34 protein-coding genes and 4 pseudogenes are annotated in these 46,917 nt (G+C 66.7%); 19 read left to right on the top strand and 19 right to left on the bottom strand.

Going from position 1 to position 46,917, the window contains the following annotated elements:
* Window positions 1-5 precede the first annotated feature (5 nt).
* The gene (locus tag HZR81_RS18755) at window positions 6-1,118 is read right to left on the bottom strand and encodes an NAD(P)/FAD-dependent oxidoreductase (protein WP_500128945.1); all 1,113 of its coding nucleotides are present in this window, start codon (window positions 1,116-1,118) and stop codon (window positions 6-8) included.
* Window positions 1,119-1,215: 97 nt separating this feature from the next.
* Here HZR81_RS18755 and HZR81_RS18750 point away from each other — a divergent pair, with 97 nt between their 5' ends.
* Window positions 1,216-1,671 (top strand): metallophosphoesterase family protein, encoded by a 456-nt coding sequence (locus tag HZR81_RS18750; protein ID WP_003282804.1) that lies wholly within the window; start codon window positions 1,216-1,218, stop codon window positions 1,669-1,671.
* Here the strand turns inward: HZR81_RS18750 and HZR81_RS18745 are convergent.
* On the bottom strand, window positions 1,664-2,311 hold the full coding sequence (locus HZR81_RS18745) for a YitT family protein (protein WP_102838936.1): 648 nt from the start codon (window positions 2,309-2,311) through the stop codon (window positions 1,664-1,666). The two genes, HZR81_RS18750 and HZR81_RS18745, sit on opposite strands and share 8 nt — an antisense overlap.
* An 87-nt stretch (window positions 2,312-2,398) precedes the next feature.
* Window positions 2,399-2,914 (bottom strand): dihydrofolate reductase, encoded by a 516-nt coding sequence (locus HZR81_RS18740; RefSeq protein ID WP_095460281.1) that lies wholly within the window; start codon window positions 2,912-2,914, stop codon window positions 2,399-2,401.
* 148 nt (window positions 2,915-3,062) lie between these two features.
* Between HZR81_RS18740 and HZR81_RS18735 the strand changes: the two genes are divergently transcribed.
* From HZR81_RS18735 to HZR81_RS18725, 3 genes are all read left to right on the top strand, one after another.
* Entirely contained in the window at window positions 3,063-4,178 is a 1,116-nt protein-coding gene (locus HZR81_RS18735) for a glycerophosphodiester phosphodiesterase (protein WP_208216975.1), read from the top strand.
* A gap of 92 nt (window positions 4,179-4,270) precedes the next feature.
* The gene (locus HZR81_RS18730) at window positions 4,271-5,665 is read left to right on the top strand and encodes a DUF2868 domain-containing protein (protein ID WP_500128944.1); all 1,395 of its coding nucleotides are present in this window, start codon (window positions 4,271-4,273) and stop codon (window positions 5,663-5,665) included.
* On the top strand, window positions 5,658-7,031 hold the full coding sequence (locus HZR81_RS18725) for a DUF3482 domain-containing protein (RefSeq protein WP_500128943.1): 1,374 nt from the start codon (window positions 5,658-5,660) through the stop codon (window positions 7,029-7,031). Before HZR81_RS18730 ends, HZR81_RS18725 begins: the two co-directional genes overlap by 8 nt.
* Window positions 7,032-7,165: 134 nt before the next feature.
* On the opposite strand, the gene HZR81_RS18720 is transcribed toward HZR81_RS18725, so the two are convergent.
* The gene (locus HZR81_RS18720; protein WP_500128942.1) at window positions 7,166-8,089 is read right to left on the bottom strand and encodes a DMT family transporter; all 924 of its coding nucleotides are present in this window, start codon (window positions 8,087-8,089) and stop codon (window positions 7,166-7,168) included.
* 88 nt (window positions 8,090-8,177) lie between these two features.
* On the opposite strand from HZR81_RS18720, the gene HZR81_RS18715 reads away from it, so the two are divergent.
* On the top strand, window positions 8,178-9,092 hold the full coding sequence (locus HZR81_RS18715; RefSeq protein ID WP_500128941.1) for a LysR family transcriptional regulator: 915 nt from the start codon (window positions 8,178-8,180) through the stop codon (window positions 9,090-9,092).
* Between the two features lie 55 nt (window positions 9,093-9,147).
* On the opposite strand, the gene phoU is transcribed toward HZR81_RS18715, so the two are convergent.
* The 5 genes from phoU to HZR81_RS18690 all read right to left on the bottom strand — a co-directional run bounded on the left by phoU (window position 9,148) and on the right by HZR81_RS18690 (window position 16,048).
* On the bottom strand, window positions 9,148-9,876 hold the full coding sequence (gene phoU / locus HZR81_RS18710; protein ID WP_125867269.1) for a phosphate signaling complex protein PhoU: 729 nt from the start codon (window positions 9,874-9,876) through the stop codon (window positions 9,148-9,150).
* A gap of 145 nt (window positions 9,877-10,021) precedes the next feature.
* A complete protein-coding gene (gene pstB / locus HZR81_RS18705; protein WP_048330189.1) occupies window positions 10,022-10,849 on the bottom strand; it encodes a phosphate ABC transporter ATP-binding protein PstB in 828 nt (275 codons plus the stop codon).
* A 97-nt stretch (window positions 10,850-10,946) separates the two neighbouring features.
* The gene (pstA, locus tag HZR81_RS18700; protein WP_185749497.1) at window positions 10,947-12,563 is read right to left on the bottom strand and encodes a phosphate ABC transporter permease PstA; all 1,617 of its coding nucleotides are present in this window, start codon (window positions 12,561-12,563) and stop codon (window positions 10,947-10,949) included.
* Window positions 12,564-12,644: 81 nt separating this feature from the next.
* Window positions 12,645-14,921: an ABC transporter permease subunit gene (locus HZR81_RS18695; RefSeq protein ID WP_500128940.1), complete on the bottom strand. Its 2,277-nt coding sequence runs from the start codon at window positions 14,919-14,921 to the stop codon at window positions 12,645-12,647.
* Between the two features lie 161 nt (window positions 14,922-15,082).
* On the bottom strand, window positions 15,083-16,048 hold the full coding sequence (locus HZR81_RS18690) for a PstS family phosphate ABC transporter substrate-binding protein (RefSeq protein ID WP_125867275.1): 966 nt from the start codon (window positions 16,046-16,048) through the stop codon (window positions 15,083-15,085).
* 223 nt (window positions 16,049-16,271) lie between these two features.
* Here HZR81_RS18690 and HZR81_RS18685 point away from each other — a divergent pair, with 223 nt between their 5' ends.
* A complete protein-coding gene (locus tag HZR81_RS18685; RefSeq protein ID WP_003286782.1) occupies window positions 16,272-16,673 on the top strand; it encodes an acyl-CoA thioesterase in 402 nt (133 codons plus the stop codon).
* 24 nt (window positions 16,674-16,697) lie between these two features.
* Here HZR81_RS18685 and HZR81_RS18680 read toward each other — a convergent pair whose 3' ends face one another.
* Window positions 16,698-17,912: a GGDEF domain-containing protein gene (locus HZR81_RS18680; RefSeq protein WP_102838945.1), complete on the bottom strand. Its 1,215-nt coding sequence runs from the start codon at window positions 17,910-17,912 to the stop codon at window positions 16,698-16,700.
* Between the two features lie 148 nt (window positions 17,913-18,060).
* Here HZR81_RS18680 and HZR81_RS18675 point away from each other — a divergent pair, with 148 nt between their 5' ends.
* Window positions 18,061-18,987, top strand: coding sequence for an AEC family transporter (locus HZR81_RS18675; protein ID WP_500128947.1), 927 nt, complete (start codon window positions 18,061-18,063; stop codon window positions 18,985-18,987).
* Here HZR81_RS18675 and HZR81_RS18670 read toward each other — a convergent pair whose 3' ends face one another.
* The 4 genes from HZR81_RS18670 to recC form a co-directional block, all read right to left on the bottom strand.
* Window positions 18,988-19,431, bottom strand: a complete 444-nt coding sequence (locus HZR81_RS18670; RefSeq protein WP_500128939.1) for a hypothetical protein — start codon at window positions 19,429-19,431, stop codon at window positions 18,988-18,990.
* Window positions 19,432-19,561: 130 nt separating this feature from the next.
* Window positions 19,562-21,415, bottom strand: a complete 1,854-nt coding sequence (recD, locus tag HZR81_RS18665; RefSeq protein ID WP_500128938.1) for an exodeoxyribonuclease V subunit alpha — start codon at window positions 21,413-21,415, stop codon at window positions 19,562-19,564.
* Window positions 21,416-21,545: 130 nt separating this feature from the next.
* Window positions 21,546-25,094: an exodeoxyribonuclease V subunit beta gene (gene recB, locus HZR81_RS18660; protein WP_500128937.1), complete on the bottom strand. Its 3,549-nt coding sequence runs from the start codon at window positions 25,092-25,094 to the stop codon at window positions 21,546-21,548.
* A 663-nt stretch (window positions 25,095-25,757) separates the two neighbouring features.
* Window positions 25,758-29,192, bottom strand: a complete 3,435-nt coding sequence (recC, locus tag HZR81_RS18655) for an exodeoxyribonuclease V subunit gamma (RefSeq protein WP_500128936.1) — start codon at window positions 29,190-29,192, stop codon at window positions 25,758-25,760.
* A 236-nt stretch (window positions 29,193-29,428) separates the two neighbouring features.
* Between recC and HZR81_RS18650 the strand changes: the two genes are divergently transcribed.
* The 3 genes from HZR81_RS18650 (at window position 29,429) to HZR81_RS18640 (ending at window position 32,860) form a co-directional block, all read left to right on the top strand.
* Window positions 29,429-30,325: a cache domain-containing protein gene (locus HZR81_RS18650; RefSeq protein ID WP_500128935.1), complete on the top strand. Its 897-nt coding sequence runs from the start codon at window positions 29,429-29,431 to the stop codon at window positions 30,323-30,325.
* 139 nt (window positions 30,326-30,464) lie between these two features.
* Complete coding sequence (locus HZR81_RS18645) at window positions 30,465-32,156, top strand: Na/Pi cotransporter family protein (RefSeq protein ID WP_500128934.1); 1,692 nt, start codon at window positions 30,465-30,467, stop codon at window positions 32,154-32,156.
* Window positions 32,157-32,188: 32 nt separating this feature from the next.
* Window positions 32,189-32,860: a hypothetical protein gene (locus tag HZR81_RS18640; RefSeq protein ID WP_316958634.1), complete on the top strand. Its 672-nt coding sequence runs from the start codon at window positions 32,189-32,191 to the stop codon at window positions 32,858-32,860.
* On the opposite strand, the gene HZR81_RS18635 is transcribed toward HZR81_RS18640, so the two are convergent.
* Together HZR81_RS18635 and HZR81_RS18630 are read right to left on the bottom strand one after the other, a co-directional pair.
* Window positions 32,857-35,415, bottom strand: coding sequence for a TRAP transporter permease (locus HZR81_RS18635; RefSeq protein WP_500128933.1), 2,559 nt, complete (start codon window positions 35,413-35,415; stop codon window positions 32,857-32,859). The two genes, HZR81_RS18640 and HZR81_RS18635, sit on opposite strands and share 4 nt — an antisense overlap.
* A gap of 116 nt (window positions 35,416-35,531) precedes the next feature.
* Window positions 35,532-36,497: a TAXI family TRAP transporter solute-binding subunit gene (locus tag HZR81_RS18630; RefSeq protein ID WP_063541135.1), complete on the bottom strand. Its 966-nt coding sequence runs from the start codon at window positions 36,495-36,497 to the stop codon at window positions 35,532-35,534.
* A gap of 554 nt (window positions 36,498-37,051) precedes the next feature.
* Here HZR81_RS18630 and HZR81_RS18625 point away from each other — a divergent pair.
* The 6 genes and pseudogenes from HZR81_RS18625 to HZR81_RS18600 all read left to right on the top strand — a co-directional run.
* Window positions 37,052-37,333, top strand: a pseudogene (locus tag HZR81_RS18625) (PAS domain-containing protein); the annotation flags it as partial.
* A 306-nt stretch (window positions 37,334-37,639) separates the two neighbouring features.
* Window positions 37,640-38,638: pseudogene (locus HZR81_RS18620) on the top strand (methyl-accepting chemotaxis protein); the annotation flags it as partial.
* Window positions 38,639-38,940: 302 nt separating this feature from the next.
* Window positions 38,941-39,105, top strand: coding sequence for a hypothetical protein (locus HZR81_RS18615; RefSeq protein WP_172974191.1), 165 nt, complete (start codon window positions 38,941-38,943; stop codon window positions 39,103-39,105).
* A 123-nt stretch (window positions 39,106-39,228) separates the two neighbouring features.
* Window positions 39,229-39,921: pseudogene (locus HZR81_RS18610) on the top strand (PAS domain-containing protein); the annotation flags it as partial.
* A gap of 366 nt (window positions 39,922-40,287) precedes the next feature.
* Window positions 40,288-40,815 (top strand): annotated as a pseudogene (locus HZR81_RS18605) (methyl-accepting chemotaxis protein); the annotation flags it as partial.
* A 134-nt stretch (window positions 40,816-40,949) separates the two neighbouring features.
* Window positions 40,950-41,321 (top strand): 7TMR-DISMED2 domain-containing protein, encoded by a 372-nt coding sequence (locus HZR81_RS18600; RefSeq protein ID WP_500128932.1) that lies wholly within the window; start codon window positions 40,950-40,952, stop codon window positions 41,319-41,321.
* Window positions 41,322-41,464: 143 nt separating this feature from the next.
* On the opposite strand, the gene HZR81_RS18595 is transcribed toward HZR81_RS18600, so the two are convergent.
* The 3 genes from HZR81_RS18595 to HZR81_RS18585 form a co-directional block, all read right to left on the bottom strand.
* Complete coding sequence (locus HZR81_RS18595; protein ID WP_500128931.1) at window positions 41,465-42,718, bottom strand: MgtC/SapB family protein; 1,254 nt, start codon at window positions 42,716-42,718, stop codon at window positions 41,465-41,467.
* Between the two features lie 175 nt (window positions 42,719-42,893).
* A complete protein-coding gene (locus HZR81_RS18590; RefSeq protein WP_024542659.1) occupies window positions 42,894-43,100 on the bottom strand; it encodes an eL24 family ribosomal protein in 207 nt (68 codons plus the stop codon).
* Between the two features lie 45 nt (window positions 43,101-43,145).
* The gene (locus HZR81_RS18585) at window positions 43,146-43,733 is read right to left on the bottom strand and encodes a methyl-accepting chemotaxis protein (protein ID WP_500128946.1); all 588 of its coding nucleotides are present in this window, start codon (window positions 43,731-43,733) and stop codon (window positions 43,146-43,148) included.
* A 1,152-nt stretch (window positions 43,734-44,885) separates the two neighbouring features.
* Between HZR81_RS18585 and HZR81_RS18580 the strand changes: the two genes are divergently transcribed.
* The 3 genes from HZR81_RS18580 to HZR81_RS18570 form a co-directional block, all read left to right on the top strand.
* Window positions 44,886-45,095 (top strand): hypothetical protein, encoded by a 210-nt coding sequence (locus HZR81_RS18580; RefSeq protein ID WP_161612591.1) that lies wholly within the window; start codon window positions 44,886-44,888, stop codon window positions 45,093-45,095.
* A 304-nt stretch (window positions 45,096-45,399) separates the two neighbouring features.
* Window positions 45,400-45,993: a recombinase family protein gene (locus HZR81_RS18575; protein WP_066690344.1), complete on the top strand. Its 594-nt coding sequence runs from the start codon at window positions 45,400-45,402 to the stop codon at window positions 45,991-45,993.
* Window positions 45,990-46,917: DUF4158 domain-containing protein (locus HZR81_RS18570; protein WP_500128930.1), on the top strand; the 928-nt coding region annotated here is incomplete at its 3' end. The genes HZR81_RS18575 and HZR81_RS18570, both read left to right, overlap by 4 nt.

The raw sequence follows: 46,917 nt of genomic DNA, 5'->3' as shown, positions 1-46,917 counted from the left end.
TTTTTTTATGCGCGCGGCTCGTGCAGCCGGGCCGTCACGTAATCCGCGATCGCCAGACAGGCAGTCAGCCCCGGCGATTCGATGCCGAACAGGTTCACCAGCCCGGCGATGCCGTGCTGCGCCGGGCCGTCGATGCGAAAGTCCGCGGCCACCTCGGCGGGGCCGCTGATCTTCGGACGGATGCCGGTGTAGGCCGGTTGCAACGAAGCGTCCGGCAACGCCGGCCAATAACGGCGGATCGCGGCGTAGAAGCCCTCGGCCCGTTCCGGCTCGAAGCGATAGTCGAGCGCCTCGACCCACTGCACGTCCGGGCCGAAACGCGCCTGCCCGGCCAGATCCAGGGTCAGGTGCACACCGAGGCCGCCGGGCTCAGGCAGCGGATAGACCAGATGGCGAAACGGCGTGCGCCCGCTCAGGCTGAAGTAGCTGCCCTTGGCGAAGAACTGCCGCGGCCGCGCCGTCGGGTCCAACCCGGAGGTGTGCGCGGCGAGGATGGGCGCACCATGCCCGGCGCAATTCACCAGGGTGCGGGCCAGCAGCTGCAGCGGGTCGGCGCCGCCCACCTCGACCTGCAACCCTGCGCTGCCGACCGTGATCGCCGTTACCGGCGCGTTCAGTGCCAGCACCGCGCCGTGGCGCTCGGCATCGCCCAGCAGTGCCAGCATCAGCGCGTGGCTGTCGATGATGCCGGTACTCGGCGAGAGCAGCCCCGCCACCGCCTGTACTTCCGGCTCCAGCGCCAGCACCTCGCGACCATCGAGGTGCTGCAGGTCATCGACACCGTTGGCCAGCGCGTGCCGCCGCAATTGCTCCAGCGCAGCGATCTGGGCCTCGTCGGTGGCGACGACCAGCTTGCCGCAACGTCGATAGGCCACGCCGTGGCTGTTGCAGAAATCGTAGAGCTGGCGACGCCCGGCCACGCACAACCGGCCCTTGAGCGAGCCCTGCGGGTAGTAGATGCCGGCGTGGATGACTTCGCTGTTGCGCGCGCTGGTGGCGGTGCCAAAGGCCGCCGCGGCTTCCAGTATCAGCACCTCGCGACCGGCCAGCGCCAGCGCACGTGCCACCGCCAGCCCGACCACCCCGGCGCCCACCACCACGCAATCCACCCGATCCATGCCAGACTCCTCGACCCGAACAGCCCAAGCCTGCCGCAACCACAGCGGTCGGCCAAGGGTCGGATGACCTGACCAAGAAGTTAAAGGGAACACCCGCATGCGCATCGGCCTGATCTCCGACACCCACGGCCTGCTCCGCCCCGAGGCAGTGGCGGCACTGCAGGGCTGCGCCCAGATCATTCACGCCGGCGATATCGGCAAACCGCAGGTGCTCGACGGGCTGCGCGCCATCGCGCCGCTGGAGGCGATCCGCGGCAATATCGATACGGCCGACTGGGCGCAGGTGCTGCCCGAACGGCTCGACCTGCGCATCGGGGGTCTCACCCTGCACGTGCTGCACGACCTCAAGCAGCTGGATATCGACCCGCTTGCCGCCGGCGTCGACGTGGTGATCGCCGGCCACTCGCACAAACCGAAGGTCGAGCGGCGCGATGGCGTGCTCTACGTGAACCCGGGCAGCGCCGGTCCGCGACGCTTCAGCCTGCCAATCAGCCTGGCGCTGCTGGAGCTGAACGACGGCCAGGCGCAGGTGGAGCTGATCAGCCTCAGCTGACGCCCATGTAGCGATCGGCGCGGTGATTGATCGCCAGCACCAGATTCAGCGCCACGGCGCCGAGTACCGACAGCAGGACCTTGTCCACCGGTACGACGAACACCGCGGCCATGACGATCAGCGCGTCGATGCCCATCTGGAAGGTACCGGCGCGCAGGCCGAAACGCTCCTGCAGGAACAACGCAAGGATGTTCACCCCGCCAAGACTGGCGCGATGGCGGAACAGGATCAGCAGGCCGATGCCGATGGCGAAACCACCGAACACTGCGGCGTAAACCACGTTCAGCTCGGCGAAGCGTACCCACTGTGGGGTCAGCTCGGCGAACAGCGAGACCAGCCCCACTGCGCAGACGGTGCGCAGGGTGAACTTCCAGCCCATGCGCCAGATCGCCAGTGCATAGAACGGCAGGTTGAGCAGGAAGAACACCGGGCCGAACGACCAGCCGGCCAGGTACTTGAGCAGAAAGGCCAGCCCAACGGTGCCGCCGGTCAGCAGCCCGGCGTGGCTGTAGAAGGCGACGCCAAGGGCGACCAGCGCGGTGCCGGTGAGCAGCGCCAGAGCGTCCTCCCACAGCGGGTGACGAACGAAGATCGCCGATACGCGCTCGGCTTGCGGCACGTCGGATTCGCGGGTTTGCATCGGCTGGGTCTCGAAAACGGTTGTTGCGAAGGATAGAAGCTGGGCAGACGGAAGGACTTGGCGTCGATCAAGCAAAGACGGCGCCGATCAGCGCCGTTGCCAGGTCTCGAACCGATACGCAGGCGCCTCGCCCTCGGCCGGATGCGGCTGGCTGTCGATGCACTGCCATTCGTGCTCGTCGAATACCGGGAAGAAGGCATCGCCCTCGGGCTGCGCGTCGATCCGTGTCAGGTAAAGCCGCTGCGCCTGCCCCAGCGCCTGGGCGTACAGCTGCGCACCGCCGATCAGCATCAGCTCGGCGACACCCTGCTCGCGCGCCCACTGCTCGGCACGCACCAGCGCGGCATCCAGATCGGTGAAGGTTTCCGCGCCGTCGAGCTGCAGATCGGCCTGGCGACTGACCACCAGGTTGAGCCGCCCCGGCAGCGGGCGGCCGAGCGAGTCCCAGGTCTTGCGACCCATGATGATCGGCTTGCCAAGGGTCATGGCCTTGAAATGCTTGAGATCGGCGGGCAGATGCCAGGGCATGCGGTTGTCGAGGCCGATCACGCGGTTCTGCGCGAGGGCGGCGATCATGGCGAGGGGAAGGCGGGTCTGATTCATGGCGGCGAGAATACCAGAGCGGCCCCGATTCCCGCAGCGCCAGCCGTTCGTCGGTTTAACCGTTTTGCAACGCAAGGGGCAACGCAGCGTCAACGTCCGGTCATGCAAGTGGCGCAGGCTGTGACATCCAAACCGAGGAGATGCCGAAATGGCCCGCAAGACCACCGCTTCCCTTCGCCGCTGGCTCACCGCCTGCACCCTGTTGCTACCGCTCGCCGGCTTCGCTACGCCGGATGAACACGCCGCGAAACACCAGGCTGCGCGGGGCGAGCCGACCCCGCTGGTGATCGCCCATCGCGGCGCCAGCGGCTATGTACCGGAGCACACCCTGGCCGCCTATGCCCTGGCCGTTTTCCAGGGCGCCGACTACATCGAGCCGGACCTGGTGATGACCCGTGACGGCCATATCGTCGCCCGCCACGACAACGAGCTGGGCCTGACCACCGATGTCGCCCAGCGCCCCGAGTTTGCCGATCGCAAGCGCACCCAGCAGGTCGACGGCGTCACCCTCACCGGCTGGTTCAGCGAAGACTTCACCCTCGCCGAGCTGAAGACCCTGCGCGCCATCGAGCGCATCCCGGATATCCGCCCGGGCAATGCCCGCATGGACGGCAGCCTGGAAATTCCGACCCTGCAGGAGATCATAGACCTGGTGAAAACGCTGCAGCTCAGCCAGGGCCGGCGCATCGGCCTGTACCCGGAAACCAAGCATCCGACGCATTTCCAGCAGCTCGGCCTGGCCATGGAGAAGCCGCTGGTGCGCATCCTCACCCGCAACGGCTACGTCGGGCGCCACGCGCCGGTGTATATCCAGTCGTTCGAGGTGGACAACCTCAAGACCCTCAGCCGCCTGACCCGGCTGCGTCTGGTGCAGCTGTTCAGCTCCGGCCAGCCGTATGACCAGCAGGTGCGCGGGACCAAGCTGACCTACGCGCAGATGGCCACCCCCGCCGGGCTCAAGGCCATCTCCCGCTACGCCGCCGGCGTCGGCCCGGAGAAGAGCTACATCATTCCGCGTGACGGCAACGGCAATCTGGGCACGCCGACCGGCTTCGTCGCCGCCGCCCATGCGGTCGGGCTCAAGGTCCACCCGTACACCTTCCGCGCAGAAAACGCCTTCCTCCCGGCCAACCTGCGCAGCAGCGACAAGCGCCACGAGCGCGGCGACAGCGAAGCGGAGATCCGCGCCTTCCTCGATGCCGGCATTGATGGCCTGTTCATCGACCAGCCGGATATCGCCGTGCGCCTGCGCAACGCCGACTGACGACCACAGCGGGGAGCCGCAACGGCTCCCCGTTTCCCCGTTCCGCGCGGCAGCGGTTATCCTCAGGGCTCGACCCACCAGCGAGAAGCCGCGTGACCGTCCGCCCCTCTCCCGATCTCACTCCGCTCGACCGAATCTGGCTGACCGAAGCCGTGCGCCTGCGTGAAGAGCATGCCGGGCCGCTGGACGACGACGAGGCCAACCGCCAGGCCCGTACCCACGGCGGCGATCTGCCGGCGCTGATCGAGCGCCGCGCGCTCTGGCTGGCGCACCGTGACGGGCTCATCGAGGCGCTCCGGCACTGGCGTCAGGGCGCCCGCCTGGGCGCGCTCGCGCTGATCCTGCTGGCGCTCTTCACCGGTGCCGGGCTGGCCTTCGCCGCGCTCGGCGACGGGCAGCGGCCGGTCAACGTGTTCTGGGCGCTGGGCAGCCTGCTCGGGCTGAACCTGCTGACCCTGTTCGGCTGGCTGCTCGGCCTGCTGCTGACCGGTGCCAGCAGCGGCGCGCTGGGGCGGCTGTGGCTCTGGCTGAGCGAAAAGCTCGCCCGTGATGCCCGCGCCGCGCAGCTGGCCCCAGCGCTGCTGAGCGTGCTGGATCAGCGCCGACTCGGCCGCTGGTTGCTGGGAACCGGCGTGCACGCCCTATGGCTGCTGGCGATGGCCAGCGCCCTGCTCACCCTCCTCGCCCTGCTGGCGACCCGCCGCTACGGCTTCGTCTGGGAAACCACCATCCTCGGCGAGAACGCCTTCGTCGGCCTGACCCAGGCCTTCGGCGCGCTACCGGCCCTGCTCGGCTTCAGCGTGCCGGATGTCGAGCAGATCCGCGCCAGCGGCGCACTCGCCGGCGATCTGGACGGCGCCCGGCAACGCTGGGCCGGCTGGCTGGTCGGCGTGCTGCTGGTCTACGGCCTGCTGCCGCGACTGCTGCTGGCGAGCCTCTGCCTGTGGCGCTGGCGGCGTGGGCGGGCTGCGCTGACCCTCGATCTGAACCTGCCGACCTACCGCCTGCTGCGCGAACGCCTGCAGCCACCCAGCGAGCGCCTCGGCATCCGTGATGCGGCGCCCGCCCAACTGCACGCGCCCAGCGCCGGCGCTCAGCTCGATGGCAGCGCTGGCGCCGTGCTGGTGGCCATCGAGCTGGACGGCAGCCGCCCGTGGCCGCCGGCTCTGTCCAAGGGTATCGCCGATGCCGGCATCCTCGACGACCGCGAGGGGCGCCGACGGCTGCTCGATCAACTCACCCGCTTTCCGCCGGCACGCCTAGCCGTCGCCTGTGATCCGCGACGCTCACCCGACCGAGGCACGCTGGCGCTGATCGGCGAACTGTCGCGCTGTGCCGCAGCGACACGGGTCTGGCTGCTGCAGGCACCACCCGGCGAGGCGCTGGACAGCGCGCGTCTGGATGACTGGCACCTGGCGCTGGACAGCCTGGGCCTGCCCCATTCCAACACGACGCCGCTGGGCTGGCTGGAGAGCGGACATGACTGAAGCCCTGAAGCTCGCCGTTGTCGGCCATACCAATGTCGGCAAGACCTCGCTGCTGCGCACCCTGACCCGTGACGCAGGCTTTGGTGAGGTCTCGCACCGGCCGAGCACCACCCGCCACGTCGAGGGTGCGCGGCTGTCGGTGGACGGCGAGCCGCTGCTGGAGCTCTACGACACCCCGGGCCTCGAAGATGCCATCGCCCTGCTCGACTACCTCGAACGGCTGGACCGTCCCGGTGAGCGCCTCGACGGCCCGGCACGCACCGCGCGCTTTCTCGACGGCAGCGAGGCACGCCAGCGCTTCGAGCAGGAAGCCAAGGTGCTGCGTCAGCTGCTGGCCAGCGACGCCGGGCTCTACGTGATCGACGCCCGTGAGCCGGTGCTGGCCAAGTACAAGGACGAGCTGGCGGTGCTCGCCGGCTGCGGCAAGCCGCTGTTGCCGGTGCTCAACTTCGTCGCCCAGCCGGGGCACCGCGACGAGGAATGGCGTCAGGCCCTGGCCCGCCTCGGCCTGCATGCACTGGTGCGCTTCGACAGCGTGGCGCCACCCGTGGACGGTGAGCGCCGGCTGTACGAAAGCCTGGCGCTGCTGCTGGAACAGGCGCGCCCCAAGCTGCAGCGACTGATCGAGGACCACGAGGCCCAGGCTGCCGCACGCCTGGCCAGCGGCCAGCGACTGATCGCCGAACTGCTGGTGGATGTCGCCGCCTGCCGACGCAGCGTGGCCGCACAGCCGGAACTGGAGCGCGGCGCCATTCGTGAATTGCACGATGCCGTGCGCCGCCGCGAGCAGCGCTGCGTCGAGGCGCTGCTGCGCCTGTATGCCTTTCGCCAGGACGATGCAGCGGCCAGTGATCTGCCGCTGCTCGACGGGCGCTGGGGCGACGACCTGTTCAACCCCGAAACCCTCAAGCAGCTGGGCGTGAAGATCGGCGGCGGCATGGCCGCAGGTGCCGCGGCCGGTGCCGGGGTCGACCTGATGGTCGGCGGCATCACCCTCGGCGCCGCGGCGCTGCTCGGCGCCATCGCCGGCGGCGGCGCGCAGACCGCGCGGCACTATGGCAATCGCCTGCTCGGCAAGCTCAAGGGGCAGCGCGAGCTGAGCGTCGACGACGCCGTACTGCGCCTGCTCGCCCTGCGCCAGCGTCAACTGCTGGCCGTGCTTGCGATTCGGGGGCACGCCGCCACAGAGGCGATCCGCCTGGCCACCCCGCAGGATCAGGGCTGGCGCGAGGGCAAGCTGCCCGAAGCCCTGCAACGCTGTCGCGCGCATCCCGAGTGGTCCTCGCTCAACCCCGGCGCCCGCCTGCAGGACGGCGAGCGCCAGACGGCGCTGGACGAGCTGGAAACTCAACTGCAGCAAAACTGAGCCGATCAGGTGGAGCGTAGGGTGGGCTTCAGCCCACCAGCGGGTGGCGTGCGCGGGGTTGTCGGTGGGCTGAAGCCCACCCTACCCCTGTGGCGTCTGCCGCATGATCGGTGGCGAGATCGGCAAGACAGGGACTAACCGAGCATTTCACCGTGCATCCGCGCGCATCGCGCATTGGCGGCCGGCACCGGCGCACGTGCGACCCGCAAGGTGCACAGTGTCGCCAGCATGATCAGCAACCCACCCGCCCAGCCCATCGGCCCCAGCTGCTCACCCAGCCAGACACCAGCGATGATCGCGCCGAACAGCGGTTCGGAGCCCATCAGCAGCGACACCCGCGTTGCGCTGCTGCGCCCCAGCGCGCGGTTCTGCGCAAACATGGCGAACAGCGTGGCGAACAGCACCAGATACAGCGTGCCGAACCAGAAGCCCGGCTCCACCGGCAGCGCCGGCAGTCCGCCCGGCAGCGACACGCCGAGCAGGATGCAGCCCGCCGCAACGACTCCACTCTGCACCGCAGTCAGCGCCAGTGCCGAAATTTCCCGGCCGGCCGTCAATCGCCGGGTCAGGCAGACCAGCACCGCGCGCAGCAACGCGGCGGCCAGCATCAGCGCATCGCCGAGATTGAGCGACAGCTGCGGCCCGCCGGTCAGCAGCCAGACGCCCGCCAGCGACAGCGCGCAGGCGAGGAACAGCGTGTTGTGCGGCCGCTGGCGCAGCAGCAGCCACTCCATGAACGGCGTGATCACCACGCACAGGCTGATCAGAAACGCCGCATTGCTGGCGCTGGTCAGCATCACGCCCCAGGTCTCGCAGAGAAAGATCGCCAGCATCACCAGCCCCAGCGGCAGGCCGGAGCGCAGCGCCCGGCGACCGGCGCCGCGCAGTTGCGGCAGCAGCAGGACAAAGGTCAGGCCGAAGCGGATCGCCAGAAAACCCAGCACCGGGTAAAACAGCAGCGCCTGCTTGGCCACCGCATAGCTGCTGCCCCAGATCAGCGCCACCGTCAGCAGCATGCCATCGGCCAGCCACAGCCCCTGTCTCAACGTGCCTTTCATGTTCGAATCCCCGCACCAATCAGGCGCTGATTGTCGGGCCTGCCGCCACGGTCGATAATCCAGCGAAACAGCACAGGACCTGTTCCGCATGGGAACGAATGACAGCGCAGCCCTGCTGCCCTACATGGCCGTATTCGTGCGGGTGGTCGAGGCCGGCAGCTTCTCCGGCGCCGCGCGCCTGCTGGGCAGCACACCGTCGGCGGTGAGCCGCCAGGTGGCACGGCTGGAGCAGGCCTTGGCGCTGCGCCTGCTGGAACGCACCACACGCCAGCTGCGGCTGAACGAGGCCGGGGCGGAGTTCTACCAGCATTGCCGGGACATGCTCGATGCGGCCGACTCCGCCGTCGCCATCGGCGAGCGGCTGATGCGCAGCCCGCGCGGGCTGGTGCGCCTGAGCGTGCCGAAGGCCTATGGCAAGTTCGTCGTCGGGCCGTTGATGCCGACCTTTCTCCAGCGCTACCCCGAGGTCGATGTACAGCTGCGGATCAGTGACCAGGGCCCGGACCTGATCGAGGACGGTTTCGACCTGCTGGTGCAGGTCACCGACAACCCACCCGAAGGCCTGGCCGGCAAGCCGCTCGGGCCGGTGCGCCAACTGCTCTGCGCCAGCCCCGACTACCTGCAGCGCCACGGCGAGCCACAGCATCCGCAGGACCTGCTGCGCCACAGCTGCCTGTATCTGGGGGAAACGGCGGGAGACAATCGCTGGCACCTGCGCCGCGGCGAGCAACAGGAAACGGTGACGGTGCGCGGTCGCTACATCAGTAACCACAGCGAGGCCCGGTTACTGGTGGCGCTGGCAGGCCTGGGCATCACCTGCCTGCCGCATTTCACCGCTGCCCAGGCGCTGGCCGACGGGCAGCTGCGCGAAGTGCTGCCGCAGTGGCGCTACACCGGCTCCTACCAGGGCGCGGCCTGGCTGCTATGGCGACAGAATCACCACCTGCCGCCGAAGACACGTGCGCTGATCGACTATCTGAGCGAGGCATTGATAGCCAGCTGAGCGCAACGCGCATCCGCAGACAGTGGGCTGGCGCCCACCGCTACCGGCGCGCCTGTCAGCGCTCCTTGGTGCCTTCCACTTCCTCGGCCATGCGTGCCAGGCCGAGGTGGCGCACGTCGGTGCCGCGCACCAGGTAGATCACCAGTTCGGCGATGTTGCGTGCGTGGTCGCCGATGCGCTCCAGCGAGCGCAACGCCCAGATCACGCTGAGCACGCGGGAGATCGAGCGCGGGTCTTCCATCATGTAGGTGACCAGCTCGCGCAGGGCGGTCTTGTACTCGCGGTCGACGGTCTTGTCGTACTGCGCCACCGACAGCGCGAGGTCCGCATCGAAGCGGGCGAAGGCGTCCAGCGACTCCTGCACCATCTTGCGCACCTGGTCGCCGATGTGACGCACCTCGACGTAACCCTTGGGTGACTCGCCTTCCTCGCACAGCTGGATGGCGCGGCGGGCGATCTTGGTCGCCTCGTCACCGATGCGCTCGAGATCGATTACCGACTTGGAGATGCTGATGATCAGGCGCAGATCGGAGGCCGCCGGCTGGCGGCGGGCGAGGATGCGCACGCATTCCTCGTCGATATTGCGCTCCATCTGGTTGATCTGGTCATCCACCTCACGGACCTGCTGGGCGAGCCCCGAATCGGCCTCGATCAGCGCGGTGACCGCGTCGTTGACCTGCTTCTCCACCAGCCCGCCCATGGCCAGCAGGTGGCTGCGCACCTCCTCCAGCTCGGCGTTGAACTGCTGGGAAATGTGTTGGGTGTGGCTGTCTTTGCTGATCATCATCGAGCCCTTGCGAAACTGTGGTTCTCTCGCCGGACGAGCCGGCCCTTGGCAAAACGTGCTGCGCTAGGAGGCGGCGCGCAGACAGTACAAACGAGTACGGCAAGCGCCGCCGACAACGCGCAGCGCGGTTTGCCATGGCCGGCTAGCCGTAGCGGCCGGTGATGTAGTCTTCGGTCTGCTTCTTGGCCGGGTTGGTGAACAGCGTATCGGTATCGCCGTACTCGATCAGTTTGCCCATGTACATGAACGCCGTGTAGTCGGACACCCGCGCGGCCTGCTGCATGTTGTGGGTAACGATGACGATGGTGTACTTGGCCTTGAGCTCGTAGATCAGCTCCTCGACCTTCAGCGAGGAGATCGGGTCGAGGGCCGAGCTCGGCTCATCGAGCAGCAGCACTTCCGGCTGCACGGCGATAGTGCGGGCGATCACCAGACGCTGCTGCTGACCACCGGAGAGGCCGAGTGCCGACTCGTGCAGGCGATCCTTGACCTCGTCCCACAGCGCCGCGCCCTTGAGCGCCCACTCGACGGTCTCGTCGAGCACGCGCTTCTGCTTGATACCCTGGATGCGCAGGCCGTAGACCACGTTCTCGTAGATGCTCTTGGGGAACGGGTTGGGCTTCTGGAACACCATGCCGACGCGGCGGCGCAGGTCGGCCACATCCACACCCTTCTGGTAGATGTTCTGCCCGTCGAGGTTGATGGCACCTTCGATGCGGCAGCCGTCGACCAGGTCATTCATGCGGTTGAAGCAGCGCAGCAGGGTCGACTTGCCGCAGCCGGACGGGCCGATGAAGGCGGTCACGCGCTGGCGCGGAATGTTCATGCTGACGTTGTGCAACGCCTGCTTCTGGCCATAGAACAGGCTGAGGTCGGGCACCTCGATGGCGACCTGCTCGTTGGCCAGGCTCAGGCTGCGCTTGTCGCGGCCCAGGGCCGAGATGTCGATCGAATGGGTGGTGGTTTGCATGTGCTCGCTCCGTTTGCAGCCTCGGGCTGCAAGCTACAGGCCGCCATCTGCGCCGGGTGCTTCCCTCGGAAGCCCACGATGCGGCTGGCGGCGCCAATCAATGATCCAGCGCCTTGTATTTTTCGCGCAGGTGGTTGCGGATGTAGATCGCGCTGAAGTTGAGCGTGGCGATCACCAGTACCAGCAGCAGCGCGGTGGCGTAGACCAGCGGCCGCGCCGCCTCGACGTTGGGGCTCTGGAAGCCGACGTCGTAAATGTGGAAGCCCAGGTGCATGATCTTCTGGTCCAGATGCAGATAGGGGTAGTTGCCGTTGAGCGGCAGGTTCGGCGCCAGCTTGACCACGCCGACCAGCATCAGCGGCGCCACTTCGCCGGCGGCACGCGCCACGGCGAGGATCAGGCCGGTCATCATCGCCGGGCTGGCCATCGGCAGCACCACCTTCCACAACGTCTCGGACTTGGTCGCGCCGAGAGCCAGAGAGCCTTCGCGGATCATCCGCGGGATGCGCGCCAGGCCTTCCTCGGTGGCGACGATCACCACCGGCAGGGTGAGGATGGCCAGGGTCAGCGAGGCCCACATCAGGCCAGGCGTGCCGAACACCGGCGCCGGTGCGGCTTCGGGATAGAACAGCCGATCCAGCGAGCCGCCCAGCACGTAGACGAAGAAGCCCAGACCGAACACGCCATAGACGATCGACGGCACCCCGGCGAGGTTGTTCACCGCGATGCGGATGATCCGGGTGAGCAGGCCCTGCTTGGCGTACTCGCGCAGGTAGACCGCGGCGATCACACCGAACGGGGTGACGATCACCGCCATGATCAGGGTCATCAGCACGGTACCGAAGATCGCCGGGAACACGCCGCCTTCGGTGTTCGCCTCACGCGGCTCGTCGCTGACGAACTCCCACAGTTTGGCGAAGTAGAACATCAGCTTCTGCGGCGTCGACATGGCATTGGGCTGGAACGCCCGCACCACCTTGCCGAGGGTGATCTCCTGCTCGCGGCCGTCGGCGGTGCGCACGGTGATGCTGTCGCGGTTGAACTGCTGCTGCAGCGCCACCAGCTTGTCTTCCAGTACCCGGTACTCGGCATCCCACTGGGCGCGCTCGGCGTCCAGATCGGCCTGGGCGGCCGCATCCAGACGGTCGTCCAGCTCCAGCTTGCGGGTCTTCAGACGCAGGCGTTCGAGGCCATGGTTGATGCGGCCGATCTCCACCTTCTCGATGCGCGAGATCTGCGCATGCAGCTGGTCGACCCGATCGATCCGATGCTGCAGCTCGCCCCAGGCGGCATCGCCTTCGGCGACCAGCTGGCCGGCTTCCTTGACGTTGAGCAGATAGCCATAGAAGTTGCCCCACTCGCGACGCTCCAGCACCATCAGCTCGGCCGGCTTGCGCTGGTTGCTCAGCCATTCGCCGATCACCCAGGAGAAGTCCGCGCCGTACACCTCGCGGTTGCCGACCTTGAGCAGCTCGCGGGTCATGAACTCGCCGCCCTCGACGTTCACCGGCAGCCCGCTGGCAGCCAGGCGTGCCCGTGGCACTTCCTCGGCCTGCACCACCTCGCCGGCCAGCACGCGCATCTCGGCGCCGGGCATGCTGTAGTCGGCGACGATCACGTCGGCCGGCCAGAAGTGCGCCAGACCGCGCACGGCGATGATCGCCAGCAGCCCCAGGGTCATGATCACGGCGATGGACACCGCGCCGGCGTTCATCCAGATCCAGGGCGTGCCGCTCTTGACCCAGCTGTTCAACGAATCCTTTTTCACGGATCGATACCTTTTGGCGAAATCGGGTTACAGGCTGGCGTACTTGCCGCGCAGGCGCTGGCGAATCAGCTCGGCCAGAGTGTTCATCACGAAGGTGAACATCAGCAGGACGAGCGCGGCGAGGAACAGCACGCGGTAATGGGTACCACCCACCTCGGATTCAGGCATTTCCACCGCGACGTTGGCGGCCAGGGTGCGCATGCCTTCGAAGATGTTGGCTTCCATGATCGGCGTGTTGCCGGTGGCCATCAGCACGATCATCGTCTCGCCCACCGCGCGGCCCATGCCGATCATCAGCGCCGAGAAGATGCCAGGGCTGGCGGTCAGCAGCACCACGCGGGTCAGCGTCTGCCAGGGCGTCGCACCCAGGGCCAGCGAGCCAAGGGTGAGGCTGCGCGGCACGCTGAACACCGCGTCCTCGGCGATCGAGTAGATGGTCGGGATCACCGCGAAACCCATCGCCAGGCCGATCACCAGGGCGTTGCGCTGGTCGAACGGGATACCCATGTCGTTGGACAGCCACAGGCGCATGTCACCGCCGAAGAACCAGTTCTCCAGGTGCCCGCTGATCTCCAGCGAGCCGAAGCCCACCAGCAGGATCACCGGGATCAGCAGCACCGCTTCCCAGCCTTCCGGGATCGCCAGGCGCACGCTTTGCGGCAGGCGGCTCCAGGTCCAGGCGGCGAAGAGAATACCCACCGGCATCAGGAGCAGAAGACTGAAGATACCCGGCAGGTGGTTCTCCAGGAATGGCGCGAGGAACAGGCCGGCGAAGAAGCCGAGAATCACCGTCGGCAGTGCTTCCATCAGCTCGATCACCGGCTTGACCTTGCGGCGCAGCGACGGCGCCATGAAGTAGGCGGTATAGAACGCCGCGCAGATGGCCAGCGGGGCCGCCAGCAGCATGGCGTAGAAGGCTGCCTTGAGCGTCCCGAAGGCCAGCGGCGCGAGGCTCAGTTTGGGTTCGAAATCGCTGTTGGCTGAGGTGGACTGCCAGACGTAATCGGGCTCCGGATAGCTCTCGTACCAGACCTTGCCCCACAGCGCGCTCCAGGAAATCTCCGGGTGCGGGTTGTCGATGACGAAGCGCTGCAGCCCCTGCGCCGACTCCAGCAGCAGACGTGTGGCGCGCGGCGACATGGCCGCCAGCGCGGCGCCATCGGCGACCGGCTCCTTGAGCAGCGTGCGGTGTGCGGTGCTGTGGAAGATGCCGACACTGCCGCTGTCGTCCAGGGCGAGGAAGCCCTTGCGGCGCTCCTCCGGGAGGATCTGGCGGATCGGGCTGCTGCCCAGCTTGAAGTTGCGCACGTTCTTCAGTTCGGCCTGGCCATCGGCGGCACGCACCATGAACCACTGGCCGATGCTGCCCCTGGAGTCGCCCACCATCAGCGAGATGCCGCCCAGCAGCGGGCTGACGCTGGTGATCTCGCTGCCGTCGCCGACCAGCTTGTAACGACCGTTGAGCTGCTTGCGGCGCAGGTCGAAGACATCCGCGCTGGCCTTGCCGCTGATCGCGTAAAGCCACATGTGCCGTGGGTCGATCAGCAGCTGACGGATCGGCTCGGCCAGCTGCGGCAGGTTCAGGCGCTCCTGCTCAAGCGTGACCTCGCCGGTCAGCAGGTTCTCGCTGCTGGCGATGCGCTGGGCATGCAGCGCGCTGCCGGTGGCGCCGGCGACCAGCAGGGTCTTGCCGTTCAGGCTGATGGCGGCGCGCTCGATGGGGCGGCCTTCCGGATCGAGCTCAAGCGGCGCCTCGCCGAAGGGATAGGCGAGCTCGGGGGTGATGGTCTTCTGGTTGTTCGGGTAGGTGACCTTGTAGTTGTGCTCCAGCACCAGGGCCTGGCCATTGTCCAGACCGAGCACCAGCCGGCGGGTGCCGGGGGTGTCCTGGCCCACCGAGACGATGCGGCTGCCTTCCGGCAGCGGCAGGGGCTTGCTCGTCAGCAGCGCACCGTCGCGCAGGCTGAAGAAACGCGCCTGGCCGTCCTCGCCCAGACGCAGGGCGACCTGGTTCTGCTCCTCGATGGCCAGCAGCAGCGGCTTGCCGGCATCGGCCAGCCAGGCCGGCTGCTGAGCCTTGCTGGCCTCCAGCTCGGCGCCCTGGAACATCGGCAGCACGACCTGCGCCAGATAGAAGAAGATCAGGGTGATGGCGCCCAGCACGGCCAGGCCGCCGATGGACACGTACCAGCGCGCCAGGTGGTCTTTCAGCGCGCGTATGCGCCGCTTGCGCTGCAGTGCCGGCGTGTTGAAGTCCAGCCGTTGCACATCGGAATTCGCGGTCATGTTGTCCATGTCGTTCATGCCAGGCTCCTGGGCCGAGCGGCCCTTCGGGGCGCCTAATCTAATAAAGCCGTGTGACAGAAAAGTTACAGCCAGGTGACGCGACGATGCCCGCCAGCGCGTTCAGCGTGGCGGGCATCTGCGCAAGGCCGGCGCAGTGGGCGCCGGCCGTTACGCGGGTCTTACAGACCCAGCTCCTGCATGGTCTTGTCGACCACCTTCTTCGGCAGCGGGATGTAGCCGTCCTTGACCACGACTTCCTGACCCTGCTTGGAGAGCACCAGCTTGAGGAACTCGGCGTCGATCGGGCTCAGCGGCTTGTTCGGCGCCTTGTTGACGTAGACGTAGAAGAAGCGAGCCAGCGGGAACTTGCCGGCCAGAGCGTTCTCTTCGTTGGCCTCGAAGGCCTCGCCACCCTTGGACAGCGGTACCGCACGGACGCTGGAGGTCTTGTAGCCGATGCCCGAGTAACCGATGGCGTTCAGGGTGCTGGAGATCGACTGCACCACCGAGGCCGAACCCGGCTGCTCGTTGACGTTCGACTTGAAGTCACCCTTGCACAGGGCCTCTTCCTTGAAGTAGCCGTAGGTGCCGGATACCGAGTTACGACCGAACAGCTGGATCGGCTTGGCCGCCCACTCGCCGGTCATGCCCAGGTCGCCCCAGGTGGTGATGTCCTTCTCGCCACCGCACAGACGGGTGCTGGAGAAGATGGCATCGACCTGCTCGATGTCCAGCGACTTGATGGGGTTGTCCTTGTGCACGAACACCGCCAGGGCGTCGATCGCTACCGGCACAGCCGTCGGCTTGTAGCCGTACTTCTCTTCGAAGGCCTGAATCTCGTTGTCCTTCATTGGGCGGCTCATCGGGCCCATGTTCGAGGTGCCTTCGGTCAGCGCGGGCGGCGCGGTGGAGGAGCCGGCAGCCTGGATCTGGATATTGACGTTCGGATAGCTGCGCTTGAACTCTTCGGCCCACAGGGTCATCAGGTTGGCCAGGGAGTCGGAACCAACGCTGGACAGGTTGCCGGAAACACCGGAGGTCTTCTGGTAGCTCGGCAGCGCCGGGTCTACAGCAGCGACTGCGCTCGCGGCGCCAACGCCAGCGGCAACGAAGGTCAGGGCCGCCATCAAACGATTCAGTTTCATACCTTGCTCCTAGCAGGTGTGTGCTCGAGTGTGTTGGAACGGGGGCCAGTATCTGCAGGCCGTGTGAACACTCTATGAATCAAGTGTGACAATCTCATGACCACGTGCAGCATTGACCTGGTGCGGTCGCTGTGGCGGTTCACAGCCGTTATACTCGGCGCCATCGCCCGCGCTAGCGCGGGCATTTCGCGCCAGAACAACAAACGCGCCGCGAGTCCGACCGATGAACGAATACGAACAGGAAGATCCGATCCCGCAGGGCGACCTGGCGCTGCAGCTCACCGCGCTGCCCAGGGAAACCAATGGTTTCGGCGATATATATGGTGGCTGGCTGGTGTCGCAGATGGACCTGGCCGGTACCGCGATGGCCAGCCGCGTGGCCGGCGGGCGTGTCGCCACGGTGTCCATCGATCGCATGGCGTTCATGGTGCCGGTAGCGGTCGGCGCGCAGCTGTCCTTCTATACCCAGACGCTGGAAGTCGGGCGCAGCTCGATTCGCATGCTGGTGGAAGTGTGGAGCGACGATCCGCTGTCCAGCGAGTGGCGCAAGGTCACCGAAGCGGTGTTCGTCTTCGTCGCCATCGACGGCAGCGGCCGTACCCGCCCCGTTACCCCGCGCCGCTGAGACCAGCACACTGGTTTTCCACAGTTAGGCCGTCGGCACGTCGGCGCCCGGCCGCCCACTGGCCAGGACGAAGCAATTCTTGCCGCTCGTCTTGGCCCGGTACAGTGCACGGTCGGCACACTGATAGAGCTGTTCGGCCCGCTGCCCCTCCTGCAGGGTCGCCACACCGATACTGACCCCAACCCGCAATGCCGCATCACGCGGGTGTCGGAGTTCAAGCGCGGCCAGCGCCGCGATCACCTGCCGCGCAATGCGTTGTGCCGCTGCGCTGTCGCAGTTGTACAACAGCAGCGCGAACTCCTCTCCGCCCACCCGTGCTGCCAGATCCAGCGGACGTCGTGCGAAACCTGCCAGCAGTTCACCGAACGTGCGAATCAGTGCGTCGCCGGCCGGGTGGCCAAACGCGTCGTTGTAGGCCTTGAAGTCATCCAGATCGAGCAGCAGCAGACTCAGGGGGCGGCGATCCCGGCGCGCCTGGGCGATTCGCTGGTCGAGCGCCCGATCATGGCTGCGTCGATTGGCCAGACCGCTCAGGGCATCGTGCTCGGCCACCCAGCTCAGTAGCTGGCGCATCAGGAACTGCTCGCGCTGGGAGTACTCGTGCAGGTAGCGACTGACGGCACCGATGATCAGCAGCAGCGTGTAATAGCTGACCGCGATCCAGTGCTGCGGCAACTGTGCCGGCGTCAGGATCAGGTACGCCATGAGCACGTCCAGCAGCACGATCAGTAACGCACCCAGGAGTGCCACCCAGAAGGTCACGCCGAGAAAGAAGAACGAGCTGACGATCAGCAGCCCGGCGCCGTACTGGAAGTTGAGCGGGGCATCCAGCGCCTCGAAGCGGATGTCGATGAATGCTGCGATCACACCGATCAGCACCAGCAACGCGGGAAATATCCGATTGGCCTGGGCGCGAAAGGTACGGCTGTAGAACGACAGCACCAGCACGACGATGCCCGGCACGATCTGTAGCAGCCGCAGCAGGGTCAGCGTACCCAGCCAGTCGGTATCATCCAGCTGGAAATAGCGGTGCTCGAAGTACAGGTAGCCGGATACCGCGACGATCAGCAGCAGCGCCGCAAGCCGCTGCGATGCCCGGGCCTGGCCGTCGAGATAGGCGCGGAATTCGTGCTCGAGTTGCGGCCTGAAGCGAAGCAATCGAAAGCCGCCGTGCAGCTGGCGGCCGTAAGGCGTCTCGCGAAAGCCCTCGGTCGCAGCTTGATCGGTGGTATGTCGCATGGAAGAACCCGCAAATTCGATGACGGCGATGATATCACTACGCCAGCAGCCGATCGGAACCGTCCGACGGGCGTCGTGGCGGACAGCCTGGTCTTTGGACAGAGCGCTTGCACTGGACGTTTCAAGCATCGAAGATCGCGCTACATGCATTGCTGGATGTATCCGCGTGACCACCCTTCTGCTTGCCCTCTGGCCGCTATTCGCCTTGATCGTCGCCGGTTATTTCCTGCGCCTGCGCGCCTTTCCGAGTGCCGAGTTCTGGCCCGGCGCCGAGCGCATCAACTATTTCCTGCTCTTTCCTGCCCTGCTGTTCAGCAGCCTGGCCACCGCACCGCTGGACAACCCCGCGTTGCCACGGCTGGCCGGCGCCGTGCTGCTCGGCCTCGGTCTGGCCTGGGTCGGGCTGCTGATCGCCAAGCGTCTGCGCGGCTGGTCAGCCGGGCGTTTCGGTGCCATCACCCAGGGCGTGCTGCGCTTCAACACCTATCTCGGTCTTGCCGCGGTGGGCAGCCTGTTCGGCAAGGACGGCCTGGCCCTGGCGGCCCTGATGCTGGCGTTGATGGTGCCGACGGTGAACGTGATGTCGGTCTGGGCGCTGACCGCCGAGCGCGGCGTCAGCGTGCGCGGTCTGTTGCTGCCGATCGCCAAGAATCCACTGATCCTGGCCTGCCTGACCGGCGCGCTGGTGAACCTGTCAGGGCTGGGATTGCCGGGCGGCACCGACCGGCTGCTGGGCCTGCTAGCGGCTGCCAGCCTGCCGCTGGGCCTACTCTGTGTCGGTGCGGCGCTAAAGCCGCAGGAACTGGGCGGGGAGATTCCAGCGCTGGGCTGGAACAGCGCAGTACGCCTGCTGGCCGTGCCGCTGCTGGCCTTCGGCGTGGCACGGGTGCTCGGCTTGCCGGATATGGAAACGACCATCCTGGTGCTGTTCTTCGCACTGCCCACCGCGCCGACCGCTTACGTGCTGACCCGCCAGCTGGGCGGTGATAGTCATCTGATGGCGGGCATCATCACCCTGCAGACACTGCTGGCCGCGGCCAGCCTGCCGCTGGTACTGACCCTGCTGAACGGCTGATCAGCGCGCCACCTGTCCGCGCAGGAGGCGCAGCAGCATCAGCGCCAGGCCGATGCCCACGGCGCACAGCACCAGCAGCGGCCCGAGGTAACCGAGGGCGTCCTGCAACCAGCCGAGCAGCAGGTGCAGCCACTCGGTATGCAGCGAGGCTTCGGCCGCGACGTAGCCGCCCTGCTGCCATATCTCGTAGGCGGCATGCAGCGGAATCAGCGTCAGCGGCAGCAGGATCAGGCACAGCCAATAGCCGGCACGCCGGTAGGCACCCAGCAGCCCCCACGGCAAATAGGCGGCACGGATGAGCTGGAAGAAGCAGACGATGTAGTAGACGACCAGCAGCAGCGCGAAACCGCTGGCCAGCGACGGCTCGAGCCAGAGCGCACGCAGCGCCGCGGTACTGATTGTCAGGCTGAGCGCGCCCCAGAGCAGAAGAAAGAAGGTTTTCATCGCGAGTCCTGGTATCGGCTTTCGGCGAACGCGCATCGGAACAGAATTGCGCCAGCCAAACCCACAACCGCTTCACGAAACGGAGGCGATGAGCCGCGATCGTGCCGGCTTCGAGCAGCCGCGCACGCTTTTAGAACAGGCTGAGCTGATCGCCCTCGGCTGGCGCCGCACTGATCGGGGCTTCCGGCACCGCATCGGCATCGGCCACGGCACCCGCCAGAACCAGCCGCTCGGCCAGTCCGGCGGCGCGCTCGGCGCGGGTGCTGACCGCTTCGGCCAGACGTGCCGGCAGCGCCCAGATCTCCACCCGGCGCTTGGCGCGGGTGATGCCGGTGTAGAACAGCGCGCGGGTCAGCAGCGGGCTCGGCTGATCCGGCAAGGCCAGCAGCACCTCGGTGAATTCCGAGCCCTGGCTCTTGTGCACGGTCATGGCGAAGGCGCTGTCGTGGCTCGGCAGCCGTGCCGGCGCGAAGCCGCGGTAACCGTCGTCACCCTCGAAGAACACCCGCAGGCCCTGCTCGGTTTTCAGGCACAGGCCGATATCGCCGTTGAACAGCCCCAGCGCGTAGTCGTTCTGCCGGACCATCACCGCACGGCCGGGATACCAGCGTTCGCGGGCCGGCACGCCGAGGCGACGCCTGAAGCGTGTTTCCAGCGCCTCGTTGATACCGGTCACGCCGAACGGGCCCTCGCGTTGCGCAGTCAGCGCCCGGAAACCGTTGAAGGCCTCGAACGCCGGGCCTGGATCGCCCTGCCGCGCAGCCTGCAGGTAACCGCCGTAACCCTGCTCCAGCCGCTCGATCAAGGCGGTCGGGCTGGGCGTCGCGTTCCAGGCGAGATCCGCACGACCTTCCTGCAGCAGCGCGACGGTGCCTTTCGCATCGCCGGCGTTGATCCGCCGCGCCAGCTCGCCGATGCCGCTGTCGCCGGCGAAGCGGTGGCTGTGGGTGAGCAGCACCACCGCATCGCCGAGGCGCGAGCGCGGCGTCTCGACCGGCACGGGCTGGCCGGTGATGCGCTCCAGCTCGCTTGCCGCCCCGGCATCGAAGCCACGGCCTTCGCAGAGTTCGGCGAACACCGCACCGGCCTCCACGGCGGCCAGCTGATCCTTGTCGCCGAGCAGGATCAGCCGCGCCTTCGGCGGCAGCGCGACGACCAGCTTGGCCATCAGCGCCAGGTCGACCATCGACGCCTCGTCCACCACCAGCACGTCCAACGCCAGCGGATTGGCCGCATCGTGGCGCACGCGGGGGCTGTCGCCGCGGCTGCCGAGCAGACGGTGCAGGGTCCGCGCCTCGTCCGGCAGGGCCTCTTTCACCGCATCGCTGACCGGCAGCTCGGCCTTGGCGTTGCGGATCGCCTCGGCCATGCGCGCGGCGGCCTTGCCGGTGGGTGCGGCGAGTCCGATGGCCAGGCGCTCGCCGCCAGGCTGCTCGAGCAGCGCCGCCAGCAGGCGCACCACGGTGGTGGTCTTGCCGGTGCCGGGACCGCCGGAGATCACCGCCAGGCGCCGGCGTACCGCCTGCGCGGCGGCCAGGCGCTGCCAGTCGGGGCGCTGCTGATTGAAGGCGAACAGCCGCGCCAGGCTCTCGGCGAGCCGTACTTCGTCCACCTCGGGCGCATCGCCGGCGCGGGCCAGCAGCTGTTCGGCCAGCTGCTGTTCGTAGGCCTGGTAGCGGGCCAGGTAGAGCCGGTCGCCGACCAGGGTCAGCGGCGCATAGTCATCTGGCGTACCGACCAATGAAGAGGCTTCGAGCTGGGCACGCCAGACGGGTAGTGACGGCATGCTGAGATCGACATCGGGCCAGCGCCGCCTGCCAGCCAGGCGTTCCAGCGGCAGACAGACATCGCCGGCCGACAGCGCCTCGCAGCACAGCGCGGCGGCGAGCAGCACCGGCTCGGACGCCTCTGGCTCAAGGCGTTGCAGGCTGGCAATGAAGGCGCGTTCCAACGGGCCGAAGGGTAGCTCTGCAGGCAGGGTCATCGGGTAAGCCTCGATACAGGAGGTGTAGGGTGGCGGTCGCAACGGTGGGCTGAAGCCCACCCTACAGGCATCGACGAAGGCCGTAGGGTGGGCTTCAGCCCGCCAGCGAAGACACCGGAACGGGCCTGCATCACCGTCCCTCCTCGAACAGTCGATCCAGCGCATCGAGCAGCGCATCGTCCGGCCGCGCGAAGTAGACGCCGGCCTCGGGCATGCCACGCAGGAACAGGTAGAAGGCACCGCCCAGCTGCTCGTCGCGAAAATCTGCCAGACGCTGGCGCAGGAAGCGGCGCAGCGCCACCAGATAGATCAGGTATTGCAGGTAGTAGTGCTCGCCCGCCAGCGCCTGCAGCAGCCGCTCGCCGCCGTAGTAGCTGGCGTCCGGGCCGAGCCAGTTGGACTTGTAGTCGGCGATGTACCAGCGGCCGCCGTGCTCGAAGGTCAGGTCGATAAAGCCTTTGAGAAAGCCCTTGAGGCTGTCGAATTCCAGCCGCGCTGCGGCCTCGCGCAGCGGTGCGGCCAGCCCGTTGGCAGGGTCGGTCAGCAAGGCGCGCAGGCGCACCACGTCCAGCTCGCGCACCGGGAAGGTGAAGCCCAGCTCCGGCAGCCGGCGCGCGGCCTGCAGGCTGGCGAGGGTCAAACCGGCGCCGTCCAGATCGGTCTGCAGCACCCGCTCCAGCTGAGCCGTGGCGATGTCCCGCCAGTCCAGGGGCAGGCCATAGGCCTTGAGCGCCGGCTCGACCAGCTGGGCCAGCTCGCCCTTGCCCCGCGCCCAGTCCTCGAGGATGGCATGCAGGCAGGTACCGGCCCGCGCACCGCGTGGAAAAGCGAAGAAGCCGCTGCCCGGCTCGCCGGCATCGGGCATCGCCAGGGCGTCGCGGTCCGGCGCTTCCATGTGCATGCCGGCGGCCAGCCCGGAGAAGCTGCCGATGCGCCAGGCGCTGTAGAGGCTGCGGTTGAGCTGCGCCAGCTGCTCGGGCGGCGCTGCGCGGCTGCTGCCCTGGGTGCTGGCCTCACGCGACTCGAGCGGCAGGCAGGCCATGCGCCCGTCGCTCGTGGCGACCAGCCGCTCGATGGCCAGACGCAGGCTACCGCCGTTGAGACCAGCCAGGTGGTTGCCCAGCTCCGTCAGTGGCTGCTCGCCCGGCAGTTCGCGGCCGTGCAGCAGCCAGGCCAGGGCGCTGCTGTGCAAGCCTTCGTCGGGCAGACTGCCATCCTTCTTCGCCTTGGGCAGGCTCACCGGCCCCCAGTGCAGCCAGAGCCGGTCACGCGCGCGGGTCAGGGCGACGTAGGCCAGCCGCAGCTGTTCGGCGAACACCTCCTGACGGGCGCGTTCGAGGTTGTCCTCCAGTTCGCCGCTGCCCAGGTCCAGCAGCGGGTGGCCATCGGCATCGTGACAACGGGCATTGTCGAGGTTCTTGCCGAGCAGCTTGCCGTCCCAGAGAAACGGGCAGAACACCAAGGGGTATTCCAGACCCTTGCTGGTGTGGATGGTGACGATCTGCACCCGTTCGGCATCGCTTTCCAGGCGCAGCAGCGCTTCTTCACCGGCGCCTTCGCTGCCGCGCTGGGCATTGAACCAGGCGAGCAGCGGCTCCAGCCCCGGGCGCAGCAGGCTCTCGGCCTGCAGCAATTCACCGAGGTGCAAGAGGTTGGTCAGCCGACGCTCGCCGTCGACCCGAGTCAACAGCCGTTCGGCCACCGCCTGCTCGTCGAGCCAGGCGCGGAACACGCGCATGAAGCCCTGCTGCTGCCAGAGCTGGTGATAGCGCTCGGCGGCTTCGCGCTCGGCGTCCCATTCATGCTGGTCATCCTGGCAGCGGGCGAGATCGGCGGCGCTGCGGCCCAGCAGGCGCGTCGCCAGGGCATGCCGCAGCAGACCCTCGCGTCCCGGCTCGGCATAGGCGGCAAGCACCGCGGCGAGTTCGCCGGCTTCTTCGCTGCGCCAGACGCTGTCGCGCCCGCGGCGTACGCTGGGCACGCCACGCGCGGCCAGCTCATCGGCGATCATTCCGGCCTGGCGGTGATTGGCCACCAGCACGGCGATATCGCCGCCCTTGAGTGGGGTGAACCGGTCGCCCTGCGCGAAGCCGGCGCGGCCCTCGGCGGCGGCGGCCAGCTGCACGGCGATGCGTCGCGCCGTGTCGGCCGCGGCCAGTTGCGCGGCCTCGGCCTTGCCCAGCGGATCGTCGCCGAGCCAGACCAGCGACAGCGGCGCCGCCTCGCCCTCCTCTGCCAGACGCAGGCTCGCACGCGGCTTGTCGGCCGCGCCTACCGCTGGATAACGCAGGTCGGGTTGGGCGAACGGCTGCGGATGGTCGAACAGCTGGTTGAGCGCGGCGATCAGCTCGGGCGTCGAGCGGTAGTTGGTCGGCAGGTTGAAGGGTTCGCGATCGGCCTGTTGCTTGGCCGTCATGTAAGTGGCCAGGTCCGCGCCGCGGAAGGCGTAGATCGCCTGCTTGGGATCGCCGACGAAGCACAGCGAGGCATCACGGCCCTTGGCATAGATGCGGTCGAAGATGGCGTACTGGATCGGGTCGGTGTCCTGGAACTCGTCGATCAGCGCCAGCGGATAGGTCGCACGCAGCGAGGCCGCCAGGTCCTCGCCGACCGGGCCTTGCAGTGCCTGATCCAGACGATTCAGCAGGTCGTCGAAGGCCAGCAGCCGCTGCGCCGCCTTGCGTTCAGGCAACTCGCGGTTGAGCCGCTCGAGCAGCGCCACCTGCAGGGCAATCAGCCGCTGCTTGCCGGCCGGCAGTGCCTCGGCCACCTGATCGGCCAGCTCGTCCAGGGCCTGGGCCAGCTCGCACACCGGCGCGTCGAAGCCCTTCTTGCAGGCCTTGCTCAGTGCACGTACGCCGAACTTCGCCGCGCCCTCAGGCAGGTCGAACATCACCGCCGGATCGGCGAAATAGGCATCCAGTTCTGCCTGCCATGGCGCAAACTTGACGCTCTTGTGCGTGCTCTGGCTGAGCCCGCCATGCGCCAGCAGTTCGGCGATCCAGGCGCTGCCCGCCTGCTTCCACAACTCGGCAGCCCGCTGCCAGGCCGCCTCGACCGGGCGCAGATCGGCCACGACCGGCGCACCCTGCGGCTCGACCCGCAGATAGGGCTTGCCCAGATGACTGCGCAGACGCTGGCGCAACCACTGCGGAGTGATCCGGCTCTTGGCCAGGAAGCGTGCCCAGGCCGGGTCGGCATCGGCCAGCTCGCTGCGCCAGGCATCGGCGAGCAGCGCGTCGATGATCTCGCGGTCATCGGCGGTCAGCTCGCTGTCGAAGTCGCCGCCGGCCTCGAAGGCGGCGTCTTGCAGGGCGCGCTGGCAGAAGCCGTGGATGGTGAAGATCGCCGCCTCGTCGAAGCCGTGCACCGCCAGCAACAGGCGCCGCCGCGAGGCGTCGTCCGGATAGCGGGCGTGCAGGCGATTGAGGAAGTCATCGCTGCTCGGCGTGCCCTCATAAACCGCCAGCAGATCGGCCAGCCGCGCGCGGATGCGCTCGCGCAGCTCGGCGGTGGCGGCGGTGGTGTAGGTAACCACCAGAATCTGCCCCACCGAGAGCTGGCGCTCCAGCAGCAGACGCGCATAGAGCGCGGTGAGCGTCCAGGTCTTGCCGGTGCCGGCGCTGGCTTCGATCAGCGAGCGGCCGTCGAAGGGCGAGTCGAGGAGGTCGAGTTTCATGGCTTGATCCTCCGAGTCAAAGCCGACTTTGCAGTGCTGGCCGCACCCTCGGGTTGCGCCCCGCCGGGCGCCTTACTTCTTCTTGCTTGCCCAAGAAGAAGTAAGCAAGAAGAAGGGCACCCCAACATCCGGGTCTGGCCGCTGCGCGGCCAGACTTCCCTCGCTCCGGCGCTGCTCCGGGGGCACGCCGCGAAGGGACGTCCCTGTCCCTTCGCGCCTCGCTCGGCATCCATGCCTCGCGTCCCCCTACACAACGCCTGCGCTCGGCCTCCTGAAGGGGATTCATGAGTCGCCTGACAGCGCCTGCGCCTGAAAAACAAGAAGCCGATGCCACCGCGAAAAGCACGGATACCGACATGAGCTGGCGTCGCGAACTGGGGCCCCTCAGGAGGCCGAGTGGAGTCGATGCGCAAGGGGTCGAGCGGCATGGACGCCGCGAGAGCTCCGAAGGGACAGGGACGTCCCTTCGGAGCGTGCCCCTGGAGCAGCGATGGAACGAGGGAACCCCGGCGCAGCCGGGGCCGGATGCGGGGTGTGCTTTCTCTTTGGTTACTTTCTCTTTGCACCGGGCGGCGATCCGCAAGCAAAGAGAAAGTGACTCGCCCATCAGGGGCGAAACCCTGACCGTCGAACAGGCACGGCAGCAAGTGGAGACACAATGCTTCAGACGTCATCACTCTGCTCCTCTCCATCCGCCAACGCATCCAACGCCGGGCCGATCAGCTGTTCGGCCAAGGTTTCGAAACGCTCGTCCAGCGGATCGCGGTCGCGGAAGGCCAAGGCGTTCCAGGGGTCTTCGGCTTCGGCGGCAATGGGGCTGAACTCGGCGCCGAGCCAGGCTTCGCGGGCGCGCTTGCGGGCGCAGTCCAGCGGCTCGCTGCCGCGGCTCGGCTTGCGGTAGCCGCGGGCGAACGCCTGGCTGCTGCGCGGCAACAGCGGCAGAGGCTCGCGGATCGCGCTGCGGTAGGCCGCGAGCCAGGGCTCCAGCAGCTCGGCGGCGTTGGCCAGCGGCCCCAGCTGCCAGTCACCGGCCGGCGAAAGCATCAGGCTGTGGCGTTCGATGCCGGGCGTGGCGCACAGGTTGAGCAGCAGGTGGCGCAGCCAGAACGGCGGCAGGTCCCATTCGCCCAGGCGGCCGAGCTTCCAGCCGAACAGCCCGCCCGGCGTCACGCCATCGAGCCAGCCATGCACGCGCACGCCGGCCAGGGTGATATCCACCGGCAGCGGCTCGGGCACGGCGTCCGGGCGCTGTTCGAACAGCCGCGGTGCAAAGGCACGGACCGGTCCGCGCAGTTTGCCCCACAGCGCCTGGCCCAGTTCACCGGTGGGCAGCCAGCCCGCCGCGCAGGCCATGCGCCGCTCCTCCTCGTCGCTCCAGCCCTGCTCCATCGCTTGCAGCGACAGGCGGCGCAGGCCGTTCCAGGCCGGCATTTCCAGGTCGAACGGTTCGTCGCTGGCAAGCGATTCCTGATCATCGGCAAGGCGCAGGCCGAGGCGCTGTTCGAGCAGGAAGCGCGCCGGGTGGCGGAAGCACTGCAGCAGCTGCGACGGCTCGATGGTCAGCCAGGCCTCATCGGGTTCGGCGAGCAGGCTGGCGAAGGGTTGCGCCTGCGCCTGTGGTGGCTCGGCCAGGCGCTGGGCGGCGCGGAACCAGGGCAGCGAATAGCCGGCACAGGGCGCTTCGCCGAAATTACGCGGCGAGAACAGCTGCAACGGATGCGCAATGAGGATCGTCTGGCTGACCGGCCGCGCCCCGTCGGCCAGCACGGCGGTCATGTCCACCGCCTCCAGTACCTCGCTGAGCAGTACCGAGGGCGGCAGCACGGCGTTGTCGCGCGGGTCGCGGCCGACATAGGACAGGTACAGCGCCTGGCGCGCCGAGAGCAGCGTCTCCAGCAGCAGGTAGCGGTCGTCGAGGCGCCGCGCCCGGTCGCCACGGCGCGGATGCCGGCCGATCAAATCGAAGCCCGACGGCGGCGTGCGCCGCGGGAAGGCGCCATCGTCCAGGCCGAGCAGACAGACCACGCGGAACGGCAGGCTGCGCATCGGCACCATGGTGCAGAAGGTCACCGCGCCGGTGAGGAAGCCCGAGGCGCCGCCGCCCTGCTGCAACGCGGCGCTGAGCTGCTGATGCACCAGTTCCAGCTCGATGGGCCGGGTGAGGTCGGCGGCCTGGGCCTGATCGCGCAGGGCGGCGCAGGCCTGGGAGAGCAGCAGCAGCGTCTCGCCGGCCTCGCGCTCGTCGAACAGCGTATCGATCAGCACTTGCAGGTCATCCGCCCACTCGGCCAGCGGGCGCGGCCGAGCCAGTTGATCGGCCAGGCTGCCGAGCCGCTCGACGAAGCCCACCAATCGCCCGAGCAACTGCCCGCGCGCGCCTTCCAGCGCGTCCAGCGGCCAGTGCTCGCCAAGCAAGGGCGCGCGGTCGCCGGCCAGCTGCGGCGGTGCAGCGAAGCCCAGCAGCAGGCGGTCCAGCCCCTGGCGCCAGGTAAAGGCTGATTCGGCCGGCAGCCCCAGCCGTGCGCGCTGCTCGCCATCGCGGCCCCAGCGCACGCCGGCCTCGCGCAGCCAGTCACGCAGCAGCGGCAGGTCTTCGCTCTCGATGCCGGCGCGGCGGGCGATGGCCGGCTGCTCCAGCCAGGCGAGGATTTCCTCGGCGGCGAAACGGCTCTGCGCCAGCAACAGCAGTTCAAGGAAGGCCTCGATCAACGGTACCTCGGCGCGCAGGCTGCGGTCGGCGAGGCTGTAGGGAATCCGCGGGCTGCCCTCGCGCGGGGCGAACACCGCCTCGATGAAGGGCGCATAACGTTCGATGTCGGGGGTCAGCACCACCACCTGGTCCGGCGTCAGCGCCGGGTCGGCGGCGAAGCGCGCCAGCAGCTGGTCATGGAGGATTTCCACCTCGCGCAGCGGCGAGTGGGCGATATGCACCTCCAGCGAACGGTCGTTCTCGGCCAGAGTGATCCGCTCATCGGGCAGGCGGGTGCGCAGGCGCAGGATGTCGTTCTGCAAGGCATGCAGCAGGCTGTCGTCGTGCAGGTCCTCGTCTTCGGAATACAGGCCGAATTCCTGACTGCCTTCGCTGGCGGTCAGGCTGAACAGCGAGTCGAAAAAGTCGCGGCCCTGCTTGCCGAGACTCGCCAGCAGCGGATGGCCCACGTCCAGATACCAGTCATCCGTGCCGGACGGCTGGGGAGCTACTGCGCTCAAGGAGGCTTCGTTAAAACCCAGCTGGAGCGCCAGCCCGGTCGGATGCTCATGTACGGCCTGTACACTCCGCTCCCTCGCCGGGTTTTGCCTCGCCTGCTCTTCGCTCGCGACGCTCCCCAGCCGTCCGGAAGAAGGAAGCTGCCTTGCCAACTCGCGGATATCGCGAATCTCGCCCCAGGCCTCGCGGCTCGGGTTGAGTGCGCAGACCACCACGTCGATATGCCGCGCCAGGCCGTCGAGCACGCGCAGGTGGTGCGGCGGCAGGCTGCTGATTCCGAACACCAGCAGGCGCTCGGGTAGGTCCGGCAGCGGCTCGTCGCGGTACAGGCGCTGCAGCAGGTCGCCGAGTAGGCGCGCGCGGTGCGGGTGGCCGTCCTTGGTCAGTTCGCGCCAGAGCAGCGCCTGCCAGGCTTCGTCGGGACCGAGGTCGAGGGTTTCGCCACGCTCCCAGGCCGCCAGCCAATCGTCGCGATAGAGCAGGTACTGGTCGAAGACGTCGGCGATCTTGGCCGCCAATGACAGCCGCCGGCGCTCATCGCCGCCATCGAGGTACTGCGCCAGACGCGGCGCCAGCTCGAGATTGGCCGGCTCGCACAGCCAGCCGTAGAGGCGCCAGGTCAGGGTGGTCGGGGAGAACGCCGACTGCTCGGGCAGGCTGCCCAGCACCGTGCGGCTCAGGTCCCAGACGAACGCTGCCGGCAGCTGCAACTCCAGCTGCATGGCGATGCCCTGCCGGCGCGCCAGCTCCAGGGTCAGCCAGCGGCCCATGCCCTGGCTCGGCACCACCACCCGCGCCGGCGCGAAGGGGTCGGCCAGCGGCTGGGCGAGCAGCGTGGTGGCCAGTTCGCCGAGGGTTTCGAGATCAGGGGCGTGGTAGAGGCTGAGCATGGGCGCACCGCGTGAACAGAAGTCGCTAGGTTACAGGCCGCCAGATGAGGGAGCGAGCCGGCGAGGCCAGTTTGCACTTGCCGTGCGACAGCTCCTGTCGCGCCGCCCAGGGCCTTTTCTCATCCTTTCGCGCTGCCTTTCTGCTTCTCACGACCAATATCAATTCCGCGATTGCTGCCTAGCATGGGATCGAGGGGCGGCCGCTTCGTCGCCCGTCACAAGCGCAGGAGTCGTTCATGTACCGGAACCGCAAGAAGCTGCTCGTCCTATCCATCTGCGCCACGCTGGGCGCCGTACCGTTCACGTTGCAGGCCGAGGAAGCGGCCCGCGAGCGGACCCTCGGCTCGGTGGAGCGCAGCCACGCCAGCAACGCCCGCGCCCTGCTCGACCAGGCCGTGCTGACCTACCAGGCCAAGGGCCCGGAACAGGCCCTGGCCACCTTCAACGACCGCAACGGCGAATTCGCCCGCGGCCAGTACTACATCTTCGTGCTCGGCGAGGACGGCACCATGCAGGCCAGCAGCGGCCCATCGGCCAGCCTGGTGGGACTTAACGTCGGCGATCTCAAGGATGCCGCCGGCAAGCCGTTCATGCGCGAGATTCTCGACAAGTCGACGCGCCAGGACAGCGGAGAGGTCGAGTATCAGTGGCTCAACCCGGCCGATAACAAGCTGGAGAACAAGGTCAGCCAGTTCCGCAAGGTCGGCGACCATGTGCTCTGCGTCGGCTACTACATCTCCCGCGCCACCGCCGAGCAGGCCCAGGCGCTGCTCGAGCGTGCTGTGCAACAGGTCAAGGACAAGGGCGCCGAGGCAGCCTTCCGCAGCTTCAACGATCCGCGCGGCGGCTTCGTCTACAACGACGAGTATGTCTTCGCGATCGGCCTGGACGATGGTCGCTATCGCGCCAGCGGCAGCTCGCCGAACCTGGTGGGCGTCGACGTGCGCAACGTTACCGATGCCGCCGGCAAGCCGCTGTTCAAGGACATGATCGAGCTGGCGCGCAAGCAGGGTTCCGGCACGGTCGACTACGTCTGGCGCAACCCGGCGACCAACGCTGTCGAGCAGAAGCATTCGCTGATCCAGCGGGTCGATGACGTGCTGCTTGGGGTTGGCTACTACACCCGCCCCTGAGTGAGATGCGCCCCGGCACGTGACGTTTCGGTGAACGTGCCCGGCAGGTCAGGGTCAATCGGATATCCCCGGTGCAGTTCTGCGTCCTTGTGACGCAGAACTTTGTCGTTGCCGCTCGCCGGGGAAGGAGCCCCGAACGATGCTGACCCTGCTGCACCTGTTGTCGTCCATCGCCCTGTTGGTGTGGGGTACGCACATCGTGCGCACCGGCATCATGCGCGTGTACGGCTCGCATCTGCGGCGATTGCTGGGGCGGAGCATGGGCCACACGCCGCTGGCATTCGGCGCCGGCATCGGCGTCACGGCCCTGGTACAGAGCAGTAACGCCACCGCACTGCTGGTCATCTCTTTCGTCGCCCAGGGCCTGATGGCGCTACCCACCGCCCTGGCGATCATGCTCGGCGCGGATGTCGGCACCGCACTCATGGCACGGGTTCTGACGATGGACCTGTCCTGGCTGTCGCCGTTGCTGACACTGCTGGGTGTGTGTTTATTCCTGTCACGCAAGCAGAGCCGCAGCGGCCAGCTAGGGCGCGTGCTGATCGGCATGGGGCTGATCATTCTTGCCCTGCAGCTGATCGTTCAGGCTGCGGCGCCGATCACCGAAGCGCGCGGCATGCGTGTGCTGTTCTCCTCGCTGGCCGGCGATACGCTGCTGGCGGTCGTCGTCGGCGCGGTGTTCGCACTACTGTCCTATTCCAGCCTTGCCGCGGTCCTGCTGATCGCCACCCTGGCCGGTGCCGGCCTGATCGGTCTACCGGTGGCGCTGGGGGTGGTCATCGGGGCCAACGTCGGCAGCGGCCTGCTCGCCTGGCTCAATGCCAGCCTGCAACCGGTGCCGGCGCGCCGCGTGGCCCTTGGCAACCTGCTGTACAAACTGGCCGGACTGGCCGTGCTGCCGTTTCTCGAACCGCTGGTAACCTGGATGGGCGGGTTAGGCTTCAGCACCCAGACACAGGTGATCGGCTTCCACCTCGCCTACAACAGCCTGCGCTGCCTGCTGCTGTTGCCCACCGTGCCGGCGATGGCCCACCTGTGCGAAAACCTGCTGCCGGAGCGGCAAACGGACGGCGGCGTGGCCCGGCCACGGCACCTGGACCCGGCGGCACTGGAAACGCCGAGTCTGGCCCTGGCCAACGCCACGCGGGAGACGTTGCGTATCGGCGATCTGGTCGAACTGATGCTGGTGCGCCTGCTGGAGGCGCTGCGCGAGGACCGTCCCGAGCCCGGCGAAGAAATCCGTCGCCTGGACGACGATGTCGATGCGCTCTACAACGCCGTGAAGCTGTATCTGGCACGCATGCCTCGCGACGACCTCGCCGAGGACGAGCAGCGCCGCTGGGCGGAGATCATCGAGCTGGCGATCAATCTGGAACAGGCCGGCGACAGCGCCGAACACATGCTGGGCAAGCTTCGCGACCTGAAAACCTCGACCCGCCGGCCGTTTTCCGAACAGGGCCTGGAAGAGTTGCAGGCGCTGCTCGAGCAGCTGCTAGCCAACCTGCGCCTGGGACTCTCGGTGTTCCTTTCCGGCGATGCCAACGGCGCCCGTCAATTGCTCCAGCACAAGCGCGAATTCCGCCGCAGTGAGCGCCGCATGGCGCACGCGCATGTGGAACGTCTGCATCACGGCGTCAGCGAGAGCCTGCAGACCAGCTCGGCGCACCTGGAGCTCATCGCCGACATGAAACGGCTCAACTCGCTGTTCTGCAGCACCGCGCATGCCGCGCTGGAGGCAGCCGCGCTCGACACGCGGCGGTCTGCCGAGGCGCGAGCGGACGACCGCGCCCTCGACCATCCGCTGCCAGGCCGCGCGCATCCCACCGGCTGACCGCAGCCGCTTCAATCCGCAACGAGGCCCCTATGCTCGACTGGGTTCGCGAATATCAGCCGCTGCTCACGCTGGTGGTTTCCACCTGCACACTGCTGGTCTGGCTCTTCTATGCGCACCTGCTGCTGGCCAACTTCAAGCGCCAGCGGCGACCCAACCTGATCATCAATCGCGGCGCCGGCAAGGGGCTAACCTCGCTGTGCCTGATCTCCAACATGAGCGCCGAACCGATGTTCATCAATCAGGTGCTGATCTGCCTGGATACCAACCGCGGCCGCCTGCTCGGCGACGTAACCGATATCCGCGAAAGTCAGGAAGATGAGGCGACGCCCGATCTGGCGCTGTACCAGACCACCCACCAGGGCCCGCTGCGCAGCGGTGATTTCACCCACATCGGCAGCTTCCAGGCATTGCTGCGACGGGCAGCCGAGCAGCATGGCATCGACTTGCGCGGGCACCAGCCGGAAGGCGAATGGCAGTTTCTGGGCATGGAGATCCGCGTGGTGGCCTTCTATGGCTCGGATCGTCATCCGCTGGGCGTGTCCCGCCGTTTTACCCTGGACGGCGCCGAGCTGTTGCCCGACAGCCCGCTCACCCGCCAGCTGTGCACCCGTCGCGAGCGGCGCCAGGTGCGCGCCTGGATGGTCGAGCACGTCGGTCAGGCCGGCGGGGACATCGCTGCGCCCGCCGGCCGACCCGCTTAGCGACCCTGCGCCAGTCGCCGCCGTTGCAGCCAGACGATCAGCGCGAACAGAAGGAAGCCCGGAACCCATATGAATTCCTTGGGCCAGCGATCGGTCGGCGCGCGCACCCTGAGGATCTGCTGGTCGAACTCCAGCCCCGCCTCGGCGGCCGGGCTGCCGAAGGTCACGCTGTCGACCAGCACCTTGCCCTCCTCGACATAGGTCATCAGGCCGATCTTCTCCAGCTTCTCCTCGCCACTCTCGCCGTCAGGAATCGCCAGCAGCACGACGAACTCGCGCGGATCGCCGACATCATCCTCACCCAGCACGCGCAGGCGCAGCTGGCTGTCCTCCCCGACCCGCTCCAGTGCCTGCACCAGTTCGGTCGGCTCGATGTCGCGGTAGGGGTCGTGGATGATGTCCATCCAGAAGCCCGGACGGAACAGGGTGAATGCCACCAAAAGCAACAGCAGGCTTTCGTACCAGCGGCTGCGCACCAGGAAGTAGCCCTGGGTGCCGGCGGCGAAGATCAGCATGGCGATGGTCGCCACGACGAAGATCAGAACGCCGTGCCAGAAGTCCACATCGATCAGCAGCAGGTCGGTGTTGAAGATGAACAGGAACGGCAGCGCCGCGGTGCGCAGGCTGTAGTAGAAGGCGGTGATACCGGTCTTGATCGGATCGCCCTTGGACACTGCGGCGGCAGCGAACGAGGCCAGCCCCACCGGCGGCGTCACGTCGGCCATGATGCCGAAATAGAAGACGAACAGGTGTACCGCGATCAGCGGCACGATCAGGCCGTTCTGCTGGCCCAGCGCGACGATCACCGGTGCCAGCAGGCTGGACACCACGATGTAGTTGGCGGTGGTCGGCAGGCCCATGCCAAGGATCAGGCTGAGGAACGCGGTGAGCAGCAGCATCAACAGCAGATTGCCCATCGACAGCAGCTCGACCAGATCGGCCAGCACCAGGCCGACGCCGGTCTGCGAGACGGCACCGACAATGATGCCCGCCGCCGCGGTGGCGATACCGATGCCGATCATGTTGCGCGCACCGGCGATCAGGCCCTCGCGCAGATCGACCACGCCGTCCATGAAGGTGCCGTGCTCGTGGGCGCCGTCCTTGCGCAGCATCGACAGCAGCGGCCGCTGCGTGAGCAGGATGATCACCAGCATCACCGAGCCCCAGAATGCCGAGAGGCCGGGTGAGAGCCGTTCGATCATCAGGCACCAGACCAGCACCACCACCGGCAGCAGGAAGTGCAGGCCGGAGAGCAGCACCGGGCGGGTCTGCGGCAGCGCCTCGAGTGGCGCGTCGGGGTCTTCGGCGGGCAGCGGCGGGTTGCTTGCCGCCACCTTCAGCAGTGCCAGGTAGACCAGCGCCAGCAGCGCGCCGATCACCCACAGCGCCGAGTCGCCCAGCGCAGGCTTGAGCCAGCCGAGGCCGTAATAGACGCCCAGCGACAGCCCCGAAATCAGCGCGGCACCGAAGGCGAAGCCGATCAGCCGCTGCATCCAGGGCTTGGCCACGTTGGCCCGCGGCAGCGCAGTCAGGCCCAGCTTGAGCGACTCCAGGTGCACGATGTAGACCAGCGCGATATAGGAGATCAGCGCCGGCAGGAACGCGTGCTTGATGACCTCGACGTAGGGAATGCCGACGTACTCGACCATCAGGAACGCCGCGGCGCCCATCACCGGCGGCATGATCTGGCCGTTCACCGACGAGGCGACTTCCACCGCGCCGGACTTTTCCGCGGAGAAGCCGGTGCGTTTCATCATCGGGATGGTGAAGGTGCCGGTGGTCACCACGTTGGCGATCGACGAGCCGGAAATCAGTCCGGTCATGCCCGACGCCACGACCGCGGCCTTGGCCGGGCCGCCACGAAAATGCCCGAGCATGCTGAAGGCCAGCTGAATGAAATAGTGGCCCGCGCCAGCGCGTTCGAGCAGTGCGCCGAACAGTACAAAGAGAAAGACGAAGCTGGTGGAGACACCGAGCGCGATGCCGAACACGCCTTCGGTGGTGATCCACTGGTGGTTGGCCAGCGCGGTAAAGCTGACCCCACGGTGGGCGAGCAGACCGGGCATCCAGGGGCCGGCGACGCTGTAGACGAGAAATATCAGGGCGATGATTGCCAACGGCGGACCGAGGGCACGGCGCGTGGCTTCCAGCAGCAGCGGAATGCCGAGGCAGGCCGTGATCAGGTCCATGGTGGTCAGGTTGCCGGGTCGCTGCGCCAGTTGCTCGTAAGCGATGAACAGGTAGGCGGCAGTCGCGGCAGCGATCAGCCCCAAGGCGATGTCGAACAGCGGGACGCGGTCTCTCGGCGATTTCTTGAAGGCCGGATAGGCCAGAAACGCCAGCAGCAGCGCGAATGCCAGATGGATCGAGCGGGTCTCGGTGTCGTTCAGCACGCCGAAGCCGAGTACAAAGGGCAGCGGCGAGGCGATCCACAGCTGGAACAACGACCAGAGCAGCGCCAGCCCGGCGATGACCGCGGCCATCGGGCCTTCGGGCAGGCGCGCACCGACATCCTGGGCGATCAGTTCCTCGGTGGACAGTTGTTTGTCTTGCATGAAATGAGGCCTGTTTTTTCAGGTAACGGAACCGCGAAAACCCGTGGCCATACGGCGCACGGGTTTTCAGCTAAGGCACGGCGAGCAGGCCGGCGAACGACGCGGCCTGTCGAGCCTTACAGCCAGCCGCGTTCCTTGTAGTAACGCTCGGCGCCTTCATGCAGCGGCGCGCTCAGGCCGACCTCGATCATCTCTTCCGGCTTGAGATCCTTGAATGCCGGGTGCAGACGCTGGAAGCGCTCGATGTTCTCGAACACCGACTTCACCAGCTGGTAGACCACTTCGGCATCGACCTTGGCGGTAGTGGACAGCACGGCCTTGCCGCCGATGGACTGCGTCGGCTGGTCGTTGCCCTTGTACAGGCCGCCGGGGATCTCGGCCTTGGTGTAGTAGCTCTTGGCAGCCAGCAGCTTGTCGATCTCCGGGCCGGTGATCGGCACCAGGACAGCATCGACGGTGGTGGTGGCTTCCTGGATGGCGCCATTCGGATGACCGACGAAGTAGGTCATGGCGTCGATGTTGTTGTCGCCCAGCGCGCTGGCCTGCTCGGCCGGCTTCAGTTCGGCGGCGAGGGCGAAGGCCGACTTGTCCCAGCCCTTTTCCTTCATGATTTCTTCGAGGGTATCGCGCTGGCCGGAGCCGGGGTTACCGATGTTGACGCGCTTGCCCTTCAGGTCATCGAGGCCCTTGATGTTGGCGTCGCGACGCGCCAGCACGGTGAAGACTTCGCTCTGCAGCGAGAAGACGGCACGGATGTCGTCCATCTTGCCTTCCTTCTCGAACGGCGCGACGCCTTCCATCGCCTTGTACTGGTGGTCGGACTGCATGATGCCGAAGTTGAACTCGCCGCTGCGCAGGCCGTTGACGTTGGCCACGCCGCCGCCGCTGGCCGGCGCGTTGCACTTGATGTTTTCCGCATTGCGGTTGACGAAGCGGCAGATCGATTGCCCGGCGACATAGTAAACGCCGGTCTGGCCGCCGGTGCCGATGGTGACGAACTTCTCTTGCGCCTGTGCTACTCCGCTCAGGCCGGTACCCGCCAGAGCGGCGGTAAAGATCCATGCCAAGGATTTGCCTTTCATGGATGCACTCCTTTTTGGTTGTTTTCGGTCCCGGGCATCCCTTGTGAGTCTGCGCGGAACTTGAGTCTAGCAGGCGTCGGCGTCGGCAACAGCCTTCGCGACCTGCGTGCCGTTCCTACCCTGCATCCCTAGCTAGGACCGGCCGCTTGAACCAGGGTTGCGGCTCAGGGATGAAGTTTTTATGTACAGCCATTGTACAAGGCAAAGAATATGTACAATATTGGTGGCACTCAGCCATATTGATATGCCTGACCACGGTAGTAGGACTTCAGTCGTATTAAGCGTTCATAGAGACTGATATCACTATGACATCGTCCTGATCTGTCAGGGCGATGGTAAGCCAACAGGGCCGTTGACATAGCGAACCCGTGCTGGCGCGTTTTCCGTGTCCGCTGCACCGCTACACAAGTTCCGAACGACCCGCTGGGCCGTCTGAAGCAGGAAGCGAATCGCCGAGAAGGCGAGACCGACACGGAAGGTACGGTGCATCCCGATGCGCCGGCAGAGGCGCCCAGGGAACCGAACAACACCTTGCCTTGTTGACGAGACCCATCATGCGCATGAACCTGCCGGTCACTGGCCGCGACGTTTCAATCAGCGACACCGCCAATATCCTCTCCACCACGGATCTCGACGGTGACATCACCTACGTGAATCCCGATTTCATCCGCGTCAGCGGATTCGAAGAGCACGAACTGCTCGGACAGCATCACAACATCGTCCGCCACCCGGACATGCCCAGCGAAGCCTTCGGCGATCTCTGGTCATCCGTGCGCGGCGGCCGATCGTGGATGGGCATGGTGAAGAATCGTTGCAAGAACGGTGACCATTATTGGGTCAGCGCCTTCGTCACGCCGATCAGTCGCAACGGGCGGGTCGTCGAGTACCAGTCCGTAAGAACCAAACCACAACCGGCGCAAATTGCTGCGGCCGAACGGCTATATGCGCAGCTGCGTGAAAAACGCCCACCGGCCGCACTGCGGCGCGCCCCGCTGGGCGTACGCAGCCGCGTCGCGCTACTGGCGGCGCTGGGCAGCGCGCCCGTCGTGCTCGCCGGCGCGCTGCTGGGTGGTGTGGGTCTCGCATTCGCGGCGGTCACCACGGCCGTCGCCGCAACGACGGCCGGCACCCTGGCCTATCTTGCGCTGGCCCCCCTGCAACGGCTCGTCGAACAGGCGCGGCGAATCGGCGAAAACCCGGTGGGCCAGCTGATCTATACCGGCCGCCGTGACGATTTCGGCCAGATCGCCTTCGCCATGAAGATGCTGGAAACCGAGGCCGGCGCCATGGTCGGACGCATCGGCGATGCGTCCCGCCAGCTCAGCCAGCACGCCAAGGAACTGCTCGGCGCGATGGAGAGCAGCACACAGAGCGCTGCCCGTCAGCAGGTCGAGACGGACCAGGTCGCCACCGCGATCAACCAGATGGCAGTCAGCGTGCAGGAGGTGGCCAGCAACGCACAGCGCACCGCCGAAGCCGCCAGCCGTGCCGATAGCGAAGCCGCGACCGGCACCGAGGTGGTCAATCGCACCGGTGCCGCCATTGGCCAGCTGGCGCTGGACATCCAGCAGGCCGGTGAGGTGATTCACGAATTGGAGATGCACAGCAACGACATCACCAAGGTGCTGGACGTCATCCGCGGCATTGCCGAGCAGACCAACCTGCTGGCCCTCAATGCCGCCATCGAGGCGGCACGCGCGGGTGAACAGGGCCGCGGCTTCGCCGTGGTCGCCGACGAGGTGCGCAACCTGGCATCGCGGACCCAGCAGTCGACTCAGGAGATCAACAGCATGATCGCCGCCCTGCAGGGCGGCGCACGCCAGGCGGTGGAGGTCATGCAGCGCAGCCGTGAGCAGGCCATGCACAGCGTCGAGCAGGCGGAACAGGCGGCGCGCTCGCTGCAGGGCATCAATAGTCGGGTCAACGAGATCAGCGAAATGAGTATCCAGATTGCCGCGGCCGTCGAGCAGCAGAGCGCGGTGAGCGAGGACATCAACCAGAACATCGTGAGCATCCGCAGCGGTTCGGACCATCACGTGGAGAGCGGCCTGCGCAGCCGGCAAAGCGCCTCGGGCGTCGCCGAGCTGGCCGGCCGGATGGAAATGCTGGTGGACCAGTTCTGGACCCGCCGACGTGCCTGAAGCAGGGCGAGGATGCCCCGTAATGGTGCGACGCAGGGCGCTGCCGGAACGGCGCCATAATGCGCTTGCCGGGCTTGTTACCACACTTGGCTACAGGCAAAATGCCACCAGTTTCGCATTTTGCGAAAGTTGCTTTACCGCTCAGGACACCCGGACCTGATAGCTAAGGCGCCAGCCGTGACATCCCATCAGGGGTGCATACGGCCGGCGCCTTTTTTTGCCCTCGACGAACCCCGTCAGGGCAGAACCGCCGGGCGAACAAACGGCACCCAACCTGCATGTGACGCTACGAAGAACAAGCAATGCTGACCGAAGAGACCCTGCGCGAGGCCCTGGAAGAGACCATTCAGGTCTTGGAGCGCACCCGCCGCTCCTTCAAGTCGCGCGAACTCGGCCAACTGCGCCGACGCCTGATCGACCTGCTGGAGCAGCTGGAGACCGATGCGGGCGGCAAGGAGGATGACTGATCACCGATTCGTAACCTGACTGCCGTACAAGATGCCCCGCCGCATCCCGCGAGCGCGCCGACAGAAGCCGCGCCGCCGAACCTGCCTCGCGTACTCAGACCCATTACCAAGGAAGATCTGTTTATGCGCCTCAACCTGCCCGTCAGCGGCCGCGAAGTCATCGTGGACGACACGGCGAACATCCTCTCGACCACCGACCTCAAAGGCACCATCAGCTACGCCAATCCTGATTTCGTGGCGATTTCCGGGTTCGACGAAGACGAGCTGCTGGGTCAGCCGCACAACACCGTGCGTCATCCGGACATGCCCGAGGCCGCGTTCGCCGATCTCTGGCGGACGCTGCAGGCGAACCGCTCGTGGATGGGCATCGTCAAGAACCGCTGCAAGAACGGCGACCATTACTGGGTCAGCGCCTTCGCCACGCCGGTCAGCCGCAACGGCAAGGTGGTTGAGTACCAATCGGTACGGACCCGCCCGCAGCCCGAACAGATCCAGGCCGCCGAGGCACTCTATGCGCAGATGCGCGACGGTCGGGCTGCGGTCTCGTTGCGCCCGCCAGCGCTCGGCCTGCGCGCTCGGGTGGCGCTGCTGGCAGGCCTCGGCGGCGCTGCCGGTGCGGCGCTCGGCGCGTTGCTGGGCGGCGCGCCGCTAATCGCGGGTGCAACCGCCGTCGTGCTGGCTGGCGCGGCTGCCGCCGGGCTGACGGCACTGGCACTGGCACCGCTGGTACAGCTGGTCCGACAGGCACGGCGCATCGGCCGCAATCCCGTCAGCCAACTGATCTATACCGGACGCAGGGACGAGATCGGCGAAATCGCCTTTGCCATGAAGATGCTGGAAACCGAAGCCGGAGCCATGGTCGGGCGCATCGCCGACTGCAGCCGGCAGCTAAGCGATCACGCCCGCAACCTGCTTGGCGCGGTGCATGGCAACTCCGCAAGCGCTTCGCGACAGCAGCAGGAAACCGACCTCATTGCCACGGCCATTCAGCAGATGACTGCCAGCGTGCAGGAAGTTGCGCTCAACGCACAGCGCACTGCCGAAGCCGCCGCGCAGGCCGATAGCGAAGCCGCCAGCGGCCGGGAGATCGTCGGCCTGACCGGCAGCAGCATCACCCGCCTGGCCAGCGATATTCAGCAGGCCGCCGAAGTCATCCACCAGCTCGAAAGCCACGGCCAGGAAATCAGCCGCGTGCTCGAGGTGATTCACAGCATTGCCGAGCAGACCAACCTGCTCGCGCTCAATGCCGCCATCGAAGCGGCGCGCGCTGGCGATCAGGGCCGCGGGTTCGCCGTGGTGGCCGACGAGGTGCGCCAGCTGGCCTCGCGCACCTCAATGGCGACGGCGGATATACAGACGATGATCGCCGCGCTGCAGGCCGGCACGCGGCAGGCAGTCGACGTCATGCAGCGCAGCCGCGAACAGGCCGAGCATAGCGTCAGCCATGCCGACCGGGCCGAACACTCGCTGAGCGATATCAACAACCGGGTCAACGAGATCAGCGCGATGAGCAACCAGATCGCCGCCGCCGTGGACCAGCAAAGTTCGGCCAGCGAGGAGATCAGCCAGAGCATCGTCAGCATTCGCGGCAGCTCGGATCAACATGTCAGCAGCGGCATGCACAGCCAGCGCAGCGCCAGCGGCGTCGCCCAGCTGGCCGATGGCATGCTCGAGCTGGTGCAGCAGTTCTGGGCACGCCGGCGCGCCTGAGACGACAGCCCGTCAGCTGTGTGGGACAGATGGGCTGCATGATGGCATGATGGCATTGCAGCCGGCGCGTTTCTGGCGCCGGATGACTGACAGAATGCGTGTCAGTCGCTGCGACGTCCACGAGGCAAGCCACCATGATGCGCACCCTGCTGTTTATCGCCGGTCTGATGCTGCTGTCCTCGCTCGCGAGCGCGGTGGCTGCCGGGCCGTCGCCGGTGCTGCAGGTGCGCGATGCATCGGCACTGCAGGTCGACGCGGTGGAATATGTGCTGGGCAAGCCCATGGCGTCCTTCGATGACGCCGCTGGCGCGCAATGGCCCTGGCAGCCGCTGACCAAGCCAACCCTGGGCAAGCAGCCTGACGGCGCCTGGCTGCGCATCTCCCTGCACAACAGCGCGGCGCACGCCAGGCTCTGGTACCTGCTGCTGAAATGGCCGGTGCTCGATCGCGTCGCGGTGCGCCTGCATTATGGGGTTGTAAGCCGGAACCGCCGAAATTTCCGTTAGCCAGAGGGGCAACTCGCGTCTGAACCTCAGTCCCGCCCATCTTGGCTCATCACCCAGCTTGCGTAGCACAGCACCCTTTAGATCAGCGGACATGGCGCAGAGCCGTAGGAAGAGCTGCAAGCCGTAACTACACGAGAGATTGGTCAAGCATAGCCAACCCACCCCATGCCGATTGCAATGCCTATCCCGATAGCCATCATCCCAGGCAGGCAGCGCAACAGGAAGTCGCGCCCTGCGACCCAGGCGAGGAGGCCAGTTTTGAAGCACAGGTTAGAGAGAATCGCCAGGCCGATCGCGTTAGCGGCTACCTCGGCGCCCAGTTTCCCATTCCCAAACAGGCGCAGGGTCGACAATGCGATGGCATCAAGTTCGGTCAGCCCGGACACGGCGGACGCCAGGTAGAGCCCGCGGGTTCCCGCCCAATCGGACAGCCACGAGGCTAAAAGTAAAATGATGGCATACATCGCACCGAAGCTCAGCGCAACCCGTAACTCGGTCGGATTGGCAACTTCCGGCAAAAGAAGTGGCCCCCCCGTCCGCGAACGATGCCAGACGAACAGTACCGCCAAGCCGCCTGCCACCAGGTTGCCGACCAACACTGGCCAAAGGGTCGCCATCAAGGAGGGCGCGATGGCAACGGCGATCATGCCCAGGCGCACGGGCAAGACCAGATTGGCCATGAGAATGACGATCGACGACGTCAGCGCCATGGTCGGCGTCTGGCGGGCATGACGGGCGTACACCAGGGTAGTCGCGGTGCTCGACACCAGTCCTCCCAGCAGACCGAGCAAGGGCGGGCCAAAGCGATCTCCGACCGCACGCATGGCCAAATAGCCGGCGAGGCTCAAGCCGGATATCAGGACGACCATCATCCAGACGTGGTGAGGATTGAAAGCGCCATAGGGTCCATAACCGACGTTGGGCAGGAGCGGCAGCACGATAAAACTCAGCGTAGCGAACTGCAGGATCGACACCAGGTCGCGGGAAGTAATCCGTGAACTCAAGCCGCGCAGTTCGGCCTTGAAATGGAGCAGCGCTGCGGCAGCAATGGCTAGCATAACAGCATAACGACCGTGGCCGAGCCAAACCATCGCTCCGAGGGTGAACGAAAGCAGGATGGCCATTCGTGTGGTGGGGCCAGCGTGGCTCTCGCTCTCCCCGGTCGCGGTCTGACCGAAAACCATGATGCCCGTCATGGCCAGCAAGGCGGCAGGGAGAAACCACGGCGCCCCGACGCTCTGGCCGACGAGGGCGGCGATGGAGCCGAACAGCGCGGCCAAGGCCGAAGTTCGTAACCCCATTGCCGAACCGGCGCGTTCACGCTCAACCCCGATCAGAAGGCCGATGGCCAGGCTGGTCAGAAAAGAGATCAGATGCTCGTTGACGTTAGGGTCCATTGGCGCTTCCCGTAGTTCACCTGACCAACTGTCGGGCAGATGGAAAAATAATTGTTGAAATATGAGGTAGTAACGCCCATCACCTGCGGGAACTGACCTACGCCTTCGAGGAGATGGGGCAGGCTTGGGCCAACCGCCTGATCGAACTGCTGGTCGCCGCTTGCCATGAGGTCGATCAGGCGGCGGCGTGCTGACGCCCGAACGCCTTGCGTCCTGCCGCAAGGATTACGACGCCATTCTCGCGGACGGCGAGGCAGCCAATCCGCGCGCACCGCCTTCCGGCAAACGCGGGCTCGCGGCCGGCGTGATCGAAGCGGTGCGGCGATTCCGGCTTGACGGTCATGCCGCAGACGGGGTCGGTGATCGGGTGGTGCTCGTGCATGGCTGTGTCTCCCTTCTTGTATGGCGGCGCGCCGGCGGCGATCGGCTAAACGAGGAATTTCGCCGTGGCTTGTTGCAGATTGGACGCGAGCGATTCCAACTGGCGCGCCGCGTCGGCGATGTCTTCCACCGCCTGGCTGTTGCGCCGCGACAACTGGGCGATCTGTTCGACGTTTTCGGCCACCGCCCCGGAGGCCTGCCGCTGCTCGGCCAGGGTCGACGAGATCGCGCCGACGGCGACGATGACGTCCGCCGACCCCTGCCGCATGTCGGCCATCGAACGCGCCGCCTCGCCCGCCTTCTCCACCCCGGCGCCGACACGCTTCGTGCCGGTGTCCATGCCGTCGACGGCGCGGGCCGTCAGGGCCTCGACGCCTTTGATCATGTCGGTGATTTCCTGCGTCGATTGCGTGGTTCGTTCGGCGAGCTTCCTGACCTCATCGGCGACGACGGCGAAACCTCGGCCCTGTTCGCCGGCGCGGGCCGCCTCGATCGCCGCGTTCAAGGCCAGCAGGTTCGTCTGGTCCGCGATCTCCCGTATGGCACTGACAATGGCGAAAATCTGCTTTGAATCGTCGCCGAGTTGCTGCACGCTCGATGCCGCCTGCTGCACCGTAGCGGCGATTTGCTCCATCTCCCTGGCGGCATCCAGGACGATGCGCTCGCCTTCGGAAGACAAGGATCCCGAGCGCGCGGCGATGCTCTCGGCGTCCATCGCGCTTGCGGAGATCTGCCCGATGCGCTGTGTGATCTGCTCGACCGCCTGCGTCGTGTTCGACGCCGCCTGCGCCTGTTCCGCCGAACTGGCGGCCACCCCGCGGCTGGCCGCGGCAAGCTGCTGCGCCGACATCAGCAGGGCATCGGCACCGCGCCGTACCTGGCCGACGGCGTCCCGAATGCTCGTCTGCATGCGCAGCATGGACGCCATCAGGCTGTCGGCATCGCCCGGCAACGTCTGGACTTGAAAGGCGAGGTCGCCCTCGGCGATGCGCCGCGCGATCGCCGCCGCTTCGGCGGGCTCGCCGCCCAATTGCCGCAGCAGACTGCGGATGATCGCGTAGGACACCGCCAGCGAAAGACCGCCGCCCAGGGCGATGAGGATGCCGAAGACGCGCAGGGTCCCCCCGTAAAGGTCGTCGCTCTGGGCCATGGTTTCGGCGGCGACGCTGCGCGCGTGGTTCTCGATCTTCTGCAGCAAGGCCTCGGTCTTGGCCAACGGTCCGGTTTCGATCCCCGCGACCAGGTCGTCTACCGCATGCCCGGCGAGGTGATTCGACGGATCGAAGGTTGCCAGCGCCTTGCGGTACTTCTCGCCGATGGCGCGATGCGTTGCCAGCAGGTCGCGCACTTCGTCCGTCGCCATCCGCTGCGCATCCATCAATTCGGCGCCCTTGGCGAGAAAGGCCTGCACCTGTTTCTCCTCGCGCTCGAAATCGGCCACGTGGCGGTTGAACGTTGCCTTGTCGTGGCCGCGCAACAGGATGTTCTTCCAGCCGATCATCTGGCTGTGCAAGTGCGTCTGCGCGCGCTCCAGGGCGACCAGTATCTCCATCTGCCGCCCCTCGGTTTCGAGCGCCGAGCGCAAACCGCCGTGCAGGTAATGCAGGCCGAAAAATCCGGCCCCGCCCAACGCCAAGAGGCTGCCCAGGCTCAACGCGGCAAGCAGCCACAAACGCGAACTGGTCTTCGCAAGCATGATTTCTCCCATGATAACTACTCAGGTAGGCCGGAATAGCATCGCTATTCCGGGTTTGAGGACAGGCAGGCGGAGCCGATAAGAGAGGGCATGAATGAACTGCCCGATCTCGACCGACTCGGCCACGCCGAGAAGAACGATCTGATCCGTGCGCTGTTTGCGCAGGTTCAAGCACTGACGATAACGCCTGGCAGCCCTTCGGCGAGTGCAAGCGAAGCCGGAACCAACAGGATTAAAATGCCAGATAGGTGTTTTCTGCTGTGCATTGCTACTTCTTGCTCTCAAGTTTGCCTCAGCTAGATTCGAGGTGGCCGGTCAAAGCCATGGCGCAGTGGTTAGCTGCGATTCTAAAACGTCTCCCTACCTACCAAGCTGACGTCCTGCATGATTGAAACACATGGCGGCCGGCCTGTTGACTCGCTCCGCAAATGTAATTTATTCGTCATCTTGTCAGCAGGTAGGGGTTGTAAGCCGGAAACCCAGTGTTTTGCGACCTATCTGCAACAGTCATGTGCACCAACCTCTGGATGGCCTCAAAATTGTGCGGAAAACCATGTCGCCATGCGCTACCATACGGAAACCTGTTTTTAATGGTTATCCGCCTATGTTGGTTGGCTACATGCGCGTGTCGTCGGACTCCGACCGCCAGAGCACGGACTTGCAACGCGATGCGCTGCTCGCCGCCGGCATCGATCCGCGCCATCTGTTCGAGGATCGAGCATCCGGCGCGAAGGATGACCGTGCCGGCTTGGCGCGGGCGCTCGAATTCGTCCGGCCTGGCGATGTGCTGGTCGTGTGGAAACTCGACCGGCTCGGCCGCTCGCTGTCGCATCTGCTCGCCATCGTGACCTCGCTCAAGGACAAGCGGGTGGCGTTCCGCTCGCTGACGGAGAACCTGGACACCACGACGCCCTCGGGCGAGTTCCTGTTCCAGGTGTTCGGCGCACTCGCGCAGTATGAGCGCGCCTTGATCCAGGAGCGCGTCGTCGCTGGCCTGACCGCCGCGCGCAAACGCGGCCGGATCGGCGGGCGACCGCAGGCGATCACCGGCGAGAAGCTCGACGCCATCGTCGCCGCGCTGGACGGCGGCATGTCCAAGGCGGCGGTATGTCGCAATTTCAGCGTCAAGCGCACCACCTTGATTGAGACCCTGGCGCGGATCGGCTGGACGGGCTCCCGTGGAGCGTCATCACGATGATCGGCAAGAGCGAGCGGTTGACCATCCTTTCGGATGCCGAGCAGGAAGCCCTGTACGGCCTGCCGGATTTCGATGATGCACAGCGGCTGGAATACCTGGCACTGACTGAAACCGAACTGGCGCTCGCCAGTAGCCGGCCCGGCCTCCATGCTCAGGTCTATTGCGTCTTGCAAATCGGCTACTTCAAGGCCAAGCGTGCCTTCTTCCGTTTCGACTGGAGCGAGGTCGAGGACGATTGTGCCTTCGTGCTGAGCCGCTATTTCCACGGCGAGCCGTTCGAGCGCAAGGCGATCACCAAGCACGAGCACTACACCCAGCGCGAGCGGGTTGCCGAGTTGTTCGGCTACCGGCCGTGGGCAGCCGACTTCCTGCCGCAACTGGCGCAGCAGGCCGAGCAGATCGTGCGCCGTGACGTGACGCTTGGGTTCGTCGCCGCCGAGCTGATCGTCTGGCTCAACGGGCACAAGATCATCCGGCCCGGCTACACCACCCTGCAAGAGCTGGTCAGTGAAGTCTTGTCCGCCGAACGTCGGCGGCTGGGCAGCCTGCTGGCGGAAGTGTTGGACGAATCAGCCAAGGCCACGCTGGCCCAGCTCCTGGTTCGTGACGACACCCTGTCGCAACTGGCGGCGCTCAAGCAGGACGCCAAGGATTTCGGCTGGCGTCAGATGGCCCGCGAACGCGGGAAGCGCGCCACGCTGGAGCCGCTGCACGGGATCGCCAAGGCGCTGCTGCCCAAGCTGGGTATCTCGCAGCAAAACCTGCTGTACTACGCGAGCCTGGCGAACTTCTATACCGTCCATGACCTGCGCAACCTGAAGGCGGATCAGACCCGGCTCTACCTGCTGTGCTATGCCTGGGTGCGTTACCGGCAACTCACCGACAACCTGGTCGATGCGATGGCCTTCCACATGAAGCAACTAG

This window comes from Pseudomonas sp. LM13 (assembly GCF_041381355.1).
GTDB classification, from domain to species: domain Bacteria; phylum Pseudomonadota; class Gammaproteobacteria; order Pseudomonadales; family Pseudomonadaceae; genus Stutzerimonas; species Stutzerimonas frequens.
This window is presented reverse-complemented; position numbering and strand designations above follow the sequence as displayed.

Coding starts and splice junctions, on each gene's coding strand:
- HZR81_RS18695 (WP_500128940.1), bottom strand. CDS start 14,921: ATGAACGACATGGACAACATGACCGCGAATTCCGATGTGCAACGGCTG.
- HZR81_RS18745 (WP_102838936.1), bottom strand. CDS start 2,311: ATGCAAACCCGCGAATCCGACGTGCCGCAAGCCGAGCGCGTATCGGCG.
- pstB (WP_048330189.1), bottom strand. CDS start 10,849: ATGCAAACCACCACCCATTCGATCGACATCTCGGCCCTGGGCCGCGAC.
- HZR81_RS18715 (WP_500128941.1), top strand. CDS start 8,178: ATGGGAACGAATGACAGCGCAGCCCTGCTGCCCTACATGGCCGTATTC.
- HZR81_RS18640 (WP_316958634.1), top strand. CDS start 32,189: ATGCTCGACTGGGTTCGCGAATATCAGCCGCTGCTCACGCTGGTGGTT.
- pstA (WP_185749497.1), bottom strand. CDS start 12,563: ATGAACGCCGGCGCGGTGTCCATCGCCGTGATCATGACCCTGGGGCTG.
- HZR81_RS18690 (WP_125867275.1), bottom strand. CDS start 16,048: ATGAAACTGAATCGTTTGATGGCGGCCCTGACCTTCGTTGCCGCTGGC.
- HZR81_RS18615 (WP_172974191.1), top strand. CDS start 38,941: ATGCTGACCGAAGAGACCCTGCGCGAGGCCCTGGAAGAGACCATTCAG.
- phoU (WP_125867269.1), bottom strand. CDS start 9,876: ATGATCAGCAAAGACAGCCACACCCAACACATTTCCCAGCAGTTCAAC.
- HZR81_RS18635 (WP_500128933.1), bottom strand. CDS start 35,415: ATGCAAGACAAACAACTGTCCACCGAGGAACTGATCGCCCAGGATGTC.
- HZR81_RS18650 (WP_500128935.1), top strand. CDS start 29,429: ATGTACCGGAACCGCAAGAAGCTGCTCGTCCTATCCATCTGCGCCACG.
- HZR81_RS18685 (WP_003286782.1), top strand. CDS start 16,272: ATGAACGAATACGAACAGGAAGATCCGATCCCGCAGGGCGACCTGGCG.
- HZR81_RS18580 (WP_161612591.1), top strand. CDS start 44,886: ATGAATGAACTGCCCGATCTCGACCGACTCGGCCACGCCGAGAAGAAC.
- HZR81_RS18725 (WP_500128943.1), top strand. CDS start 5,658: ATGACTGAAGCCCTGAAGCTCGCCGTTGTCGGCCATACCAATGTCGGC.
- HZR81_RS18755 (WP_500128945.1), bottom strand. CDS start 1,118: ATGGATCGGGTGGATTGCGTGGTGGTGGGCGCCGGGGTGGTCGGGCTG.
- HZR81_RS18590 (WP_024542659.1), bottom strand. CDS start 43,100: ATGCACGAGCACCACCCGATCACCGACCCCGTCTGCGGCATGACCGTC.
- recC (WP_500128936.1), bottom strand. CDS start 29,192: ATGCTCAGCCTCTACCACGCCCCTGATCTCGAAACCCTCGGCGAACTG.
- HZR81_RS18630 (WP_063541135.1), bottom strand. CDS start 36,497: ATGAAAGGCAAATCCTTGGCATGGATCTTTACCGCCGCTCTGGCGGGT.
- HZR81_RS18670 (WP_500128939.1), bottom strand. CDS start 19,431: ATGAAAACCTTCTTTCTTCTGCTCTGGGGCGCGCTCAGCCTGACAATC.
- HZR81_RS18585 (WP_500128946.1), bottom strand. CDS start 43,733: ATGGAGCAAATCGCCGCTACGGTGCAGCAGGCGGCATCGAGCGTGCAG.
- HZR81_RS18735 (WP_208216975.1), top strand. CDS start 3,063: ATGGCCCGCAAGACCACCGCTTCCCTTCGCCGCTGGCTCACCGCCTGC.
- HZR81_RS18645 (WP_500128934.1), top strand. CDS start 30,465: ATGCTGACCCTGCTGCACCTGTTGTCGTCCATCGCCCTGTTGGTGTGG.
- recD (WP_500128938.1), bottom strand. CDS start 21,415: ATGACCCTGCCTGCAGAGCTACCCTTCGGCCCGTTGGAACGCGCCTTC.
- recB (WP_500128937.1), bottom strand. CDS start 25,094: ATGAAACTCGACCTCCTCGACTCGCCCTTCGACGGCCGCTCGCTGATC.
- HZR81_RS18600 (WP_500128932.1), top strand. CDS start 40,950: ATGATGCGCACCCTGCTGTTTATCGCCGGTCTGATGCTGCTGTCCTCG.
- HZR81_RS18595 (WP_500128931.1), bottom strand. CDS start 42,718: ATGGACCCTAACGTCAACGAGCATCTGATCTCTTTTCTGACCAGCCTG.
- HZR81_RS18740 (WP_095460281.1), bottom strand. CDS start 2,914: ATGAATCAGACCCGCCTTCCCCTCGCCATGATCGCCGCCCTCGCGCAG.
- HZR81_RS18575 (WP_066690344.1), top strand. CDS start 45,400: ATGTTGGTTGGCTACATGCGCGTGTCGTCGGACTCCGACCGCCAGAGC.
- HZR81_RS18680 (WP_102838945.1), bottom strand. CDS start 17,912: ATGCGACATACCACCGATCAAGCTGCGACCGAGGGCTTTCGCGAGACG.
- HZR81_RS18720 (WP_500128942.1), bottom strand. CDS start 8,089: ATGAAAGGCACGTTGAGACAGGGGCTGTGGCTGGCCGATGGCATGCTG.
- HZR81_RS18750 (WP_003282804.1), top strand. CDS start 1,216: ATGCGCATCGGCCTGATCTCCGACACCCACGGCCTGCTCCGCCCCGAG.